The following is a 56,210-nucleotide window of genomic DNA, read 5'->3' as shown; positions in this document are numbered from 1 at the left end:
GCGCCTGCTCCCGCACCTGGCTGACCTGCTGGGTCACCGGCTTGGTGTTGTCGTAGAACCAGCTGATCTCGAAGCCGAGCTTGCCGGCGTCCTCGAGCATCTTCTTGGCCGCGGCCGGGTCGCCCTTGCCGGTGCCGCTCAGGTCCGCGACCGGGGTGTACTTCTTGTAGCCCGGCACGCTCGGCGGCAGAACCGTGCTGGCCGGCTCCGCGACGAACTCGTTCAGGCCCTGCGCGGTCCACAACTGGTCGTACGGGTACGCCTTCGCGACCGCCTTGCGCACCTCCAGCGGGATCTTGCGGGTGTCCATCTGCCACACGATCGTGCAGGGGCTGTCACCCTTGACCAACTGGTTGGCCTTCTCGCCCTGCAACTGCGGGATCAGCGACGCGTCGATGTTCTGGTAGTTCAGCGACGTGGCGTCCGGCCCGGTGCTGTTGAGCACCTGCTGCTGGTTCTTGATGTCGTCGACGCCCCACTTGAACACCCACGAATCCGGGTACTGGTGCCGCACCGGGTCGGTGTTCGGGTCCCAGTTCGGGTTCTGCTTCAACTTCAGCTCGGTACCCGGGGTGTACGTGTCGAACGCGTACGGGCCGGTCGAGATCGGGTGGTTCTTGTACTCCTGCCGGGTGTCCTTCGCCTCGGGGATCGGCGTGAACATCGGGAAGGACAGGTAGAACGGCAGGTCCGCGAACGGCTGCGCGAGGTGGATCACCAGGGTGGTGGCGTCCGGGGTCTCCACGCCGTCGTACTTGTCACCACCGGTGTAGGGGCCCTTGTACTTGTCGCCGTCCTTGAAGTAGCTCATCTGGTACGCCGGCCCGTTGGCGTACACGTCGTGCGCGAACGACCGCTTGATCGAGTAGGCCAGATCCTCGACCTTGACCTCGCTGCCGTCCTCGTACTTGATCCCGGACTGCATCGTGAACGTCCAGGTCAGCTTGTCCTCGGAGACGGTACCCAGGTCCGTCAGGTCCGGCACCAGCACCGGCTTGCCGTTGCGGATCGCGAACTGGGTCGGCGTGCGGAACAGCATCTTGCCGATCTCGTTCGAGTCCACATAGTAGATGTCGGTCGGGTCCATGGTGCTGGGCGTCGACTGGGAGTAGACGGTGACCGTCCCGCCCTTCTTCGCCCCGGGCACCTCGGGCGCCGGGCCCTTCGCGTTGGGGTCGGTGGCACTCTCCTGCTGCGCGATGTTGCCGCCGTCGTTGCCGCCGTTGTCGGAGTTGTTGGCCGACGGGCTGCCGCAGGCGGCCAGGCCGAGGACGGCCGCGGCGGCGATCGCCACGACCACTTTCATACGTCTCACGATGACTTCCACCTCACTGATGTGAACCGTGGCGGAGACCGCGTTCGGCGGCTCCGCGTACCGTGGGTCGCCGACGGGCGAGGATCGCTCCCGGCGGCGGTGACGTTCGACCGCCGCGGTACGGCCGGCGGTCGGCGACGGCCTTGCGTCGTGGGCCACCACCTGTCTGCTACGAGCAGAAACCATCCGGCGACCGGGCGAGGTTGGCGCCACGCCGCGACGTGACCAAGCTGTGATGAGCGCCGATACCGCGCGTGTTCACCGGGCACCGGGCCATCGATCCGGGCCATCGATTCCGGTCATCGATCGGGACCATCGATCGGGCGCCGGACGGCCCGGCCCGCCGGGGCTGGTCAGCGGGGCGGCCGCCGGTCGAGCACGCGGCGCATCTTGCCGGTCGAGCGCTCGACCGCGCCGGGCCCGGTCACGTCGACGGCGACGGTCACGCCGATGGTGCTCTTGACGAGCCGCACCAGCGCCCGACCCGCCTCCTCGGCACCGTCGGCCGGGGTGTCGGCGCGGCGCTCCACCCGCACCGTCAAGGCGTCGAGCCGGCCGTGGCGGTCGAGCACGCACTGGAAATGCGGGGACAGCCCGGGTACGCGCAGGATCAGCTCCTCGATCTGGGTCGGGAACAGATTCACGCCGCGCAGGATGATCATGTCGTCGGTGCGGCCGGTGACCCGCTCCATCCGGCGCATGGCGCGGGCGGTGCCGGGCAGCAGCCGGGTCAGGTCCCGGGTGCGGTAGCGCACCACCGGCATGGCCTCCCGGGTCAGCGAGGTGAGGACCAGTTCGCCAGGCTCGCCGTCGGGCAGCACCGCACCGGTCTCCGGGTCGATGACCTCCGGGTAGAAGTGGTCCTCCCACAGGTGCGGGCCGTCCTTGGTCTCGACGCACTCGCACGCCACGCCCGGGCCCATCACCTCGGAGAGCCCGTAGATGTCCACGGCGTCGATGCCGGCCCGGCGCTCCAGTTCGGCGCGCATGTCGCCGGTCCACGGCTCGGCGCCGAAGATGCCGGTCCGCAGGGTGGTGCCGCGCGGGTCCACGCCCTGGCGCTCCAGTTCGTCCAGGATGGCCAGCAGGTAGCTTGGGGTGACCATGATGATGTCCGGCGCCAGATCGCGGATCAGCAGCGCCTGCCGCTCCGTCATCCCCCCGGAGACCGGGATGACCGTGCAGCCCAGCTCCTCGGCGCCGTAGTGCGCGCCCAGGCCGCCGGTGAACAGCCCGTACCCGTACGCGACGTGCACCCGGTCGCCCGGGCGTCCACCGGCGGCGCGGATCGACCGGGCGACCAGCCGCGCCCACGTCCGCACGTCCGCCGCCGTGTACCCGACGAGCGTAGGGCGCCCGGTCGTACCGGAGGAGGCGTGCAGCCGGGCGATCCGCTCGCGCGGCACGGCGAACATGCCAAACGGGTACCGCTGGCGCAGGTCCTCCTTCGTGGTGAGCGGGAACCGCGCCAGGTCCGCGAGGCTCCGGCAGTCGTCGGGGTGCACCCCGGCGGCGTCGAACGCGGCCCGGTAGTGCGGCACGTGCTCGTACGCGTGCCGCAGCGACCAGCGCAGCCGCTCCAACTGGACCGCGCGCAACTCGTCGACGCCGGCCCGCTCGATGGGCTCCAACTCCGCCCGCACGTCCGCCATCGCCGCGCCTCCTCGGTGAGGTCCGATCCGGTCCGCGCGGCAACGATGCCACCGCCCGGCACGGGCGGGCAACCGTCCACGCCCCACCCGTTCGTCGCGGTGGCCTGCCACCACATCGGAATGGGCGGGCAACCGGGTCAGCGCAGTTCGCGCAGGACGGCGCCGAGGACCGCGACGCCCGCCTCCAGGGCGGCGGGCGCGTTGGCGGCGTAGCCGAGGACCAGCCCGGGCGGGCCGGCGCGCTGCCGGTGCCAGGACAGGGGCTGCGCCTTCACCCCGCGGGCCAGCGCCGCGGCGGCCAGGTCCGTGTCGCTCACGCCGGCGAGGGCGACCAGCAGGTGCAGCCCGGCGGCGGCGCCGTGCACGACCGCGCCGGGCAGGTGCGCGCGGACCGCGGCGAGCATCGCGTCCCGCCGGCGCACGTGCCGGCGGCGCAGGAAGCGCAGTTGCCGCTCCAGCTCCCCCGAGCCGATCAGCTGCGCCAGGACGAGCTGCGGCAGGGCCGCGCTGCCCAGGTCCGCCTCGCGCTTGGCGGCCACGAACGCGTCCCGGTACCGGGGCGGCACCAGCGCCCAGCCGAGCCGCAGCGCCGGCGCGAGCAGCTTGGACACGCTGCCGGCGTAGCAGACCCGCTCCGGCATCACCGAGCGCAGCGCGGGCACCGGTGGCCGGTCGTACCGGTGCTCCGCGTCGTAGTCGTCCTCGATCACCAGCCCGCCCGAGGCCGCCCAGCGGGCCAGCAGCCGGCGCCGCTCGCCGCCCAACACCACCCCGGTCGGGAACTGGTGGGCCGGGGTCACCATCACCGCCGGCGCCCCGCACCGGCTCAGGTCGTCGACGCGCAGCCCCTCGGCGTCCACGGCGACCGGCGGGGTGGCCAGCCCCCAACCGCCCACCTGCTGGCGGGCGCCGAGCGAGCCCGGGTCCTCCACGGCGACCGCCGTGACGCCCTCCGCCCGCAGGACCTGGGCGAGCAGGGCCAGCGCCTGGGCGACCCCGCCGACGATCACCACCTCGTCCGGGTCGGCGCGGATGCCCCGGTACCGGGCGAGCCAGCCGGCCACGGCGGTGCGCAGGGCGGCGGTGCCGCGCGGGTCGCCGTAGCCGAGGTCGGCGGGGGCGGCACGGTTCAGCACCGCCCGCTCCGCGCGCAGCCAGGCGGCGCGCGGGAAGGCCGCCAGGTCGGGCAGGCCCGGCGAGAGATCTATCCGGGCGGGGGCCGCCCGGAAGGCTTCGAACGTCTCGGCGCCGAACGGGCCGGTGGTCGCCCCGGCGCTGGCGGTTGCCGTGCGCCCCGGTCCGGGCGGCGGCACGGCGGCGGGCACCGGCACCGGCACCGCGACCACGACCGTGCCGGCCCGGCCGCGGCCCGCGACGTGCCCCTCCTCGACCAGGCGCCGGTACGCCTCGGTGACGACGCCCCGGGAGACGCCCAGGTCGGTGGCGAGCGCCCGGCTCGCCGGCAGCCGCCCGCCCGGCGGCAACCGCCCGTCCACTATGGCGGCCCGCAACCGGTCGGCCAGCCAGGCGGCCCGGCCCCCGGCCGGCGCCTCACCCGGGTCCAGGTGAAGGAAGTCGGAGCCACTGCCCGATATGGACCCGTCGACCGGCGTCGCGCGGGCACCGTCCACGGGGCCATTATGGTGCCGGACCGGTCAGGGCGTGAAGCGGGCGACATACCGGCGCTGCCACGGCGTCTCGACCGCCCGCCGGTGGTAGCGCTCGCGCACGTACGCCACCGCCCGCTCCGGCGGGACGCCGTCCAGCACCGCGAGACACCCGAGCGCGGTACCGGTGCGGCCGACACCGCCGCCGCAGGCGACCTCCACCCGCTCGGTCGCGGCCCGCTCCCACGCCTCGCGCAGCGCGGACCGGGCCGCGTCGCGGTCGGCCGGCAGGCGGAAGTCCGGCCAGCGCAGCCAGCGGCTCGGCCACGGGACGGGCACCGACGGGGGCCGGCCGAGCAGGTAGAGGCCGAAGGCCGGCGGCTCGCCGGGCGGCACCGGGTGGCGCAGCCCGCGCCCGCGCACCAGCCGCCCGGACGGCAGCCGCAGCACCCCTGGCTCCGACGGCTCCCAGAGTTCCGTCACCCCGCCACGATAGGACTCCCGTCGCCGCCGAATTTCTGACGTACCCGGGTGGCACCGTGACGAGTGATTGGACCAACCCTGCCGAGCCAAATTGGGTCTACTGGATGTGCCGCTGCATTCCTACGGTGATCATGTGAGCGTTGACGTACCCGCAAGGAGCGGACTGACCGTGGCCCAGGGCGCCGCGGTCTCCATCGGCGCCGTGCTCGGCACCGGCGTGGTCTCCCTGCCCGCCCTCGCCGCCCGGATCGCCGGGCCGGCGGCCCTGCTGGCCTGGGTCGCGCTGATCGCCCTGTCCGTGCCGCTGGCCGGCAGCTTCGCCGCCCGCTACCCGGACGGCGGCGGGGTCGCCACGTACGCCAGGATCGCGTTCGGGCGCCGGGCCGCCACCGCCGTCGGCTGGTGCTTCTACTTCGCCATCCCGGCCGGCGCCCCGGCCGCCGCGATGTTCGGCGGTGCCTACGTCGCCGCCGCGTTCGGCGGGGGTACCGCACCACGCTGGTCACCGCCGGGGTCCTGATCGCGGCCGTCACCGCCGCCAACGCCGCCGGCCTGCGGGTCTCCGGCCGGCTCCAGCTCGGCCTGGCCGCCGTGCTCGCCGCCCTGCTGCTGGCCGCCACGCTCACCGCGCTGCCGCACGCCCGCCTGGCCAACCTGCACCCGTTCGCCCCGCACGGCTGGCTGGCCATCGCCCCCGCCGCCGCGGTCCTGGTCTGGGGCTTCGCCGGCTGGGAGGCGGTCACCTCGCTGGCCGGTGACTTCCGCAACCCCCGGCGTGACGTGCCCCGCGCCACCGCCGTCGCGCTGGTGGTCGTCGCGCTGCTGTACCTGGGGGTCGCCGGCGCCAGCGCGCTCGTCCTCGGATCCGCGGCCGGCGACAGCGGCGCACCGCTGGCCGACCTGCTCGCGGTCGGCGCCGGCGGGCCGGCCCGCGCCCTGACCTCGCTCGTCGCCGTCCTGCTGACGTTCGGCGCCATGAACGCGTACTTCGCCGGCGGCGCCCGCCTCGGCGCCGCGCTCGGCCGCGACGCCGCGCTCCCCGCCTGGTTCGCCCAGGGCGCCACCACCGGCGCCGTGCCCCGGCGCAGCCTCGGCGTCGTGTGCGGGCTCTCCTTCGTCGCGCTCGCCGCGGTCGCCGCCACCGGCGGGCCGCACGCGTCGGTGCTGCTCACCACGGGCTCGTTCGTTCTGGTGTACCTGGTGGGCACGGCCGCGGCGGTCCGCCTGCTGCCGCGCGCCAGTTGGCCGCGCCGGGCCGCCGTCGTGGCCCTGGTCGCGGTGGAGCTCCTGGTCGGTGTCACCGGCCTCTACCTCGCCGCCGCACTGCTGGTCGCGCTCGCGGCCGTCGGCTACGACCGGTACCGCCACGGCCGGCGGGGCGGGACCGGGCCGCTCGGCGGGCTACTCCCCGGCGATCCAGGACGTCCAGTCGGCGGCGCCCGCGAGAGTGGCGCGGAGTTCGGCGAGGAACTCCAGGGCGTGGCCCCGGGCGGCGGCGCGCTCGGGCGGTGAGACCGGTCGGTGCCCGAGGGCCCGCCACACCAGGTACGCGGCCGCGGCGAGTTGGTGGCGCAGCACCCCGGCGAACGACCGCGGCTCGGCGGGTACCGGGGCGCCGCCCGCCGCCCGGTAGGCGCGCAGGACGGCCACGAACCGGCGTCGCTGCCAGCCACCGGCGATGCGACTGAAGGCGAGCGCCGAGCGCACCGCCTCCCGCTCCGCGAAGTCGGCGCCCGCGCCGTCCCAGTCCACCAGCACCGGGGTCCGCCGGGTGACCAGGACGTTGTCGGGCTTGACGTCGCGGTGAGTGAGGACCGGGTGGTGGCCCGGCCCGGCGCGCTCCACCGCCACGATGGCGCGGGCGATGTCGGGGAAGTAGGAACGCACCCGCTCGGTCCACGGCGTGGGCGGGCCCAGCCAGGAGTCCCACTCGGTCAGGGTGTGCGGGGCGGGTTCGTCGGGCGGCGAGGGTGCCGCCCGGGCGTGCAGCGACGCCAGGGTGTGCCCCACCCAGCCGAGGACCGCGTGGGGCACGTCCCGGTCCGGCAGCCGCGACCCGTGGCACCACTCGTGCACCCGGTAGCTGACCGGTCCACCATGGACGGTGAGGTCGACGAGCGGCGGCGGGACCGGGCGCGGCATGGGTACGCCCTGGCGGTAGGCGGCCCGCTCCACCTCGACGGCGGTCTCGTAGGCGGCCAGCCACCACGCCTCGCGGGAGCGGTTGAGCTGCTTGACGGCCCACTCCCCGCGATCGGTCCGCAGCCGCCACATGAGGTTCATCCGGCCGCCCGCGACCGGGGTCAGGCCGCCGGCCGGCACACCGAGGTCGAAGGCCGTCGCCAACGCCTTCGCCTGGTCGAGCCGCGCCACCCCCGGAGGATATGTCGGTGGCCGATGCCGCCCTTCCGCCCGGGGTGGGGCGGGAGGGCGGCGCGTAACCTTGTCCGGTGTCCGCGACCAGCGCCGCCGCCCCCGACTTCGGGTTGACGGCCGACTGTGCCCGCTGCGCCGGCCTCTGCTGCGTGGTCCCGGCGTTCGCCGCCTCCGCCGACTTCGCCATCGACAAGCCGGCCGGTCATCCCTGCCGCAACCTGCGCGCCGACTTCCGCTGCGGGATCCATGACCGGCTGCGCCCGGCCGGCTTCCCCGGCTGCACCGCGTTCGACTGCTTCGGCGCCGGGCAGAAGGTCGTCCAGGTCACGTTCGGCGGCCGGGACTGGCGCACCGGTCCGGACCTGGCCGGGGCGATGTTCGCCGCGTTCCGGGTCATGCGCGAGCTGCACGAGCTGCTGCGGTACCTGACCGAGGCGGTCACCCTCGACCCGCCCGCCCGGCTGCGCGCCGACCTCGGCCGCGCCCTCGACGAGACCGAACGCCACACCCTCCTGGACCCCCGGGCGCTCACCGCCCTGGACGTGGCCGCCCACTGGCGCGCGACGAACGCCCTCCTGGTCGCCGTCAGCGCCGACACACGCGGCGGCACCCCCGGGCGCGACCTGCGGGGCGCGGATCTGATCGGCAAGGATCTGCGCGGGGCCGACCTGCGGGCGGCGAACCTGCGCGGCGCGTACCTGATCGGTGCCGACCTCGCCCACGCCGACCTGCGCCGCGCCGACCTGATCGGCGCGGACCTGCGCGGCACCCGGCTCGCCGGGGCCGATCTCACCGGCGCGCTGTTCCTGACCCAGCCGCAACTGGACGCCGCCCTCGGCGACGCCGCGACCCGGCTGCCGGCCACCCTGGCCCGGCCCACCCACTGGGCCACGGCGGGCAGACGCGCACCCGCACCGCCGTTTGGCACCCGCCCCTCCGGGGTAACCCGCCGGCCGCCGTCCATTCAGCCTGCTCCACCTCGGGTGGCGGGCAGGCCGAGCGCTGAGGAGCCAACCCATGCCCGGTGACGCCGGCGACCGCGACCCCCGCTCCGCCGAACCGCCGGAGGAAGCGGTCGACGCCGCGAACCCGCACCCACCGCCGGGGCGGCCCCGCCCGCACATCGGCTCGTCCGGCGGTGGGCCGTACGCGGTCCCCGGGGCGATCACCGAGGTACATGACGACGAGGAGGACGGGGCCGAGCCGCCGGGCACGTCGGAGCCCCCCGAGAATCCGGGACCCGAGGAGCAGACGGAGGGCTGACCCGGGCTCGCGGACGTGTCAGTCCCACCCGCACCCCGGCCCGCAAGCGGCCGAGAGTGTCCGGGGTGGGTGCGCTAATTGCGTTGAGCCGGACGGCAGGTCCGGGTCAGGCTGAGACACCGCCAGTGATTGGACACCCTCCCGATGCGCCTGCTCCGCGACCTGTGGACCGCCTCGCCGCGCCGTACCGCGCTGCTCGGCCTGTTGATCGTGCTCGGTGCCGGCGGGCAGGCGGCCGGGGCGGCGCTGGCCGGTCCGGTGCTGCTCCATCGTTCCGTGCCGCTGTTCCTCGCGCTGTGCGCGGCGGCGGCGGCCGCCGTGCTGACCGATCTCGTGGTCGGGTTGATCGCCGCCCGGCTCACCGCCGACTGGACGGCCGACGTGCGGCGCCGGCTGTGCCGGGTGGCGCTCGGGCAGGACCTGCCGACGCTGGAGACGACACCGGTCGGCGAGTTGCTCGACCGGATCGACGGCGACGTGTACCAGGTCGGTTCGGAGCTGCGCGGGCACGGTGTGCGGATCGCCCAGGCGGTGGCCGCGGGCGGGCTGTCCATCGGCGCGGCGCTGATCGTGTGGTGGCCCGCCGGCGTGACCATGCTCGGGCTGGCCGTGTTCCTCGGCGCCGTCCTGCGCAAGCCCGCCGGCCGGATCGGCCCCGCCCGGATGGGCGAGGAGGAGGCCTGGTCGGACCTGGCCGCGGTGATGGAGGAGTCCATCCACGGCCAGGACGACGTGCGCACCAGCCTGGCCCGGCCGTACGTGCTGCGGCTGTACGCGCGCCGGGCGAGCCGGGTGCTGGAGCGGGGCCGCCGGGTCTGGGCGATGTCGGCGCGGGTCACCACGGCGGCGTCCTGCGTGACCCGGGTGGGCATCGCCGCGGTGGTGCTCGGCGGCGTCTGGGCGCTGGCGGTCGGCCGGGTGGACGGCGCCCGGCTGACCGCGATCTGGCTGCTGGCGCTGGGCTTCGGCGGCACGGTCGAGCACGTCAGCCGGATGGTTCCCGAGCTTCAGTACGCGCTGGGCGCCTGGGGCCGCATCCTGCTGCTGCGGGACTCGAAGCAGGAGCCCAGCGGCGGCGTCCCGCCCGGCGGCGGTGACGTCGCCATCCGGGGCCTGACGTTCCGGTACGCCGCGGGGGCGGACGACGACCGTGCCCCGGCGCTGCGCGACGTGCGCCTGACGTTCACCCGGGGCCGGTCGTACGCGCTGATCGGGCGCACCGGCTCGGGCAAGTCCACGCTGGCCAAGGTGCTGACCCGGGCGGTGGACGTGCCGCGCGGCACGGTCTTCGTCGGCGGCACGGACCTGCTCGACGTGGACGTGGAGGCGCTGCGCCGGTGGGTCGCCGTGGTGCCGCAGCGCACCGAGATCCTCGCCGGCACGGTGGCGGAGAACATCGCCCTGTTCGACCCGGACCTGCTGGCGCCGGCCGCCCGCGCGGTGCGGGAGCTGGGCCTGGAGTCGTGGGTGGCCGACCTGCCGGCGGGCATGGACACCCGGCTCGGCGAGGGCGGCCACGTGCTCTCGGCGGGCCAGGAGCAGCTCGTCGCGTTCGCCCGGATCCTGGTTCGGGACCCGCACGTGGTGATCCTCGACGAGGCCACCGCCCGGATGGACCCGGTCACGGAGGCGCGGGTGCAGCGGGCCACCGAACGGCTGCTGCGGGACCGGATCGGCATCGTCATCGCGCACCGGCTCTCGTCGGTGCGCGGCTGCGACGAGGTGGTCGTGCTCACCGACGGCGAGGTCGTGGAGGCCGGCCCGCTGGCCGGCTCCAAGCGCTTCGCCGGCCTGCTCGCCAGCAGCAACGCCGGTGCCGGCGACGGCACCCGCACCATTCTCGCCCCGAGCGACGCTCTCGCCGGCGACAATGTCTTCACCGAGGGCAGCACGGTGGCCGGGAACGCGGGACTGACCGAGAGCAGCGCGGTGGCCGTCGCGGTCGGCGCCGGGGGCGGGGAGACCGCCGCCGGCGGCCGGGCGGCCGGCGGGGCGGCCGGCCGGTTGCTGCCGGAGGACGGCGCCGGGTGGAGCGCACCGGCGGCGCGGCGCACCGTCGAGCAGACCGCGCCGCCGAAGGCGGACCCGCCGCCGCTGCCCCCGCCGCCGCCCGCCCGAACCATGCGCGAGATCCTGCGCCTGGCCACCAACGACCCCCGGTACGGGCTCGGCGCGGTCGGCGTGTTCATGGTGATGGCGCTGTTCGGCCTGGACGGCTCGGTGCTGCCATGGCTGTGGGCGCACCTGGTGGACGGGGTCGGTGGGCTGTTCTGGCCGGCGGCCGGCATCGTCGCCGCGCTGCTGCTGACCGCGCCGGTGTCCTACTTCGCCGGGCGCTGGTTCCCCGAGTGGTGGGTCCGGCAGATGCTGCGGATCAGCCTGCGCCTGGTGCACGGGCAGACCGGCCCGCGCCGGGTCAGCGGGCACACCCCGGCGGAGGTGGTCGCCCAGGGCGGCGACACCGAACGGGTGGTGATCCTCGCCGACAACCTCATCGACCAGTTGATCTGCGCGCTGATCGTGGTCGGGATGACCGCGGTGACCGGCTCCGTCGTGCCGGCGCTGTTCTTCCTCGGCACGATGGCGCTCTCCGGCGCCGCGGCCACCCTGTTCGGCCCGCTGCTGGCCGGGGCGGCCCGGCGCACGGTCGCGGCCCGGGCGGCGTTCGCGACCGCGCTGGTCTCATCGCTGTCGGCGGCCCGCAGCGTGAAGCTGGCCGGCGCCACCCGCCCGGTCCTGGCCCACCTGGCCCGGCTCGACGCGCAGCGCAGCGACCGGCAGCGCCGGGAGATCGCCATCCAGGTCTGGGCGCGGTCCACCCCGTCGATCGCCAGCGGGCTGCTGCCGCTGGTCGCCTGGGCGCTCTACCTGAACGGCCAGCTCAGCGCCGGCGCGACCCTGGTGATCGTGTCGACGCTCGGCGCCGCGCGGTGGTTCGCCTGGACCACGGCGTCGCTGGTGTCGCAGTTCCCCTCGGCCCGGGTGTGGACCCGGCGCACGGTGGCGATGACCGGGGTCGGGGCGTACTCGTCGGCCGTCCCGGCGGTGGACATCTGCGCCGGTACCGCACCGGTGGCGGAGGCCGCGCCGCGGCACCCGCTGCGCCGGCTGGAGCTTTCCGGGTTCACCGCCGTGCACGAGGACGGCACACTCGGCGTCCGCGGGGTCGACCTGACCGTGCGCCGGGGTGAGCTGGTGCTGGTCGTCGGCCCGGTGGGCGCCGGCAAGTCGTCGCTGCTGCGGGCGCTGGCCGGCATCGTGCACCACCGGGGCGCGCTGCGCTGGAACGACCAGGAGATCACCGAGCCGGAGCTGTTCCTGCGGCCGAACCAGGTCGGCTACGTGGCCCAGTTGCCCCGGGTGCTGTCCGGCACGGTGGCGGACAACATCCGGCTGGGCCACGAGGTGGACGCGGCCAGCGCAATCTCCACCGCGCAGCTGGACCACGACCTGGCCGCGGCCGGCGGCGGGCTGGGCCTGCTGATCGGGCACAAGGGCACCCGGCTGTCCGGCGGTCAGCTCCAGCGGCTGGCCCTGGCCCGGGCGCTGGCACCGCGCACGGAACTGCTGATCGCCGACGACGTGTCGTCCGCCCTGGACGTCACGACGGAGCTGGAGCTGTGGCGGGCGCTGCGCGCGCACGGCGTGACGGTGGTCGGCTCGACGTCCAAGCGGGCCGCGCTGGCCCAGGCGGACCGGGTCGTGGTGCTCCTGGGCGGCGCGGCCGTGGCCCAGGGCACCTGGCCCGAGTTGGCCGAGCGGTGGGGTCACCTCGCGGGCTGACCCGTGGGGCCGCGGCCGGCGGGCCGGGAGCTACTTCTTCCGCGCCTGGTTGAAGCGGAGCATGTTCCCGGCCGGGTCGCGGAAGGCGCAGTCGCGCACGCCGTACGGCTGGTCCATCGGCTCCTGGATCACCTCGGCGCCGGACGCGCGGACGCGTTCGAAGGTGGCGTCGCAGTCGTCCGTGGTGAAGTTGACGGCGCGCAGCAGGCCCTTGTGCAGCAGGTCGGTCAGGGCCCGCTTGTCCGCGGGTGAGGTGTTCGGGTCGGCGGCCGGCGGTTCGAGCACGATGTCGATGTCCGGCTGGTTCTTCGGCCCGACCGACAGCCACCGCAGGCCCTCGAACGAGACGTCGTTGCGGACCTCCATGCCGAGCACGTCCCGGTAGAAGGCCAGCGCCTTGTCGTGGTCGTCGACGGCGATGAAGGTGTGCGAGATCCTGATGTCCATGCGGTTCACGCTATGCCGCGGGCGGCGGGCCCGGCTTCTCGATTCCTGACCGGCCGGGTGAAGATCTTGGCGAAGCAGGCCGGGATCGCCGCCCCGGGGCCGTGGTCGCGGGCCCGGTACGCGCTCGGGCTCTCCCCGACCAGTTCGGTGAACCGGCTGCTGAACGAGCCCAGCGAGGTACAGCCGACGGCGAAGCAGATCTCGGTGACGCTGAGGTCGCCCCGGCGCAGCAGCGCCTTGGCCCGCTCGATCCGCCGCGTCATCAGGTAGCTGTACGGGGTCTCGCCGAACGCCTCCTTGAAGCGTCGGGAGAAGTGCCCCTCCGACATCAGCGCGCCGTGGGCCAGGGCCGGGACGTCGAGCGGCTGGGCGTACTCGCGGTCGATCCGGTCCCGGGCCTGCCGCAGCCGGACGAGGTCGGCGGTGCTGGTCACCGGCCCAGCATGGCACACCGCGCGGCCGGGCCGAATGATCCGGGTCGAAGTGGGCAATAAGGGCCGCGTGCCGATGCCCACGATCGACGACCTGGCCCAGTTGGCCGCCCTCCTCGACCGCGACGACCGCGGCGCGGAACTGTACGTGCGGTGGTCCCGCGGACCCGAGGTGGACCTGCCGGACGGGCTGAACACGGACCAGCGCAGCCGGGACGCGCTCACCGGCATCGAACTGCCCGGCCTGTCCGCCAACTCGCTGCGGGTGGAGCCGTGGTGGGGCGGGCGCTCCACCCGGCTGTGGGTGGCCCGCCGCCTCTACGACTACCGGCACATGCGCGACCTGCACGGCCCCGCCGTGCGCCCGTGGGCGCTGGTCGGCGAGGAGTGCGGCCGCGGCCCGGACAACGAGCCGCTGGTGGTCTGCCGCCGGCCGATCGCCTGGGTCTCCGACGAGGCGCTGCGGCAGTGCGAGAAGGTGGTCCGGGAGCAGCGCTCACCCGAGTGGGGACCCCTGCACCGCACCGGCCTCCAGGCCACCTGAGGACAGCTCCGCGACCAGGATCCGGCCGCCCTCGTAGGCGCCGCCGTCGATGGCCAGCACCCGCGCGCCGGCGTACCGGAGCGGCTCGCGCACCTGGCTCGGCGGCACCCCGAACTGGCCCGGCAGCGTGCTGTGCCCGTGTACCAGCACCCGCGCGCCGAACGCGCCGAGCATCCGCGCCACGGCGTCGTCCGGGCCGGGCGGGTCCGCGGCGCGGAAGCCGGCGCGGGCGTTCAGCCGGCTGGCCAGCAGGCGCCAGCGCTGCGCGTCCGGGCTGGTCAGGTCCGCCGCGACGGCCCGGTTGACCGCCTCGACGGTGTCGCCGATCTCCAGGTAGCGGGGTGTGTCCGCGTGCACCAACAGAAATCCGTCAACCACCGCGACCGCCGGTAGTCCCTCGATCCACCGCTCGTGCTCGGGCGTCAGCGCATGCATGTCCCGCAGCCGGCCGCCGTAGCGGTTGCGGGTGGTCCGGAAGCCGCCGGGGCGGTTCCAGCCGGGCACGTCCGCGGCACCGAAGCGGCGCGCCGCCAGCATGACCACCTCGTGGTTGCCCAGCAGCGCGCCGACCGCCCCGCCGGCCGCGGCCGCCTCCCGGGCGAGGGCGCGCACGTCGTCGATGACCCCGATGCCGTCCGGCCCCCGGTCCACGTAGTCGCCGAGGAACCACAGCCGGGCGTCGCCCCCGGACCAGTGGCCGGCCCCGTCGACCAGCCCCGCCTCCCGCAGCGCCTCGCGCAACTGCGCCCGGTGGCCGTGGACGTCGGACACCGCGTACAGCGCGGGCCCCGATCTTGTCACTGGCCGGACTCTACCCGCGCCGCGCGGCCACCTGCGGCGGAACCCGGTCCGGCCCGCTCCGCCCGGTGATCCCGCCGGGCCGCGACCTCAGCGGCCGACCGTCATGCGGAAGTCGGTGAGCGCCAGGGTGAGCAGGGGCCGGCGGCCCGCGAGGTACCCCAACCGGCCGGACGGCTCCGGTTGCCAGCGCGACCGGGCCAGGCGGGCGCGGGTACTGCCCCGTACCGGGGTGGCCAGCGGGTGCCCCGACCGCGCCTGGACGACCGGGAACCGGAATGGCAGGCGGAGCGGCAGGCCCCGCCCGACGTCGACGGACGCCGCGGCCAGCGGGCCGTCGCCGTCGTGCGCGGTCAGATCGAGGGCGGCGGCGGGCGGATCGGGGATGAACCCGAACGCGGCCCTCCGCTTGGGTATCCCCCACAGCTCGCGCCCCCCGGCCAGGGACGCGTCGCTGTCGACCCAGATGTCCACAATGCTCGCCGCCGGCCGGGCACCCGCGCGGACCAGGACCGCCGAAAGCAACTCGCGGTACTCGAGCACCCCGCCCGGCCCGTACCGGACCCAGGCGGCGCCCACGACGGCCCGGCCGCCGAGCACGACCGGGTGGTGGGTGGCCGCCAGCTCCGGCGGCAGCGGGCGCAGCGCGGCCGCGGGTACCAGCCACACCGACAGGTACAGCTGGCCGCGCAGCCGCCACGGCGAGGGCGGGTAGGCGCTCACGGTCCGACGGTAGCCGGGTGTGGATGGGGACGGACTGGGTAACGCAGGGCAGGACCGACTCGATGGGGGTGATCCGATGGACGCGCGGGACAGGGACACGCGAGAGGACGACGAGGCCGAGGAGATCGCGGTCCCCGACGAGAACCTGCCGGTGGACGTGCTGGAGAGCGGCGCGGCCGGGCTGGCCGGCAACGAGGAGGAGGTCCACCGGCCCAGCCCCGAGGCGCCGGGGCAGCCCTCGGCCGACGAGCAGGCCGAGCAGGAGCGCGAGGGCTCCGACCAGATCCGCGCCGCCGGCTGAGCCGGGGTCGGGAGGCGGCGGTTAGCCGGCCGCCGGGAGCGGTTCGACCCCCGGCGGGAGCGGCACCTGCGCGAGGAGGGCGGCCAGGGTGTCCGCCAGTGCCTGCGCGGCGTTGGTGGGCACCACCTCGCGGCGGTGCGCGAGCGCGATCGTGCGGAACATGCCGGGCGGCGCCAGTGGCGTCGCGTGCAGGCGCGGGCGGCCGGCGACCACGATGCCGGGGACCAGCGCCACGCCGAGCCCCTCCTCGACGAAACTCAGCACCGCGTCCATCTCGCCGCCCTCGACCGCCAGTCGGGGGGTGAAGCCGGCGCGCCGGCACGCCTCCAGCGTGGCGTCGCGCAGGTCGTAGCCGGTCCGGAACATGACCATCGGTAGGCCCCGCAGGCCGGTGATGGGGATGGGCGCACCGGGCAGCGCGTCCGGCAGGGGGTCGACCGAGGCGACCACGAGGCTCTCCCGCAGGATCGGCTCGGCCCGCAGCGCGGGGTCCACGCCGTCGGCGGGGACCACCACGAGCGCCAGGTCAAGCTCGCCGCGGGTCAGGGCGCGGATCAGATCCTTCGAGCCGCTCTCCTCCACCACCAGGTCGATGCGGGGGTACGCGTCGTGGTACCGGCGCAGCAGCCGCGGGACCAGCGACACGCACAGGCTCGGGGTGGCACCCAGCCGGACCCGCCCCCGGCGCAGCCCGACGAGTTCCTGCACCTCCCGGCGGGCGGTCTCCACGTCGGCGACGATCCGGCGGGCCAGCGGCAGGAGTGCCTCGCCAGCGGCGGTCAGCGCGGTGTCGCCGGGCACCCGCTCGAACAGTGCGGTGCCCAGCTCCGCCTCCAGGCTGTGAATCTGCTTACTGAGGGACGGCTGCGTGATGCCCACGCGAGCCGCCGCTTGGGTGAAATGCCGGGTTTCCGCCACGGCGACGAAGTACCGGAGCTGCTGGAAGCGCACCGTCATAGCCTACTGCTATCAACACTGCGACCTTCATGCATTGGACGACTTGTGACCGGCCGGGCCACTCTCTGTGCGTGGCGCTACTGACCCGAGCCAGACCGACCCCGGCCCAGAACGCCAGGGCCAAAGGGCCCTCCACCGTGGGGCAGAAGGTGGTGATGGCGGCGACCGGCATCCTCCTGGTGCTGTTCCTCGTCGCCCACATGCTCGGCAACCTGAAGGTGTTCGCCGGGGCGAGCGCGTTCGGCGAGTACGCCCAGTGGCTGCGCCGACTCGGCGACCCGGTGCTCCCGCAGACCGCGTACCTGTGGATCCAGCGGGTGGTGCTGCTGCTCGCGGTCGGCGGGCACATCTGGGCGGCGACCGCGCTCACGCTCCGCGCCCGCCGGGCGCGGCCGGTCCGGTATGCGCACCGCAGGCCGGTACGGGGCAGCTACGCGGCCCGCACGATGCGCTGGGGCGGCGTGATCATCGTGCTCTTCGTGATCTACCACATCCTCGACCTGACCACCGGCCACCTGAACCCGGTCGCCGACCCGGCGAACCCGTACGCCACCGTGGTCGCGGACTTCGCCCCGGGCCGCTGGTACGTCACGCTGTTCTACGGCCTCGCCGTCGTGGCGATCGGGTTCCACCTGCGGCACGGCGTCTACAGCGCGCTGCGCACGCTCGGCCAGCAGACCTCCCGCGGGGAACGGCGGGCCCGGGCCTTCGCCCTCGCCCTGTCCGTGCTGCTCTGCGGCGGCTATCTGGCCGTGCCGTTCGCCGTTCTCACCGGGGTGGTGCGATGAATCAGGGTCAGCCCCTCTACCGCGAGGGCGACGAGATCGCCGACACCACGGCGCCGGACGGGCCGATCGAGACCCGCTGGGACCGCCGCCGGTTCGGCGCCAAGCTGGTCAACCCGGCCAACCGGCGCGGGCTGACGGTGATCGTGGTCGGCACCGGGCTGGCCGGCGGTTCGGCCGCGGCCACCCTCGGCGAACTGGGCTACCGGGTCAAGTCGTACTGCTACCAGGACAGCCCCCGCCGGGCGCACTCCATCGCCGCCCAGGGCGGGATCAACGCCGCCAAGAACTACCGCAACGACGGCGACTCGATCCACCGGCTGTTCTACGACACGGTCAAGGGCGGCGACTTCCGGTCCCGCGAGTCCAACGTGCACCGGCTGGCGCAGGTCTCCGTGGAGATCATCGATCAGTGCGTGGCGCAGGGCGTACCGTTCGCCCGCGAGTACGGCGGCCTGCTGGACACCCGCTCGTTCGGCGGCGCCCAGGTGTCCCGCACCTTCTACGCCCGCGGCCAGACCGGACAGCAACTGCTGCTCGGCGCGTACCAGGCCCTGGAACGGCAGGTCGCGGCCGGCACGGTCCGGATGAACGCCCGCCACGAGATGCTGGAGCTGATCGTGGTGGCCGGCCGGGCCCGCGGCATCGTCGTGCGGGACCTGGTCACCGGCGAGATCACCACCGAGTTCGCGGACGCCGTCGTGCTCGCCTCCGGCGGGTACGGCAACGTGTTCTTCCTGTCCACGAACGCCAAGGGCTGCAACGTGACGGCGACCTGGCGGGCGCACCGCGCGGGCGCCCTGTTCGCCAACCCGTGCTTCACGCAGATCCACCCCACGTGCATCCCGGTCTCCGGCGACCATCAGTCCAAGCTGACGCTGATGAGCGAGTCGCTGCGTAACGACGGGCGGGTGTGGGTACCGAAGCGGGCGGGCGACACCCGGGCGCCCGGTGACATCCCCGAGGACGAGCGCGACTACTACCTGGAGCGGATCTACCCGGCGTTCGGCAACCTGGTGCCGCGCGACATCGCGTCCCGGGCCGCGAAGAACGTCTGCGACTCCGGGCACGGCGTGGGCCCCGGCGGCCTCGGCGTCTACCTGGACTTCGCCGACGCCATCGCCCGCCTCGGCCGCCCCGCCATCGAGGCCAGGTACGGCAATCTCTTCGAGATGTACGAGCGGATCACCGGCGAGGACCCGTACCGGGTGCCCATGCGCATCTACCCGGCGGTGCACTACACGATGGGCGGGCTCTGGGTGGACTACGACCTCCAGTCCACGATCCCGGGGCTGTTCGTGATCGGGGAGGCGAACTTCTCCGATCACGGCGCCAACCGGCTCGGGGCGTCCGCGCTGATGCAGGGGCTCGCGGACGGCTACTTCGTGCTGCCCAACACCATCGGCGACTACCTGGCCGCCGGCCCGTTCGAGAAGTTGGACGTCACCCACCCGGCCGCCGTGGCGGCACGCACCCGGGTGCGGGAGCGCATCGCCCGGCTGCTGGCCGTCGACGGTGACCGCACGGTCGACTCGTTCCACCGCGAACTCGGCCGGATCATGTGGGAGTACTGCGGCATGGAGCGCACCGAGGAGGGGCTGCGCAAGGCCGTCGGCCTGATCCGGGGACTGCGCGAGGAGTTCTGGCGGCGGGTCAAGGTTCCGGGCGGCCGCGGTCCAGACTCCACCGAGGGGCTGAACCAGGCGCTGGAGCGGGCCGGGCGGGTCGCCGACTTCCTCGAACTGGCCGAGCTGATGTGCGTCGACGCGCTGCACCGCACCGAGTCCTGCGGCGGGCACTTCCGCGCCGAGAGTCAGACCCCGGACGGCGAGGCCCGGCGCGACGACGAGCGGTTCGGCTACGTGGCGGCCTGGGAGTGGACGGGCGCCGACGCGCTGCCCGTGCTGCACAAGGAGCCCCTGACCTTCGAGTACGTCCACCCCACCCAGCGGAGCTACAGGTGAACCTGACCCTGCGCGTCTGGCGCCAGGCGGGACCGGAGACCAGGGGCCGCATGGTCACCTACCGGGTCGAGGAGGTGTCGCCCGAGATGTCCTTCCTGGAACTGCTCGACGTGCTGAACGAGCGGCTCACCCTCGCCGGGGAGGAGCCGGTGGCGTTCGACCACGACTGCCGGGAGGGCATCTGCGGCATGTGCGGAATCGTCATCAACGGCGTGCCGCACGGTCCCCAGCCGGCGACCACCGCCTGTCAGCTCCACATGCGACACTTCTCCGACGGGGACACCATCGACGTCGAGCCGTGGCGCGCCCGCGCCTTCCCGGTCGTGAAGGATCTGGTCGTGGATCGCGGCGCGTTCGACCGCATCATCCGGGCGGGCGGCTACATCAGCGCCCCCACCGGCAGCGCGCCGGACGCGCACGCCACCCCCGTACCCAAGCCCGACGCGGACGCCGCCTTCGAGGCGGCCGCCTGCATCGGCTGCGGCGCGTGCGTGGCCGCCTGCCCGAACGGCTCCGGTATGCTGTTCACCGCCGCGAAGATCACCCACCTCGGCCTGCTGCCGCAGGGCCAGCCCGAGCGGTCGGAGCGGGTGCGCGGCATGATCGAGGCGCACGACGCGGCCGGCTTCGGTGGTTGCACCAACACCGGGGAGTGCGCGATCGCCTGCCCCAAGGGGATTCCATTGACCACGATCGGGCGACTCAACGCGGATTACCTGGCCGCCGTCCGCGGTCGCCAGCAGTGATCCCGGACCGTAATCGGCGGGCATTGCGCGGCCGTACCGGAGATCAGTATGGTTTCGCGTCGTGGTCCGGCGCACCATGGGCCACAAGGGGCACGACCGGCGACGTTTGCGCACGTCACACACCCGCACGAAGGTGTACCGGCCGTTGCTTGTCGAGCATGTCGGCAGTGAGCCGGGCGGCAGCCCGACGTAAGCTGTGAGTGGAGTCACATGACTTCGCACAACCCGCACGCGGGTTCATCAGGGGCCCGTCTACACGCTGAGGAGCCGGATCGATGCCCAGAACACCGACGCGCGGGGTGACGGTCGCGCCGCCCGGCGGCGGGGCCAAACCGGCCGAGGCGAACGGCAGCTACCCGTGGGATCGGTTCGATCCACGATGGTATTTCCACCAGAATTACGCCGAACTGCGGGACGACGATCTTGAAATCCTGCGTACCGTGCGGGATTACTTCTCCGCCGTACTGGACCCGGAGCGGCCGGTCGAGCGCGGGGTCGACGTCGGCGCCGGTTCGAACCTCTACCCGGCCCTGACCATGGTGCCCTTCTGCCGGGAGCTGACGCTGCTGGAGCGCGGGGCGGCCAACGTGGCGTGGCTGCAGGAGCAGCGGAAGGGATACTCGTCCGTCTGGGACGCGTATTGGCAGGTGCTCTCGGAGAAGCCCGCCTACGATCGGATATCCGATCCCCGCGAGGCGCTGCTCCACAAGGGCCGGGTCGAGCAGGGCGACCTCTACCAGCTACCCGAACGCCGGTGGGATCTGGCGACAATGTTCTTCGTCGCGGAGTCCATATCAGATCAAGTAAGCGAATTCAAGATGGCGGTGGGGCGCTTCATCGGCGCCCTGCGCCCCGGCGCGCCATTCGCGGCGGCCTTCATGCATGACTCGGCGGGCTATTATGTAGACCGCCTGAGGTTCCCGGCCGTGGCCGTGAACGAGGTCGACATCGCAGAGACTCTTGCCCCACTCGTCGAGGACCTGGACATTCGCGCGATCCGCTCCCACAAGCCGTTGCGGGACGGGTATGCGGGAATGATCGTGGCCCTCGGAAAGGCGGGCAGGACCCGAGCCTGACGGGTGGGTGAGCGCCAGCCCATGTGGATTCAACCGCGTCAGCAGCTGCTCGAGGTGTGGCGCGCGATGGCGCGCTCCGCGGTCCCCGCCGGCGGCTGGTCGTGGGGCGGCCGGCACGGGCGCAATTCGATCAGCGACGCCGAGCAGTTGCTCTGCCTGCTCGGTCCGGCCACCGAGATCCCGTCGTTCAAGCTGGACCAGCCGGACGAGACCGCTGATGACGTGCTGGACGCCCTGGCCGAACTGGGCGACAGCGTGGAGATCCCGCGGCTGCTGGTTCGCCGGCTCACCGAATACTTCAGCACCTACACCGACGACAGCAAGACACCGGTGTTCTCCGGCGGCACCTACTTCGCCGCGGCCAGCCAGGTGCCGCCGACCGCGGCGCAGCGTGCCCTCGACGTTGTGGACTCCTTCTCCGTCGCGATCCGGCTGTCGCTGGCCACGATCGGCTTCACCCGCGTGTTCCGCACCGTGGTCCGACGCCCCGACCTGGTGTCCGAGGTGGACGCGCTGGAGTCGATGGCCAGCCGCCGGCTCAGCGCGGCGATGGTCGGGCTGCTGCGCAGCTTCTCGGTCGACGTGTTCGACGTCGGATCGCCTGAGGGCCAGGCGCTGCTGGAGACGGTGAACCAGCAGGGCCTGCCGACCCGGCAGGTGGTGGAGTCCCTGCACCGGGAGCTGCGCCAGGTCAAGGCGGGGGTACGGGACATCACCCTGGGCAGCGGCCAGGTCACCGACATCGACAACGACAACAAGCTGTTCCAGTGCGGCTGGTCCTGGGGTCTGGTGGCGAACGCGCCGAAGGTGGATACCACCGCGGACGTGGGCGAGCAGCGCGACGGGGTGGCCCAGTCCGCGCCGTACCTGTACTTCACGGTGGTGGCGCTGGACTGCATCCGGAATCTGTTCTCCGAGCGCACCCGCCTGCTCGGCCTGCTCGACGAGGAGCAGAACCGGCTGTCCCGGTCGCTCCAGCTGCGGTGGGATCTCACCCAGTCGTACTGGTCGAAGGTCGGCCGCTTCGGCTCGGGCCGGTGGCCGCTGGAGGACCTGCCGTGGCGCACGGTGGACAAGGTGGACTCCGACTACCTGAGCCTGCTGGTCACCTCGATCGTGGTGCAGGACCTGACCCGGGGGCAGCCGACCGAATCCGAGGTGCAACGGGTCGGCGAGGTGCTGGCCGAACTGGCCCAGCGCGCCCGCATCACCCGCCGCCCGCTGTTCAACGACCCGGCGCTCGCCCTACACTCCCCCGGGTTCCGGCTCGCCCTGGAGGGCACGGAGGCGGCCGGCGGGGAGCGACTGCACTGGCTGGTGGCGGACTTCTCGCCGCTGCTGCTCAAGCAGACCGTGCTGGTGGCCCAACTGCTGCGTCACATCGAGCTACGCGGCCAGGTGGTCACCCTCGCCGACCGGACCTGGGAACACCTGCGCGCCCGGCGCTTCACCAGCGGGCAGTACCTGCACCTGTGGGACCAGACGCCCGGGGCGGCCGCCGACCAGGACGTCCAGCTGCCGTCCTGGTACTACACCGAGCGGGTGGTGGAGAGCCTCATCGCGGCGGCCGGCCTGGTCGGCACGGCGCCGCTGCGCAGCCAGGCGCTCGCCGGTTACGCCACCGACCTGCTCGCCGAAGCGGACCACCTGTTCGACCAGGAGTTGCTGAGCGTCTCCGCCGAGGCGGGGCCGGCGATGAGCGCGGCACTGCACGGAGCCCGGTCCACGCTGCGTCGCGCGCACGAGCTGATGGGCAACCGGCCGGGCACCGCGGCGGTGCTCGCCGCCGAGGTGTTACGCGAGTTGGATCGGCTGGCCGCCGCCCGGCAGAAGGCGACGGGTCCCGCCTGATGCTGATCTTCGCGACCTCCGACAAGGGTGGCACCGGGCGTTCGGTCACCAGCAGTAATCTGCTGTACCGGCGGGCGCTCAAGGGCGGCGACACCGCATACCTCGACTTCGACTTCGGCTCGCCGACGGCGCCGGCGATCTTCGAGATCAACGACGCGGTGTGGGGCATCAAGGGTGGTGGGCTGCACTCGTTCCTGCTCGGTGAGGTGGCCGAACCACGCGCCCTGGACGTGTGGTACGAGTCGGACCGGGACGCGCTGCGCGGCCAGCCCGCGGGGGCCGGCCGCCTGGTGCTCTACCCGGGCGACGTGGGCGGTGGCGAGTTCCCCAGCGACGACGTCATCGTGGAGCGCTGCACGAAGCTGCTCATGCGCATGGTCGAGGAGTACGAGTTCTGCCTGGTGGACCTCAGCGCCGGCCGGTCGTACGCGATCGACATGGTGCTCGCGGCCACCGCCGACCCGAAGCTGGCCGCGGTGCCCTGCCGATGGCTGGTGTTCCACCGGTGGACCCGGCAGCACATCATCGCCGCCGCCGACCTGGTCTTCGGCGACCGCGGCATCCTCGACACCGGGACCGTGCGGGGTCACGACCGGGAGCGGCTGAGCAACGCGATCCGGTTCGTCCGCACCGCCGTCGTGGACCCCAATTCGGCCGAGCTGGCCGGCCTGCGCGCCGCCCAGGTGGCGTGGCTGCGGGACTGCAACGCCGCCCTCCAGCGGCTCGCCGGCCGGCACCGGATCGGCCGCACCGCCACGCTGGGCAGCGTCCCGCTGGACCCGGTGCTGCAGTGGCGCGAGCAACTGATCTCGGACGACGACGTGGCGCTGACCCAGATCGCGAACCGGGCCACGGCCGAGGCGTTCGACGGGTTGGCCGAGCGGCTGGTGGACGACGCCGCATGGGAAGGGTTGTAGCGGTGGCGCCCCCGGAGGCGATCTTCGCCGAGTCGGCGGAGCGGCGGCGGGTTCGATCGGTGCCGCTGGCTCACCTGTCGGTCGAGCTGGGGCACCTGTACTTCGAGGATTTCCTGACCGGCCCGGACACGCTGCTGCGGCACTTCCGGACCGTGGCGCCGTGGGCGGCGGCGGCCCGCGGGATCGCCGCCGCCGACCTGGGCAGGCGTACTCCGCGGATCAGCACCTGCTTCCTGATCGACGACTACTTCGGCCCCACCACCCCGCCCACCGAGATCATCCCGCCGCTGCTGGCGGCCGCGGAGGAGGCTGGCCTGCGCATCGACTACCTGGCCCGGGAGGCGGCCTGCGCGAACGCCGACGGGGCGCCGCTGGCCCGGCTGGTCGAGGAGCGGATCGTCGCCGACCCGCCGCCGCGCACCACCGGCGGGCGGCCGACGCTGGCCGAGACCGGCTGGCTGAGCAACGGGCAGCGCTCGCCGAGCGTGCGCTCCGCCGCGGCGATGGACACCGCGCCCGCGTGGGCGCCGCCGGTGCAGAACGCCGCCAACCGGCACTCGGTCTTCGTGGACGTGGAACTGTGGAGCCGGGCCGGCAACGGCCGCGCCGAGGAGCGGCTGTGGTCCTGCGCGTTCCTGGCCTCGGTGTGGCAGTTGCTGCGCCTGGGCATGCTGCGTCACGGCGGCGAGGTGGTGGCCACGCCGCAGGAGTGGTCGGGTGCGCTCCCCGAGCGGTGGGACGAACTCCCCGCGGTCATCCGCCTGAACCCGCAGGCGGCGCCGTTCACCGCGTACCGGTCGCTGTCGATCCTGCCCCGCCGGTTCCTGACCACCGAGCACGCGGTCCGCACGATCCTGGAGCAGGTGGCCCCGGAGGATGCGGTGGTGGACCAGGTGATCGACCGGGCCCGGGGTGAGGGCCTGGACCTGGACCGGGAGCCGGGCGGCCGGATCGACTACGTCTTCACGGGGTGAGCCGCGGACCGTCCACGGTGCTCACTCGGGCTCGTGGGCCAGCGCCCACAGGTCCTTGAACCGCTGGATCCGGTCGCGGACGCGTTCCGGGCGCAGCTCGATCCGGGTATTCACGATGGCCCGGCGCACGCTGCCGGCGGCCAGGGTCGCCGGGGTCACCTCGTAGCTGACCACGTCGTCGAAGAGGATGAAGTCGAACAGGGAGGTGCGGCGCAGCCCCGGCATCGCGGACGAGTCGAGGATGCGCACCTCGATGCCGACCTCCCGCTGAACCCGGCAGATCTCCAGGAACCCGGGGTCGGTGGCCAGCTCCGACTGGTCGATGATGAATGCCCGGCGGATCCGCACCCCGTTCTCGATGGCCTGCCGCTGTACCTCCAGGTACCGCTGGCCGAGGTCGCTGTGCCAGAGCCCCTCGTCGATCCAGCCCCGGCCGCCCGCGTCCACCGTGCTGAGGCTCGTGGCGTCGATGCTGGACTGGACGTTGCGGGCCAGGGCGAGCATCCAGTCCCGGTCCTCGCCGTCGTAGCTGACGTTGCTGCCCTCGCTGAGTTCCTTGACGAACTGGGAGGTGCGGCCGATCTCGGCCTGGGCGAACGCCAGCACCAGCCGGGGGGCGCTCGCCTTGATCTGGGTGGAGTGCCGGACCAGTTCCAGCACCACGTCGGTGTGCAGCGCGGACGCCTCCACCAGGCTGAACAGCTCGGTCGCCTCGTTGATCTTCGCGAAGCCGGCCTTGACCAGATCCTCCATGTGCTCGGCGTGTGACTCGTGCGAGTCCTCGACGCCGACCAACCGGCGTTCGAAGTCGACCAGCACCTGGATGACCAGGGTGGCGCCACCGATGAAGACCGACAGCGTCAACCCGATGAGCTGGGGCTCGTCGGCGGTCTCGGCAAGCAGGTTGGTGATCACGTAGGCGAGCGTGCCGATCGCCAGCGACACCATGATCTTGCGGAACAGCCGGGCCCGGCTCGCCATCGTCTGCATGGTCTCGCCGATCGCCCTGCTCACCTGCCCACCCCCGTCGCCCCGGCCGCCACGCCACCCATGAGGAGCGTGAGGTTGCTGAGGGCAACCTGGTCGCGGATGCGGTCCCGGGTGGCCTCCCACTGCCGCTCCACCCCGGCCAGGCGCTCCACGGTGACCCAGAGCGCCCGGGCGACCGGGTCGGCGCGGGGTACGGGCATCCACAGGTGCAACAGGTGCTGCACGGCCGGACGTAGCCGTTCCACGACCTCGGAGCCGTGGCCGGCGCCCATCCGGCTGCGCTCCACCACGCCGAGCAGGGTGGTCAGCAGCCAGTCGTGCAGGGCCAGGTCGGCGCAGAACTCGGCGATCGACCCCAGCAGCGCGCCCGGTGCGCGCATCAGGACGGTCCGCCGGTGGTTCGGCTCGACCGCCAACCGCACGAGTTCCGGCTCGGCCGCGTCCGTCACCTCCACCGCCCAGCGCAGCCGGGTCCGGGCGACGCGAAGCGGGGGCCGCCGGTCGAGGACGGGCGACGCCTGCACCTCGTCCACGATCCGGCCGGCGATCGCGGTCAGATCGAGTGTGGAGGGTGCGGCCGGCGCGGCGAGGAAGCCCGTGGCGAGGGCCTCGGGGGTGCACCGGCCGATCGCCTCCACCCGGCCGGGACGGGCCAGGTAGTGCGCCCAGGGCAACCGTCGTGTCGCGGTCGCGCGCACGACGGCGGCGACCGCCCGCCCCTGGAGCACCCGGCCGCCGGTGATGCCGGCCCGCGCCTCGACGCTGCCGACGCCGCGCGGGGTGGCCCCCGACCCGGTCGCCAGGGAGCAGTCGACCCCGGTCAGCACCGGCGGCGACACGGCGTACGCGATGGGGCGCTGGAAGCCGTGCACCCGCTCCCCTTCCAGCAACCGGAGGACCCGTTCGCACTGCGCCGGCGGCAACTCGCCGGAGTGCTGCACGAGACCCGTGTGGACCTCGCCGAGGACCACCACCGTACCGCCGGCCATCCGGCCTCCCCCACGGATACGACTACCGTCGATGCCAATCGCACCGAACGTATTCACATGATGACCGAGATAGCCTACTGTCGAAAGGTGCCCGGTCGCCCCGATGTCATCGTGCTGGGCGCGGGCGTCTCCGGCCTGACGAGCGCCCTGGCGCTGGCCACGGCCGATCTCGGTGTCGAGGTGTGGACCCAGGATCTACCGCTGGAGAGCACCTCCTGCGCCGCCGCGGCGATGTGGGCGCCGTACCTGGTGGATGACGCCCGCGTGGTCGGGTGGAGCCGGGCCACCTACCGCTGGCTGCTGGGCCGCACCGAGGAGCAGGGGGTGCGCCAGGTCGCCGGGCGGGAGGTCTCCCGATCGGCGCTGGAGGCGCCATTGTGGATGCGCGGGCTGCCCGACTACCGCGGCTGCCACGACGCCGAGGTGCCCAGCCCGTACGCGGTCGGCTGGCGGTACCGGGCGCCGATGATCGATATGCCGGCGCACCTGCGGGCGCTGGTCGACGATCTCGCCAAGCACGGCGTACCGGTGCGCCGGCGGGCGGTCCGGTCGTTCACCGAGCCGCTGTCGGCGGCCCCCGTCGTGGTCAACTGCACCGGCGTGGCCGCCCGCGCTCTCGTCCCGGACGACGCGGTCAGCCCGACCCGGGGGCAGATCGTGGTCGTGGAGAACCCCGGCATCGAGGAGTTCTTCACCGAGCACGACGAGTCCGAGACGCCGGTGTACTTCATGCCGCACGGCGACCGTCTCGTGCTGGGTGGCAGCGCCGAGCCCGGCCGCACCGACCTGGTGCCCGACCGGCGCGTGGCGGACGCTATCCGCAGCCGGTGCGCGGCGATCGACCCGCGCGTGGGGCGGGCCCGGGTGCTGGAGCACCGGGTCGGGCTGCGGCCGAGCCGGGCCAGCGTGCGGCTGGAGCGGGAGCCGCTCGACGCCGGGCACGTGGTGCACAACTACGGCCACGGGGGCGCCGGCATCACGCTCTCCTGGGGCTGTGCGTCCGATGTGGCGAGCCTGGCGGGAGAGGTTCTCAGGTAGACGGCGGGCGCCACCGGCTGAGCAGGTACTGACCGCCGGCGGTGAAACCGATGACGCGGTAGCCGTCGGCGAGGGCGCCGCCGAGGGCGGTGCGGACCTCCTGCCGCCACCACGCGGCGACCCTGGGGTCGCGCCGGCGCAGGGCCTCCACATCGGCCGGTACGGCGACGGCCACCCGGTCGCCGCCGCGCTCGGCCAGCGAGACCGGGCGCTCGTGCAGGTCGTCCAGGATGACCCGGGCGCCGGTGAGGGTGTCCGGCGGGCGTGGGGCGGCGTCGCGGACGTCCCACGCCACGTACAGGCGGTCGGACGCGTCGCCCTGGTTCACCGCGTCGGCCAGGTCGCCGTAGAAGTCCGGCAGGTAGGCCCGGACGACCGCGCCGAGCGTGAGCAGGTTGAACCGGGCGTTGCGGCGCACGAGCGGGTCGAAGGTCCACCGGATCTCGGCCAGGCCGCGCCGGTGCGCCCACGCGCGCTGGTGCTGCTTGAGGGCGCCGCCGACGCCGAGGCGCTGGCAGCCGGGGTCCACGCCGGTGATGTGGGAGTGGAGGTGGTCGGCGCCGAAGAAGGCGATCGCGGCGCCGACCAGGCGGTTGCCCTGGTAGGCGCCGGCGACGTAGTTGCCCGAGTGGGCCAGGGCGCGCATCAGGTCGGCGCTGACCAGTTGCGCCGGGGAGGCGGCCTGCCAGATGCGGGTCAGCAGCGCGGCGGCCGCCTGGTGCTCGCCGATCGCGGTCAGCTCGGCGACGCGCAGCGGTGACCGGATCCCCACGCCGTCCATCGCCCACCCCTCGCTCGGGTCGACCCAGGTCGAGTGGCCTTAGCCTAGCGCCTGGACATCGAAGGCAATATTCTTCGCCAAAGCATTCAATATCGAAGGATTCTTGCGCGGAAGGGAACCCCCATGCCCGAGCTCGACCGCCGAACCCTGCTCAAGGCGGGCCTCGGCGCCGCCGCCGTCGCCATGGTCGGCACCGAACTGGCCGGCACCGGCCCGGCTGGCGCGACGCCCAGCGCCGATTTCCCGTGGATCATCGACTGCGACTCCTGGGGCGCCCGGCCGCCGGCCGCGCCGCTACAGCTCAGCGGCAACGTCACCAACAAGATCATCGTGCACCACACCGCGTACCCGAACAGCACCGACTACTCGCGCGAGCAGGCGGTGTGGCTGGCCCGGGACATCCAGGACCTGCACATCGACGGCAACGGCTGGTCGGACACCGGGCAGCACTTCACGGTCAGCCGCGGCGGTTACGTGCTCGAGGGGCGGCGGGGCAGCCTGGCCGCGCTGGCGGGCGGGGAGCACCAGATGATCGGCGCGCACTGCCCGGGCGAGAACGGCAACGCGATCGGCATCGAGAACGAGGGCATCTACCTCACCGAGACGCCCCCGGCGGCGCTGCTCGCGGCGCTGACGAAGCTGTGCGTGGCGGTCTGCCGCCGGTACGGGCTGCACGCGTACGACATTTTCGGGCACTGGGACTTCATCGAGACGCAGTGCCCCGGCGAGGCGTTCTACCGGCAGTTCCCGATGCTGCGGCGGGCGGTGGCCGAAGGGCTGAAGATGCCGGCCGGCCAGGCGCCGCCGCGCCGGTGGCCGGACACCTGGAAGTTCGTCAGCGGCCCGGTGGTGCAGGTCGGGCAGTATCTGCTCGTGGCGCGGGGCTACCCGCTGGCCGTCAACGGGCAGTTCGGCGCGGACACGGTCGCCGCCGTGCAGGACTGGCAGGCCCGCAACGGGCTCCCGGTGGACGTCGACGCCACATTCACCGCGCAGACGTGGGAGACCCTGGTGGCGGGCACGCCCCCGGTGAGCGCCCTGCAGTACATCCTGCTCCACAAGGGATGGCGGGACGTCTCGATCACCGGGGCGTACGACCAGCCCACGAAGAAGGCCGTGCAGGATCTCCAGCGGCTGCACGGCCTGACCCCGAACGGGAAGCTGACGGCGAGCACGTGGTGCGCCGCCGTGGGCGGGGTGGTGCGCGAATCGTTCAGGTGACGGGCACCTCGGCCCCGCCGCGCCGGCGCGGATCCGGTAGGTCGGGCACCCGCACCCCCCGGTCTACCGGGCATTCCTCGGCCCGCTGAATCGGCAACGGCTCCCCGGACAAGACGATTCCGGCCATCTTCCGGGCGCGGCGGGGGCGCGTACGCCGCCTTTATCGCCTTCTATGCGGTGCGCCTCGCGGCGCCGTGGCTGATCTACCCGCGCCCGGGGTCGGGGCGCCCGGCCGGCGGATGATCCCCATTTCCGGCGCCGCCGAACCGGGCGGAAGAACGGGCTAAAGTTGCTGATTGACGGGTCAGTAGTGCACAATGCCGGTGACTACTAACCGATATTCAGGGGGACACAATGGCTCGGCAGGTAATCACCGCGCTGATCGACGATCTCGACGGCAAGCCGGCGGACCGGACCATCGAGTTCGCGCTCGACGGCGTCGCTTACACGATCGACCTGAGCGAGATGAACGCGGGAAAGCTGCGCAAGGCGCTGGACCCGTACATCAACGCGGGAACCCGGACAGGCCGGGTCGGCGGTGCCGGTAGAGCCGCGGCGCGGCGCGGCGTGCCGGCGCGCTCGGACCGCGAGCAGAACGCGGCGATCCGGCAGTGGGCCGTCAAGAAGGGCTACGAGGTCTCCGAGCGGGGCCGCATTCCCACCGCCGTGGTGCAGGCGTACGAGGCGGCGCACCGCTGAGCGGCGGAAATGGCGGCGCCCCAGGGCGCAATTCACCGGGCCCCGGGTCACCCGTAATGGGTAACCGGGGCCCGGTGATTCGGCAGCCCGGGGCGTAACGGGCCGCCACCGGAAGGGCTACATTCCGCTGAATCCGGCTTCGACGGCGGCCAGGGCGGCGTCGATCCGCTCACCCGGTCCGGCACCCTTGGGCGCCTCGCCGAGCCATTCGAAGATGGCCACGGTCATCGCGCCGAGGCAGGCGCCGGCCAGTACCCGGTAGGCGGGGTCGTCCGGCGGGCGCCCGGCCCGGCGGGCCAGTGGCGCGGCGATCAGGTCCACGGTGGTGGCCATGTTGTCCACGGTCCGGGCCCGCAGGGCGGGCACGGACAGGGCCAACCGGCCGCGCTCCACCACCTTTTCCAGGGCCCCCGGGGGAAACGACTGAAAGCCGGCCAGCACCGCGTGCCGCAGTGTGGCCAGGGCACCCAACCCGGGCGGCGCCGCCGCCAGCGCCGCCGCCAGCACCGGGTCGTACTCGTCCTGGACGACCACGTCCTCCTTGCTCGGGAAGTAGCGGAAGAACGTGCTGGGCGAGACCTCGGCGGCGGCGGCGATCTGCTCCACCGTGGTCGCCTCGTACCCCTGCTCGGCGAACAGCCGCAGCGCGTGCTCCTGTATCGACCAGCGCGTCTTCTGCTTCTTGCGCTCGCGCAGACCCGGTGCGTTCATCAGCCGATTGTTCCCCAGCGGCCCGGCGCGTTCACCCGGTGGCCAGCAACTCGCCAGGCGCGTCATCCGGCCTGCCGCCGGCCGGTGCCTCGGGAGCGCGGGTCGGGCGTGCCGGCAGCAGCACGGCGACCAGTACCGCGCCGGCGACGGCGACCCCGGCGCAGACGGCGAGCACCAGGTCCATGGCGTTGGTGTAGGACCGCTGGGCGCTGGACATCAGGGCCGCGTCCCCGAGCCGACCGGCGACCGCCACCGCACCGGCCACGCTGTCCCGCGCGGCGTCCGCGGCGGGCGCCGGCAGGCCGGCGGTGTCGATCCGGCCGGTGTACCGGGCGGCCAGCAGGCTGCCCAGCAGGGCGACCCCGAGCGCCCCGCCGACCTGGCGGAAGACCTGGGTCAGCGCGCTGCCGGCGCCGGTCCGGCCCGGTGGTAGCTCGCCGAGCACCGCGTCCATGGCGGGCGCCAGCGTCAGGCCGGTACCCGCGCCGACCACGGCCAGCCAGGCGGCGATCCCGCCGTAGCCGGTGCCCACGCCGGTGGCCGCGCCCGCGAGCAGGCCACCGCCGATCAGCGCCAGGCCGGCGGCGACCGGCGCCCTGGCGCCGAAGCGGGCACCGATCCACTCGCTGGTGCGGGCGCCGAGGATCAGCCCGGCCATCGTCGGCAGCAACCGCACGCCGGTGCCCAGGGCGTCGTGGCCGCGCACCGCCTGCAGGTACTGCGGGACGACGAACAGCAGGCCGAACAGCGCGAACGAGGCGATCGTGGCGGCGACGGTGCCCCACAGGAACCGGGGCCGGGCGAACAGCGCCAGATCGATCATCGGCTCGGCGGCCCGCCGTTCCCAGGCGACGAAGCCGAGCAGCAGCATCACGCCGGCCGCGATGGCGGCGACGACCACACTGTCGGCCCAGCCGCGGCGGGGCGCCTCGATCACCCCGTACACCCCGGCGACGAGCCCGGCCGTGGACAGTAGCCCGCCGAGGGCGTCCGGGCGGGGCGGGGCGGGATCCCGCGACTCGGGGACCAGGAACGCGACGGCGATCAGGCCGACCAGCGCCACCGGCACGTTGACCAGGAACACCGAGCCCCACCAGAAGTGGCCCAACAGGTACCCGCCGACGATCGGGCCGAGCGGGACGCCCGCGCCCATGCCGATCATGGCGAACGCGATGGCCTTGGGGCGCTCGGCCGGCGGGAACAGCGCCGGCAACAGCGCCAGGCTCACCGGCGTGATGACCGCGGCGCCGGCGCCCATCACCGCGCGGGCGGCGATCAGGGCGTCCACCGAGCCGGCGTAGGTGGCCACGACCGAGGCGCCGCCGAACAGCAGCAGGCCGAGCAGCATCAGTCGCTTGCGCCCGTACCGGTCGCCCAGCGCGCCGAGCGGCAGCAGCAGCCCGGCGAAGACCAGGGTGTACGCGTTGACCAGCCACTGCAGCCCGTCGGTGCCGGTGTGCAGCGCGGTGGCCAGGGTGGGCAGGGCGACGTTGAGGATCGTGACGTCGAACCCGATCGTGAGCATGCCGAGCATCAGGGCGGCCAGCGCCCACCACCGTCGCGCGCCAAGCATGACAGTCACCTCCTTCTGGGATTCTCTCTAAAATGAGAGTAACTCCCAGAAGGTAGTAGCTGTCAACCGGCTACCCGAGCGCCCGCACGCGGGACTGGAAGTCCCGGGCGAAGAAGTCGAGGAACCCATCCGGGTCGGGGCCCGTGTTCATCAGCACGATCCGGTCGAAGCCCGCGTCCACGTACGCCCGCACCGCCCGCAGGTGCGGCTCGGGGTCCGGGCCCACCGGCCACCGCGACCGCACGTCGCCAGCGTCCACGAACTGACTCGCCGCGGCGAAGTTCACCGGGTTGGGCAGCTCGCTCATCACCTTCCAGCCGGTCAGCGCCCAGCGGCTCTTCTCCAGCACGGCCTCGACGGCCTGCTGTTCGTCCCGGGCCCAGGCCAGCATCGCCTCCGCGTACCGCGGCCCCGTCCCGCCGTACCGGCGGTAGCCGTCGACGATGTCCTTCCTGGGCTCGGTGGCGAACAGCCCGTCGCCCAGTTCCGCGGCGATCCGGGCGGACCGCGCACCGCTGGCCGCCACGGCGATCACCGGCGGGGTCTCGGGCAGGTCGAACACCCGGGCGTCCGCCACCCGCAGGTGCCTGCCCTCGTACGACCGGTACCCGCCGCGCCACAGCAGCCGGATGATCTCCAGGGCCTCGCGCAGCCGCTCGTGCCGGCCCCGCACGCTCGGGAAGCCCTCGCCGACCACGTGTTCGTTGAGCCGCTCCCCCGCCCCGACGCCGAGGGTGAACCGCCCGTCCGAGACCAGCGCCAGGGTCGCCGCCGCCTGCGCGATGATCGCCGGGTGGTACCGGACGCTCGGGCAGGTGACGCCGGTGGCCAGCCCGATCCGCTGGGTCCGCGCCGCGATGGCGCCCAGGACCGTCCAGGCGAACGGCGCGTGGCCCTGCACGTCCAGCCACGGGTGGTAGTGGTCGCTGATCTCCACGAAGTCGAAGCCGGCCGCCTCGGCCCGCACCGCCTGCCGGATCAGCTCCGCCGGCCCGAACGCCTCCGCCGCGAGCTTGTATCCGATCTGCACGGCTCGCCCTCCTCCCCGTCACCGTGGCGTTCCCCCGCCCGGGGGCCGCAAACCGGCGGTCGGGCGGCCGTCAAACGGCGTCAACGCTGCGGTGGGCGGCGCCCTCGACCCGGGCGGGTCTCAGGCGGCGGCCCCATGGACTCCCGGACGATCAGGTGGGTGGGAAGGACGACCGACCGCCGTACCGCGCCGGCCGCCCGCTGATCAGAGCCAGCCGTTCTCCACGGCCAGGCGCACGGCCTCCGCGCGGGTGCGGGCACCGGTCTTGCCGATGGCGGCGGAGAGGTGGTTGCGCACCGTCCCCTCGGAGAGGCTCAACGCGGTGGCCAGGTCCGCCACCGTGCCGCCGTCCCGGGCCGCGCGCAGCACGTCCGTCTCCCGGGAGGTGAGCGGGCTACGGCCGCTGACCAGCGTCTCGGCCGCCAACGTGGGGTCGACCACGCGCAGCCCGGCGTGCACCCGGCGGACCGCCTCGGCGAGCTGGCGGGCCGGGGTGTCCTTGACGATGAAGCCGCCGGCGCCCGCCTCCATCGCCCGGCGCAGGTAGCCGGGGCGCCCGAACGTGGTGACCACCAGCACCCGGCACGCCGGTAGCTCGTGATGCAGCAGGCCGGCCACCTCGATGCCGTCCTGGCCGGGCATCTCCACGTCGAGCAGGACCACGTCCGGGCGGCTGCGCCGGGCGGCCTCGAGCACCTCGTCGCCCCGGCCGACCTCGGCGACCACCTCCAGATCCGGCTCCAGGGACAGCAGCGCCGCCAGGGCGCCGCGCACCAGGGCCTGGTCGTCGGCGAGCAGCAGCCGGATGGGTGACCCGCTCACGCCGTACCGCCGGAGAGGCTGACCCGAAGCCGGAAGCCGCGCCGGCCGGCCCGGCCGACGGACAGTTGGGCGCCGGCCCGTTGCGCCCGCTCGCGCAGCCCGCGCAGTCCGTGCCCACCGGCACCCCGCTCCCCGTTCGGCGCCGCACCGGTCGCCAGTTCCCCACCCGGACCGGGGCCCCGGCCATCGTCGGTGATCTCGACGAAGTCCGGGCCGACCCGGATCGTGCAGGTACGGGCGCCGCTGTGCCGGACCACATTGGTGACCCCCTCGCGCACCGCCCAGCCGAACAGCTCGCTGCGCTCCGGCGGCAGCCCCTCGACCCGCTCCGGCAGGTCGGCGGCGACACCCGCGGCGGCCAGCGCGGAACGGGCGCTGGCCAGTTCGGTGACGAGCGTGACCTCCCGGTACGCCTGCACGGTGTGCCGGATGTCGGCCAGCGCCTCGCGGGCCAGCCGCTCCAGGTCCGCCACCTCGGCGGCGGCGCGCCCGGTGTCCAGCGGGAGCAGGCGGCCGGCCAGTTCCGCCTTGACCGCGATGACGGTCAGCGAATGGCCGAGGATGTCGTGCAGGTCCCGGGCGGCCCGGTCGCGCTCCTCGGCCACCGCCAGCCGGGCGATCTCCTCCTGCGCGGCCAGCAGCCGCATGGTCCGCTCGGCGACCCGGCCGAAGCCGAAGGTGGCGAGGCTGGCCAGCCCGATCGCGAAGGTCAGCGCGTTCTCGGTGGGCCAGTCGGGCACCACGGCGGGCAGGATCTGGGTCAGCGCCGCGGCACCCACCGCCACCGGGACGCCCTGCCGCGGCGGGAGCAGGAACATCCCCGCCGCGCACACGTAGACGAGCGTGACCATCCAGTCCGCACCGACCGCCGGTATGGTGAGCAACCCCAGCCCGAGCAGGACCACCAGCGACACCAACGCGCGGCGCCGGCCCACCGGGGTGTGCCGGACGCCGATCCGCAGCCGGACGAACAGCAGCACGTACCAGACGGCGAAGGCCGCCAGTGCGCCCACCGCGAGGAACCGGTATCCGGGGTTGGGCGCGCGGAGCGCGGCGTGCAGCGGCTCGCCCAGGTAGAACAGCCAGATTCCGCCGAAGAGCCAGCCCAGCCGCCGGGTGCCGGGCCGGGGATCGGTCGGCTTCCCGCCGGCCTGGCACGGCTCCCGGACCGGCTCGGTGGCTGCGTTCACGACCCTCAAACCTACCCGCCGCGGCCGGTCAGACCCGTGCGGTGTCGCGCCGGAACAGGCGCGCCGCGCCGAAACCGAAGCCGGCGGTCCACAGCACCACGTTGGCGACCGCGGCGCCGCTGACGCTCTCCCCGATCAGCCAGCTGCGGGCGATCTGGCCCACCCCGTACACCGGGGTGAACTTGGCGATCTGCTGCATGACGTGCGGCAGCACCTCCAGCGGGACGAACAGGCCGCCGAACAGGGCCAGGATCGCCAGGATCGGCCCGAGGAACTGCATGACGTTCTCGGCCGGCGCCAGGTACCCGACGAACAGGCCGAACGCGGCGAACACCAGCGAGCCGAGCCAGGCGGCGAGCCCCGCGAAGAGCCAGACGTGCGCCGGCATGCGCACGTCGCTGACGGCGCCGACGGTGAACTGGATGACGACGGCGAGCAGGCCCAGCGCCATCGCGGTGAGCACCTTGGTGGCCACGTACGCGGCCGGGTGCAGCGGGGTCAGCCGCAACTGCCGGCTCCACCCCTGCGCCCGCTCCACGGCGACCATCGCGCCGCCGCTGGTGGTCGCCACCATCGCGCCGTACACCGCGAGGCTGATCATGATGTACGCGTTGACCCGCGTGCCGTTGTCGAGGTGCTGACCCCGGTTCGCGCCCCCGAACAGCAGGAAGAACAGCGGCGGCATGACCAGGACGAAGACGAGCGTGCGCCGGTTGCGCAGCATCCGCCGGATCTCCATGACCAGGAACGTGGCGGAGAAGCCGCCCAGCGCGGGGCGTCGGGTCGGGGTCACCGCGGCGGCCGCCGCATCCGTCGTCTTGGCATCCATCGTCTTGGCGGTCATCGAACGGCCTCCGGGGCGTCATCGTCGGCGGTGAGGGCAATGAAGGCGTCCTCCAGGTTCCGGGAGGTGATCTCCAGGTCCCGGGCGGGCGTGCGGGTCAGCAGGTGGCGGGCCACCCGGTCGGAGTCGGTGGCGTGCAGCAGCACCGTGTCGCCGCGCACCTCGGCCGAGTCGACGCCCGGCAGCGCGGCGAGGGCCACCTCGTCGGCGCCGGGCAGCGTGGCCCGCACCACCCGGCCCGCGGCCAGCGCCTTCACCTGGGCCGCGGTGCCGTCGGCCACCACCTCGCCGCGGCGGATCAGCACGATCCGGTCCGCGTACGCGTCGGCCTCCTCCAGGTAGTGGGTGGCGAACAGGACGGTCCGGCCGGCCCGGGCGTCGGCGCGGATGGCGGACCAGAACTCGCGCCGCCCCTCGACGTCCATCCCCGTGGTCGGCTCGTCCAGGACCATCAGGTCCGGGTCGGGCAGCAGCGCCATGGCGAACCGGAGCCGCTGCTGCTGGCCGCCCGAGCACTTGCCGACCCGGCGGTCGGCGATGCCGGCGATGCCGGCCCGCTCCAGTACCTCGGCGACCGGCCGGGTGCGCGCGAAGAACGAGGCGGTCATCCGCACCGTCTCGGCGACCGTGAGGTCCCTCAGCAGCCCGCCGGACTGCATGACCGCGGCGACCCGCCCCTCCGCTATGGCCTCCGCCGGGGTCCGGCCGTAGACACGCACGGTGCCCGCGGTGGGGCGGGCCAGGCCCAGCATCATGTCGATCGTCGTGGTCTTGCCGGCGCCGTTGGGGCCGAGGAAGGCCACCACCTCACCCGGCTCGATCCGCAGGCTCAGCCCGCGCACGGCGGTCACCGGCCCGAATGTCTTGGTCAGCCCGGTCAGCTCGACGGCCGTCGCGGTGCCGGTGGTCGTGGTTACTGGCATGGACATCACTGTCCGGCCCGTGGGGGCCGCCGCGGCAGGCCGGGCGTCACGACCTGACCATGACAAATGTCAGGGCGCGCGGGGCTGGCTCGGGGAACCGCTGCCGGAGCTGGCCCTCCGGAACGGCTGCCCGGCGGGCGGCAACGGCCGGCAGGCCGCTACGGCGGCGGGCGCGGCTACGGCCGGCGGGACGGCTGCCGGCCGCTTAGCGGCTGACCGCGCGGAGCGTGCCGGCGAGCGCGTCCAGCGCCGCGGGATAGCCACCGTCCGGCGGGGTGCCGTAGCCGGGCACCGCGGTCGTCCACCGGTAGCGGCAACCCGCCCGCCGTGGCGCCGCACCACCTCCCGGTGAAACGCCAGCCCCGGATCCTCCATCGCGACCACGGCCTCGCCCGGCGCGGCCTCGGCAAGCACCCCGACGAGCAGCGCGAGCGCCTGCACGTAGCCGGAGGTGATGACGATCCGGTCCGGGGTGGCGAGCACACCCCGGGCGCGGCCCAGGTACCCGGCCAGGGCGAGCCGGCCGGCGCGGATGGAGCCGCGCAGGGCGCGCTCCAGCCCGGCCCGGCGACCCTGGTCGGAGTCCACCTCGAGGTGCAGGTCCACGCCGAAAGCGGCCCATCTGACACTCCCGCCGCTGCGACACCCCGCCGCCCCACCCCCACCGCGCGCCCCCAACATCCCGCGAAGCCGATTCAACCGCCACCCATGGGGGTAGAGACCGGGAGCGCGGGGGCAGAGGTGGTGAAACGGCCCGGCAACGTGGGGGGCTCATGGGGGCAGCGGACGAGCTACACGATCCGGCTCACGGCAGCCACGTCGCCGCCGACGGGGTGGTCGAACACCCCTCGGCGAGCGACTTCGGCACCGCCCGGATCCTGCCGACCGACCGCAACTGGTTCCAGCGGGCGGTCTTCTACGAGGTGCTGGTCCGGGCGTTCTGCGACTCGAACGCCGACGGATCCGGTGACCTCAAGGGGCTCATCGGCCGGCTCGACTACCTCCAGTGGCTCGGCGTGGACTGCCTGTGGCTGCCCCCGTTCTACGACTCGCCGCTGCGCGACGGCGGCTACGACATCCGCGACTTCTACCGGGTCCTGCCGGACTTCGGCACCGTCGACGACTTCGTCGCGCTGCTGGACGCCGCGCACAAGCGCGGCATCCGCGTCATCACCGACCTGGTCATCAACCACACCGCCGACGCGCACCCGTGGTTCCAGGAGTCCCGGCGCGACCCCGACGGCCCCTACGGCGACTACTACGTCTGGAGCGACACCGACGAGAGGTACGCCGACGCGCGGGTCATCTTCGTCGACACCGAGGAATCCAACTGGACCTTCGACCCGCTGCGCCGGCAGTTCTACTGGCACCGGTTCTTCTCCCACCAGCCGGACCTGAACTTCGCCAACCAGGCCGTGCAGGAGGAGGTCCTCAACGTCATCCGGTTCTGGCTGGAACTGGGCATCGACGGCTTCCGGCTGGACGCGGTCCCCTACCTGTTCGAGAAGGAGGGGACCAACTGCGAGAACCTGCCGGAGACCCACGAGTTCCTCAAGCGCTGCCGCAAGGTGGTCGACGACGAGTACCCGGGCCGGGTGCTGCTGGCCGAGGCGAACCAGTGGCCGGCGGACGTGGTGGAGTACTTCGGCGACCCGGCCGGCGGCGGCGACGAGTGCCACATGGCGTTCCACTTCCCGCTGATGCCGCGCATCTTCATGGCGGTACGCCGGGAGTCCCGGTTCCCGATCTCGGAGATCCTGGCCCAGACCCCGGCCATCCCGCAGAACTGCCAGTGGGGCATCTTCCTGCGCAACCACGACGAGTTGACGCTGGAGATGGTCACCGACGACGAGCGCGACTACATGTACGCGGAGTACGCCAAGGACCCGCGGATGCGCGCGAACGTCGGCATCCGCCGCCGGCTGGCGCCGCTGCTGGAGAACGACCGCAACCAGATCGAGTTGTTCACCGCGCTGCTGCTGTCGCTGCCCGGCTCCCCGGTCCTGTACTACGGCGACGAAGTCGGCATGGGGGACAACATCTGGCTCGGCGACCGGGACGGCGTGCGCACGCCGATGCAGTGGTCGCCGGACCGCAACGCCGGCTTCTCCTCGGCCACCCCGGGCCGGCTGTACCTGCCGGTCAACCAGGACCCGGTGTACGGGTACATGTCGGTGAACGTGGAGGCGCAGCGGGACAGCGCCACCTCGGTGCTCAACTGGACCCGCACGATGGTGGCGATCCGCCGCCGGCACGAGTCGTTCGCGCTGGGCACGTTCCGCGAGCTGGGCGGCTCCAACCCGTCCGTGCTGGCGTTCCTGCGCGAGCACGGGAACGACATCGTCATGTGCGTGCACAACCTGTCCCGCTTTCCCCAGCCCATCGAGCTGAACCTGCAACCGTGGGCCGGGTACGCGCCGGTGGAGCTGACCGGGCACGTGTCGTTCCCCCGCATCGGCCAGCTTCCCTACCTGCTCACCGTGCCGGGGCACGGCTTCTACTGGTTCCAACTGTGCCCGCAGGAAGAGCAGTGACGCGGCAGGAGGAGAACCCGATGAACCTGTCGTTCGCCGACTGGTTGCCGAAGCGGCGGTGGTACGCGGGACGCAACCGGGAGCTGGTAACGGTCAAGCCGGCCTCGGTGACCCCGATCGCCGAGGGCCTGTACCACGTGCTGCTCGACGCGGCCTACGCCGACCGCGGCAGCGAGCGGTACCAGGTCTTCGTGGGTTTGGACGCGCACCCGCCGGAGGAGTTCGCGGCGGCCGCGACGATCGGCTCGGACGGCGACCGCGTCGGCTACGACGCGCTGTACGACCCGGCCATCGCGAACCGGATCCTGGCCCTCGTCGCGGCCGGCGCCACGGTCGGCGAGCTGCGCTTCGTGCCGGAGCCGGACGCCGACCTGCCGGTGGACACCCCGGCGCGGGTCTCCGAGGTGGAGCAGAGCAACACCAGCGTGGTGTTCGACTCGGCCGCGATCCTCAAGGTCTTCCGCCGGGTCAGCAACGGCGTCAACCCGGATGTCGAGCTGAACCGGGTGCTCGGCCGGGCCGGCGTGCCGCACGTGGCCCGGCTGCTCGGCGCGATCGAGACGGCGCCCGACGGCGAGCCGTGCTCGCTGGCCATGGTGACCGCGTTCGCGGCGAACTCCGCCGAGGGCGCCGCGATGGCCACCACCAGCGTGCGGGACCTGCTCACCGGCGGCGGCGAGATGCACGCCGAGGAGGCCGGCGGCGACTTCGCCGCCGAGTCGTTCCGGCTGGGCGAGGCGGTCGCCGTGGTGCACCGGGCGCTCGCCGACGAACTGGGTACCGGCGAGGCGCCGCCACCCACCGCGGCGATGCTGGCCCGGCTGGCCGAGGCGGCCGGCTCGGTCCCGCAGCTGCGGCCGTACCGGCCGGCGATCGAGCAGCGGTTCCGGGTGCTGGGCGACGCCCCGGTGCCGGTCCAACGGATCCACGGCGACCTGCACCTGGGCCAGGTGCTGCGCACCCCGTCGACCTGGCTGCTGATCGACTTCGAGGGCGAGCCGGGGCAGCCGCTGGCGGAACGCCGCCGCCCCGATTCGGCACTGCGCGACGTGGCCGGCATGCTGCGCTCGTACGAGTACGCGGCCTACCAGTTGCTGGTGGACGAGCTGCTGGTGGACGAGCAGGCCGAGGAGGAAGCCGGGCGGCGGGCACGCGAATGGGTGGACCGCAACCGCGACGCGTTCTGCGACGGCTACGCCGACGTCGCCGGCTTCGACCCGCGCGCCCAGGCCGCCCTGCTCAGCGCGTACGAACTGGACAAGGCGGTGTACGAGGTCGCGTACGAGGCCCGCCACCGGCCGACCTGGCTGCCGATCCCGCTGCGCGCGATCGACCGCATCCTCGCGGACTGATCCCGCGCCGGCTCGCGGCGCGGGCGGCCGTGGGCCGAGGTCAGACCAGCCAGAGGATGAAGTGGCTGTTTGACCAGCGCCCGCGGGCGCGGATGTGCCGGCGGGGCAGCCCGGCGCGGCGCAACTGGTCGGCGACCTCGGAGGACGGGCGGTCGACCACCATCGCCACGCGACGATCGGCGGCGATCTGATCGGCGGCGACCACCGTGCCGATACCCTCGGCGTCCGCTCACGGTAACCCTCCGGACAGTTGGTGGTGGGCGCCACACAACCTAGCCGTCATGGGACGCCGGGGCCAGCACCCCGGCCCGTCATCGTCCCCGTGTCACGGTCGCCGTCGAACCCGTGCCCGGCAAGCAGTGACCTGCGCGATTATCGTCGACGGGTTGCCCGGCGGGAGGGGGTGTTGGTGGTAGATCTCTGCGGGAGCTGAGGCGTGCAGGAGCCGTTCACGCACCCCGCCCGCCTCTACACCAGCACCGCCGTATCCCTCGTCCGTGTCGAGGCGTGCCGGGGCACCTGACGGTCCGTCCGCACATGCTGCGCCGACCCGATCGGGGGGATTTACCGCAGCGGAAGCGGGCACCTAAGCCTCACGGCGAAGATGGCGAAGGGAGCGCTGCCGATGACCGGCTCGGGCGGCGGCCCCGGGGAGCGGGTACTGATCGCCGGGGCGTTCACCCCCGGGCAGCTCGCCGCTATCCGCGGCCGGATCAGCCGGTACGCGGCCACGGCGGGCCTGGCCGAGGAGAGCCGGGAAGACTTCGTGGCGGCGGTGAACGAGGCGCTGACCAACCTCGTCCGACACGGCGGCGGCAGCGGAACCCTGCGCCTGTGGCACGCCCGCCCCACCGAAGCCCCCAGCGAAGAGCCCAGCGCGACGTTCAGCGCCGGGCCCAGCGGGGAGGCGGGCGGTGAGCCCACGTTCGGCGCCGCACCCAGCGGGGAGGCGGGCGAGGGGCACGGCGCGGCTCTCGGTGAGACGCCGAGCGGGGAGGTGGGCGGCGGTGCCGTCGCGACGGCACCCGAGCTGATCTGCGAGGTCTGCGACTCCGGCCCCGGCTTCGACGCCGGCGACTACACGGACCGCACCGCCCGGCCCGCGGCCACCACCGCCGGTGGCCTGGGCCTGTGGCTGGTCCGGCAGCTCAGCACCCGCTGCGAGATCCACAGCGGTCCGGAGGGCACGCGGGTCCGCATCGTCGCGCCCCTCCCCCACTGAGGCGCCGTTCCGGCCGGCGGCGGCTCGCCAAGCGTCATCGCCTAACCGAGCTCGGCCAGCCGCGCCACCGCCACCGCGAGCGCGACGGCGAAGATCACCGCGTTGGCGGCCACCGACCAGGGCTCGCGCAGCCGGACGTGCGCAGCGGCGGCGCCGACCATCACGGCGCACAGCCCGAGCGCGGCCAGCGGCGTCAGGACCCGACCGACGCCGGTCGCCCACGGCAGCACGAGGCCGGCCGCGGCGAGCAACTCGCAGGCGGCGGCGAAGCGGACCACCGGCATCGGGTACACGGCGATGCCGGTCTGGCCGGACGCGATGAGCCGCTCCCGGCTCAGACTGATCTTGTTCGCGCCGGACCAGAGGAAGACGGCGGCAAGAGCGCCCTGCAGGACCCACAGCAGAATGTTCATACCCCGTGGACGGGATGCGCCGGCCCGATGTGACGGCCGGCGCACGCCGGGAGGTGTGACGCCGACCGCCACCACCACTGCGCCTAGCGCCGGCGCCGGCGGTGGTGGCGGCGGCGGCCCGACGGTTGCGACCGCGCGGTGGTGGTGGCGCCTCTGCGGTGCCGGTGCCGGCGACCAGATGGATGCGGTGATCGGCGCGCTTATGGTGTCCCGGCGCGGCCCGCGGCCAGAGCGCGGCGCCGTTGGTTAGCTCGGCAGTGGCGTATGGCCGGCCGGGACCACCTCGTCCGGCCGGGGCGGGGGCGGCGGGGTACCGTCCCCGAACGGTCGGCCGCCGAGTGCCTCCCGGCCGTGCGGCTCCAGCCAGTTCGACAGATCCGGCCCGGCCGGGACGATGCCCGTCGGGTTGATGTCCCGGTGCACCTCGTAGTAGTGCCGCTTGATGTGCACGAAGTCCACCGTGTCGCCGAAGCCGGGGGTGGCGAACAGGTCCCGCGCGTACGCCCACAGTACCGGCATCTCGGTCAGCTTGCGCCGATTGCACTTGAAGTGTCCATGGTAGACGGGGTCGAATCGGACCAGCGTGGTGAACAGTCGCACGTCCGCCTCGGTGATGGTGTCGCCGACCAGGTACCGCTGCCCCGCGAGCCGCTCGGTCAGCCAGTCCAGCCGGTCGAACAGCCGCCGGTACGCGTTCTCGTACGCCTCCTGCGTGCCGGCGAAGCCGCACCGGTACACACCGTTGTTGACGTCGCTGAACACCACCTCGTTGACCCGTTCGATCTCCTCCCGCAGGTGCTCCGGATACAGCTCCGGCGCGCCGGGGCGGTGGTACGCCCGCCACTCGGACTCCAGGTCCAACGTGATCCGCGCGTAGTCGTTGGTGACGACCTGACCCGTGCTGGTGTCCACAATGGCCGGCACCGTGATGCCCCGGTCGTACCCGGGGAACCGGGCGAAGTACGCCTCCTGGAGCCGCTCGTAGCCCAGCACCGGGTCCCGCCCGCCCGGGTCCAGGTCGAACGTCCAGCTCCGGGCATCGTGGGTGGGGCCCGCGACGCCCATCGACAGCGCCTCTTCCAGGCCGAGCAGGCGGCGCACGATGATCGCCCGGTTCGCCCAGGGGCACGCCCGGCTGACGATCAACCGGTACCGGCCGGCCTCCACCGGGTACCCGGTCCGCCCGTCGGCGGTGATCCTCGTGGCGATGTACCGCTGATCCCGCGTGAACTCGCCCTCGGGGTTGACGTACGCGCCGGCCTGCTCGTCGGTCTGGGTCTCTGCCATGGCCCCATCCTTACCCATGCCGCCCCGGTCAGCGCGGCTTGACCGCCACGACCCCGAAGATATCGGCCGCCCTCGACCACCCGCCCGATCCACCGCGTGCCTGGCGCCCCCACCGATTCGAGATCTTGGTCCAAAAACGCCCGGGAAGCGGCTGATCCGTACCAAGATCTACGAGCTTGACCGGAACAGCGGGCCGGAACAGCGGGCCCGGAACAGCGGGCCGGGCACCGGGGGTGGCCGGCGGACTCATCGGCGGCCGGGCTGCCCTCCTCCGCCACCCGCTTCGGCCGCCGGGGCCGCCCCCACGCCCACCTCGACCCGCGCCTCCGAACCCGGCCTGGCCAACGGTTCCGCAGCGGCCTCAGCCCGCACCCCGGCACCCAGGCCGGCCCGCGACTCCGCACCCACCTCGGGCCGCACCTCAAGGACCATGTCCGCCAACCCTTCCGCGCCCGCCTCGGGCCGCGCCTCCACAACCACCCCCGGCGGCCGTTCCGCAGCCACCCCGAGCCGCGCTCCCACAATCACGTCCGCCGACCCCTCCGCGCCCACCCCCGGCCGCGCCCCCACACCCACGCCCGCCGACCCCTCCGCGCCCGCCCCGGGCCGCGCGTCCGGCGGCTCGTCGGAGGGGTTGGCGAGGAGGAGACCGGTGGGGGCGCTGGCGGCGCGCTCGTCCCAGGCCGGCATCATGGCGGGCGAGCCGGACAGCGGGCGGACGGCCGCCGCGATCGGCACGTACACCTGCGCGTCCACCTCGTCGGCGAGCAGCAGCGCGGCCAGGTAGCTGGTCGGCCGGTCGGCCGGGTCGCGGCTCAGGCAGCGCAGGCACAGGTCCACCACGGTGGGCGGCAGGTCCGGCACGGTTCGCAGCGGCACCGGGTCCGGGTCGGGGCGGGGCTGGGCCACGGCCTCACCACCCGGTACGGGCCACGGCAGGCAGCCCGTCAGCGACAGGTACAGCATGACGCCGAGCGCGTACGTGTCGGTGGCGGGCGTGGCCGGCGCGCCGGCGAACCGCTCCGGCGGCACGAACGCGGGGGTGCCGACCACCTTGCCGTCCGGCTCGTCGTCGGCCCGGTCGAGCACCGCGGCGATGCCGAAGTCGAGCACCTTCACCCCGGCCGCGGTGAGCATGACGTTCGCGGGCTTCACGTCCCGGTGCACGATCCCGTTGCCGTGCGCCGCGGCCAGCGCCGCGCTCACCTCCGCGCAGATGCGCACCGCGATGCGCCAGTCCAGCGGGCCGGCCGTCAGCAGCGCGCCGAGCGTGCGACCCTCCAGCAGCTCCATCACGATGTACGGCGCGGGTCGGCCGGGCGTGACCGGCACCGTCCCGAAGTCGTGCACGCCCGCGATGTTCGGGTGGCTCAGCCGCGCCACGGTCCGCGCCTCGGCCCGGATGAGCGCGTAGGCGTCCACCCCGCCCGCGTCGGCGGCGTGGACGGGTGTCATCAGCTTCACCGCCACGGGGCGGTCCAGCACCGGGTCGTGGGCGCGCCACACCTCGGACATGCCGCCCACGCCGATCCGCCGGTCGAGCTGGTACCGCCCACCCAGCGTCCGTATCGACCGCCCGGCCCCACCGGCCACCATCAACCCGCCGTTCGCCGTCCATGCCTTCGACGGTGAGCCCTACCCGGCCGCGCGGCACCACAAACGCCACCGATCGGCGGGGAAGGCGCTAACCCATGGTCTTGGCTCCGTCGAGCGACTCACGGAGGATGTCGGCGTGCCCGGCGTGCTGCGAGGTCTCGGCGATGAGGTGCAGCAGCACCCGCCGCACCGACCAGCTCGCGCCCGGCTCGAACCAGGGTGCTTGCGGCAGCGGATGCGCGGTGTTCAGGTCCAGCGTGGCGACCAGGGCGTCCGTCTCCCGGGCCACCTGCTCGTACCCCGTGAGCAGGCCGGCCAGCGTCTCGCCCGCGGCCATCCGGAAGTTGCCGGCCCAGTCGTCGATCGGCTCGGCCGCCATCGCCTCCGCCCCGCCCACCGCGAAGCGCATCCACCGCCGTTCGGTGACCGCCACGTGCTTGATCAGCCCGCCGAGGCACAGCTCGCTGGCCGTGGTGCGCAGCGCGGCCTGCTCATCGGTCAGATCCCGGCAGGTGTGCCGGAGGAAGCCACGGTGCCGGCCCAGCGTCTGCACCAGATCGGCGCGCTCGCCGGTAAGCGTCTGTGGTGTGCTCATGGCTGGGACCCTAGGCCCACCCCCCGACACTTCCGCCACGCCGCCTCGCGCCGCCCGACACGCGAGCAAGCGAGCACGCGAGCCGACGCGCTCGGGCCGACGCACGCGCGAGAATACCGGCGTGAGTCAATGCATTCGCGAGCCGATACGACCGGGCTGGTGCGCGCCACGGGCCGGCGCCGTGGAGCGGAAGGGAAGACGAAAGAACCCCGCCATGCCGGGCGGGGTTCGGGTACGCTGAGACGTTCAAAACGCTAAGGCACGGCACAGCCGGCCTTACGTCGCATCATTTTACGATACAGGGAGCCGGGTTTGTCAAGCACCTCCGCCAGCGACCTCAACGACGAGCAGCGGTACGTCACCCGCCTGTACGGGCGGCTGGACGCGATGCGGGATCAGGCCGCCGACCGGTTGGCCGCGGCGTTGCGGCAGACCGGCGGTACACAGCAGGAGCGCTCGCAGCGGGAGAGCACGACCGGCATGTACACCGAGCAGGTGGCCCAGCTGGACGCGGTGGAGAGCGGGCTGTGCTTCGGCCGGCTGGACTTCGACAAGGGGCCGGACGAGCGGCGGTACATCGGGCGGATCGGGCTGTTCGACGAGGATTCGGGGTACGAGCCGCTGCTGGTGGACTGGCGGGCGCCGGCGGCGCGGCCGTTCTACCTGGCGACGGCGGCGGCGCCGGAGGGGGTGCGGCGGCGCCGGCACATCCGCACGGCGGGGCGCAAGGTCGTGGCGCTGGACGACGAGGTGCTGGACCTGACCGCGGTGGAGGCGGCGGCCGGGCATACCGACGTGACCGGCGAGGCGGTGCTGCTCGCGGCGCTGAACGCGAGCCGGACCGGCCGGATGCGGGACATCGTCGAGACGATCCAGGCGGAGCAGGACGGCATCATCCGCGCGCCGATGTCCGGGGTCCTGGTGGTGCAGGGCGGGCCGGGTACCGGCAAGACGGCTGTCGCGCTGCACCGGGCGGCGTACCTGCTCTACACGTACCGGCGGGAGTTGTCGACCCGCGGCGTGCTGGTGGTGGGCCCGAACGCGACGTTCCTGCGGTACATCTCGCAGGTGCTGCCCGCGCTGGCCGAGACCGGCGTCCTGCTGCGCACGCTCGGCGGCCTGTACCCGGGGGTCGAGGCGTACCACGCCGAGCCCGACGGGGTCGCGGAGCTCAAGGGTCGTCCGGTGATGGCGGAGGTGCTCGCCACGGCGGTGCGGGACCGGCAGCGGCTGCCCGACGACGCGCTGGAGATCGTCATCGACCAGGGCACGCTGCAGCGGGACACGCTGCAGCTGGACCGGGCGACCTGCGCGGCGGCGCGGGAGCGGGCCCGCCGGACGGGGTGGCCGCACAACCAGGCGCGCTCCGCGTTCGACCGGGAGATCGTGCACGCGCTCTCGCTCCGGCTGGCCGAGAAGATCGGCACGGACCCGTACGCGGACGATCCGCTGGGCGGCGACGACGCGCCGGGCGATCCGCAGTTGCTCGCCGAGGCGGATCTGGCGGAGTTCCGCCGCGAGCTGTCCGCCGATCCCGGCGTGCAGACGGCACTGGACTGGCTGTGGCCGGTCCTCACGCCGCAGCGGCTGCTGGCCGAGCTGTACGCGTCGCCGGAGCGGATCGCCGCCGCGGCGCCGCAACTGTCCGATGAGGAGCGTGCGTCGCTGGTCCGCCGGAATCCCCTGTGGACGCCCGCGGACGTGCCGCTGCTGGACGAGGCGGCCGAGTTGCTCGGCGACGACGACCGGGACGCCGCCGTGCTGGCGGAGCGGCGGCGGCGCCAGCGCACCGCGTACGCGGAGGGCGCGCTGGAGATCCTGCACGGCTCCCGGCCGATCGACGTCGAGGACGAGATCGACCCGGAGATCCTCACCGCGACGGACCTGATCGACGCGAGCCGGCTGGGCGAGCGGCAGGAGGCAGCGGACCGGCGCACGGCCGCGGAGCGGGCCGCGGCCGACCGGCGCTGGGCGTTCGGGCACATCATCGTGGACGAGGCGCAGGAACTGTCCGCGATGGCGTGGCGGCTGCTGATGCGGCGCTGCCCGAGCCGGTCCATGACGGTCGTCGGCGACGTGGCGCAGACCGGCGACCCGGCCGGCACCACCTCGTGGGGGCAGGTGCTGGAGCCGTACGTGTCGACGCGCTGGCGGCTGGCGGAGCTGACCGTCAACTACCGGACGCCGGCCGAGATCATGGCGCTGGCGGCGCCGGTGCTGGCCCGCATCGACCCGGACGCGCGGCCGCCCCGCTCGGTCCGCTCGACCGGGGTGCAGCCGTGGCGGCGCGCCGTCGCACCGGGCGAGCTGGCCGGCGAACTGGTCGAGGCGGTCCGCAAGGAGGCGGACGCGGTCGGCGAGGGCCGGCTCGGCGTGCTGGTGCCGGTGCGCCGCCTGGACGACCTGGGCCGGGCGGTGGCCGACGCGGTGCCCGAGTCGGCCACCGGCGACGCGGCGGACCTGGAGAACCGGGTGGTGGTGCTGACCGTCCGGCAGGCGAAGGGGCTGGAGTTCGACGGCGTCATCGTCGTCGACCCGGCCGCGATCGCCGCCGAGTCGCCGCGCGGCGAGGGCGACCTGTACGTCGCGCTAACCCGCCCCACCCAGCGCCTCGGGATCCTGCACACGGGTGAGGATCACGGCCGGTAGCCGGCGCGGAGGGCGCCGGCCGCGGACGGATCACGCGGTCGGCGCCGCGGGGCGGACCGGCGCGATGAGGCGGCCGAGCCCGCGGCCCGGTCAGTCCCGCAGCTTCGCGGCGATCCGCAGGACCCGCTCGGTCAGGTGGTCCAGCGCGGCGTACTGCACGTCGGTCAGCGGCTCGTCGTTGTTGCCGCCGGTCACGTGCGAGACGCCGTACGGGTTGCCGTCGGCGAACTTGAGCGGGTCGGTGTACCCGGGCGGCACGATGATGCCGCCGAAGTGGTAGATCGTGTTGTACAGGGCGAGCAGCGTGGTCTCCTGCCCGCCGTGCGCGGTCATCGTCGCGGTGAAGCCGGCGTACACCTTGTCCGCGAGCAAGCCCTGCGTCCACTGTGGGCCGAGCGTGTCCAGGAACTGCTTGAGCTGGCTGGCGATGTTCCCGTACCGGGTGGGGCTGCCCAGCAGCACCGCGTCCGCCCAGACGATGTCGTCGGCGGTGGCCCGCGGTTCGTCCTTGGTCCGGTCGAAGTGCTGGCTCCAGGCCGCGTTGGAGGCGATGGCCTCCGCCGGGGCGAGTTCGGCCACCTGACGCAGCCGTACCGTGGCGCCGGCCTTCTCGCCCGCGGCGGCCAACCGCTCCGCCATCGCGTGCACCGTGCCGGTTGACGAGTAGTAGATGACGGCGAGCTTGGTGCCGGCCATGCTGGGATCTCCCTCCGACGATCACCTTCCGGCTCGCAGTACCCCCGCCGGGCCGAGTCTCACGTGATCCGGGCCACGAAGTCGCGCCCCTCGGAGGGTTGGCCAGGCGGCCGCTTCAGCGGTCGCGGGTCGGTTCGGCGACGCCGGTCACGGGGCGAGCGGCTGGGCGCCGGCGACCTCGTCCGCCCGCTCGGCCGAGCGGGTGACCGGGTCGCCCGCCGGACGGCCCTTCGGCGTGGCCAGCGACGCGGCGGCCGCGACCAGGGCCATCACGATGGCCAGCCAGAACACGATCACCAGGCCCTGGTGGAACGGCTCGGAGATCAGGTGCGGGAAGAACTCCCGGCCGGTCAGCACGTGCGCGTTGGCGGCCGGCAGGGCGTCCAGCACGGTGCTGCCGAGCAGTTGCTGGATCGGGTTGTACCCGAGAAACGCGGCGAACAGGGTCCCGACCGGGGGAAGTTGGGCGATCGCGTGCGCGGCCGGGGCGGGTACCCCCTGTGCGGTGAGGCCGGAGTCGAGCGCGCCCGGCAGGGAGTTGGCCAGGCCGGCGACCATCAGCGAGAAGAACACGCCGATCGACAGCACCATGCCGGCGTTCTGGAACGTGGCGCGCATGCCGGAGGCCACCCCGCGCAGGTGCGCCGGGGCGCTGGACATGATCAGCGCCGTGTTCGGCGCGGCGAACAGCCCGCCGCCGAGGCCGTTCAGGAAGACCAGCACCGCGAAGACCCAGTACCGGAAGTCGCTGGGAATCAGCAGCAGCCCGGCGAACGAGGCGGCCATCAGCAGCAGGCCGCCGGCCGCGAACAGGCGGGCGCCGAACCGGTCGGACAGGTGGCCGGCCAGCGGGCCGGCGGCGAGGAAGCCGACGGTCAGCGGCAGCAGGTAGATGCCGGCCCACAGCGGGGTTTCGGCGTAGTCGTAGCCGTGCAGCGGCAACCAGATGCCCTGGAGCCAGATGATGAGCATGAACTGCAGGCCGCCCCGGGCCACCGAGCCGAGCAGGCCGGCGGCGTTGCCGCTGCTGAACGCGGCGCTGCGGAACAGCCTGAGCGGGAACATCGGCTCGGGCACGCGCAGTTCGACGACCACGAACAGGACCAGCAGGGCGGTGCCGCCGATCAGGCCGGCCAGCACCCACGGGTCGGTCTACGGCTGGATGCCGTAGGTGATGGCGGCGAGCAGCGCGGTGAGGCCGACCGCGAAGGTGAGGTTGCCCCACCCGTCGATGCGGGCGCGGCGCCGGATGCCGGTGTCGCGCAGCGACCGGTACGCCCAGGCCGTGCCGAGCAGCCCGATGGGCACGTTGACCCAGAACACCGAGCGCCAGTTCCACTCGGCCAGCACGCCGCCGAGGACCAGGCCGACGAACGAGCCGGCGATGCCGGCCACGATGTTGACGCCGAGGGCCATCCCGCGCTGGGCGGCGTCGAACGCGTCCGTGATGATCGCGGCGGAGTTGGCCATCAGCATGGCGCCGCCCACCGCCTGGAGCACCCGCCAGGCGATCAGCCACAGCGCGCCGCGCTCCCCGCCGAACGGGTCCAGCGACAGCGCGATCGAGGTGACCGTGAGGTGGTCGTCGAGGGAAAGCGCCCGGTCTCCTGCCTCTGGTCGGTCAACTCTCGTCGGTCAGCAACTCACCGAGGTGGTCGAGGGCGGGCAGGGCGGCCTCGATGGCGGCCCGGTCCCGGTCCGGCAGGTGCTCGATCAGCGCGGCGAGCCGCTCGGCCCGCTCGGCCCGGCGCCGCCGGACCACCTCCCGCCCCGCCTCGGTGATCCGCACCACCACCACGCGGCCGTCGGCGGGCTCGGGGCAGCGCTCGGCCAGCCCGTCGCGCTCCAGCCGGGAGACCAGTTGGGTCATGGCCGGCTGGGTCACGCCCTCGGCCGCGGCCAGTTCGGAGAGCCGGTGATCGCCGCACCGGTCCAGCCGGCGCAGCGTCGACGCGGTGGTCAGGCTCAGCCCGTCGGCGGGGTTGAGCCGGCGCAGCGCCTCGAACAGCCGGTCGAAGCCGGCCGCGAGCCGGTCCCCGTCCGCCCTGGCCGCAAGCACGATTTCTTTATATCAGTTACTTATAGAAGTGGCTTATGCTCATGGCATGGCTCTCAGGGAGGCGCCCGGCCCGGTGCCCGCCCCACGCCGCGCCGACGGGCCCGGCCTGGTGATGGCGGGCGTCGACGGAACCCCTGGTGGCTGGCGCGCGTTCGCGTGGGCGTGCGGGCAGGCTCGCCGCTCCGGGTGCCCCGTGCTCGCCGTCCACGTCTCCGGCACCCGGTACTGGGCGCCGGTGGTCGCCTCCGGCGAGGCGGCCGCGACGCTGCTCGTCGAGACGCCGGTGCGGGTCGCCGAGCAACTGCGCGAGGAGACCGACCGGATGGCACGCGACTTCGGCGTACGGGCGCGGTTCCAGCACCGGTACGGCGACCCGGCGCGGGAACTGATCGCCGCCGCTCGGGAGAACACCGCCGACCTGGTCGTCGTCGGCGCCTCGGCGCAGCCGCTGCACCGGATCGCCGGCGCGCTGCCCAACCGCCTCGCGCGCTGCCGGTGCGTACCCCTGGTGGTGGTTCCGTAGGCAGCGCCGCGACGCTGCGTAATGACTTCACTACCGTGACGCTGTGGGGGATGCGGGGACCCGGGTGCCGGCCGGTCGGCGGCGGCCGCTCGGCTACCCCACGTGGGCGGCGCTCGTGGTCGCCTGCGGGGTCCTGCTGCGGATACGGCGCTGGTCCGGGCGGCGCTCGCTCAACTCGGACGAGCTGTGGATCGCCGTCAATCTCCAGCGCCGCTCGTTCGCCGAGCTGCACGGGCGCCTGGACTTCGACCAGATCGCCCCACCCGGCTGGCTCTGGCTGCACAAGCTCGGGCTGGCCGCCGGCCGGGGCGACGCGCTCCTCCGGCTGCCGGAACTCATCGCCGCCTGCGCGGCGGTCGCGCTCACCGCGGTGCTGGCCCGGCGCCTGCTGCCGGCGCCGCTCGCGCTGGCCGCCGTCGCGCTGGCCGCCGGCACGCCCGCCCTCATCTACCAGGCGAGCCAGCTCAAGCCGTACTCGGTGGAGGCCGCGGCGACGGTCCTGCTGCTGATCCTGGCGCTGCGGGCGCTGGACGACCCGGCCCGGCGGCGATTGCTGGCGTTCTGGCTGACCGGCGCGGTGGCGGTCTGGTTCGCCACCACGGCACTGTTCGTCACCGGCGCGATGGGTGGGTTGCTGCTGCTGTTCGCGGCGGCCTCCCGCCGCTGGGTGCTGCTGCGCGACCACGCCATCGCCGCGGCGCCCACCGCCGCCTCCATGCTGCTGGTGTACCTGGCCATGCCGTCCCCTGTCGGGTGGCTCCGCGACTGGTGGTCCACCACCTACCCGGGCTCGCTGGCGCCCCGCCACCTCGGGCCCCGCTCCGCCCTCACCTGGTCGCGCGACGTGTTCCACCAGTTCGCCCGGTCGGCGCTGGCTGCGGAGCACGACCGTGTCCGGTGGCTCGTGCTCGGGCTGATGGCGGCCGGCGCCGTGGCGCTCGCCGTCCGCCGTCCCCGCACCGCCGCGCTGGTGACCGCCCCGCTCGCCGCCGGCTACCTGCTGGCGCTGCTGCGCCTGTACCCGATGGCGACCCGGGTGGCCCTCTGGCTGGTGCCCGTCGCGTGGATCCTGCTCTGCGCCGGCCTGGACGGCCTGCTGCGGCTGGCGGCGGTGGCGTTGCTGCGCGCCCGATGGCCGAGCGGCACCTGGTGGGGCCGCGCGCCGAGGGCGGCGGGCGGCGTGGCGGCCGCCGTGGCGGCGCTGCTCATCGCCACCCACTTGCAGCGCTTCGGGCACGCGCAGCACGCCACGAACGCCGAGCGGTTCGCGCGGGCGCAGCCGGCCGTGGAGATGGTCGCCGAGCGGCGGCTCCCGGGCGACGTGGTGCTGGTGCACGGCGGCAAGTCCGAGGTAGCGATGATCGGCTGGTACGGGCGCGGCGCCGGTCTGCGCCCGGACTCCTGGTACAGTCCCGGCCAGGGTGACGCGTGCCGGGCCGGCGGCCAGCCCGCCGGCATGACGGCCGCGTCGCGGGTGTGGCTCGTCCGGGTCTCCTGGGTGCCGAAACCCCGGACCCTGGACGCGGAGAAGCGGGCGATGGCCCGGTTCGCCCGGCTTGCCGGCGAGTACTGGTACGGCGGCGTGGTCGTGGCGCTGTACGAGAAGGCACCGGGCGCCGCTCCCCCGCCGGGCGCCCCGTGCCTGCTCGACACCCCCGCGAGGTTCTGACCGGGTACCGGCGCCTCAGGCGTCCCGGCGGCGCAGGACCAGGTACCCGCCGAGCAGGGCGGCGGCCGTCCACAGCGCCGTGATGCCCAGGCCCGTCCACGGGCCGAAGTCCCGGCCGAATCGGGGGTCGCCGGCCGGGCCGGTCAGGTGCATGATGACGGCGCCCGCCTGGTCCGGCAGGTACTGGAGGACGGTGCGCAGCCCGGGGACGTTGCCGAGGCCCTGCGAGCCCAGGAACAGCAGCGGCAGCAGGACCACCAGCGCCAGCACCGTACTGCGCAGCATGGCCCCGACCCCGAACGCGAACAGTCCGATGAGGACGAGGTAGAGGAACGCGCCGGCGACGGCGGTGGGCACGCCCGCGGCGCCGGGCGTGGTGCGGTGCGGGCCGAGCGACGCCTGGGCGGCGGCGAACGTGACCGCGACGGTCACCAGGGCCACGGCGGCCAGCGACGCCGCCACGGCGGCCAGCTTCGCGGCGTAGAACGTGCCGCGCCGGGGCACGGCGGCCAGCGACGCCCGGATCATGCCGCTGCCGTACTCGCCGGTCACCGCGAGGACGGCGAACACCACGAGCGCGAGTTGCCCCAGGGTCAGGCCGTAGAAGGTGGCGAACAGGGGGTCGAAGCGCTCGCGCTGCTCGGCGGGCAACCGGTCGAAGCCCGCCGCGAAACTCAGCCCGACCAGGTACCCGAGCCCGCCACTGACCAGCACCGCGGCGGCGAGCGTCCAGAGCGTGGAGCGCAGGCTGCGGATCTTCGTCAGTTCGCCGGCCACCGCGCCGGCGAGGGCCCGGCCCGCCGAGCCGCTTTCGGTCGCGATGCCGTCCGCCCACTGCGGGTTCATCGGGGAACCTCGCCGGTCAGGCGCATGAACGCCGCCTCCAGGCTGTCGGCGCCGGCGCTCAACTCGGCGACCGTGGTGTCGGCGAGCAGCCGGCCGCGGCTGATCACCACGAGCCGGTCGGCGGTGCGGGCCAGTTCGGTCATGAGGTGGCTGGAGACCAGGACCGTGCGCCCCTCGCCGGCCCAGTGCCGCAGCAGCGCGCGCAGCCAGGCGATGCCGGCCGGGTCGAGGCCGTTGAGCGGCTCGTCGAACAGCAGGACCGGCGGGTCGCCGAGCAGCGCCGCGGCGATGCCGAGCCGCTGCGCCATGCCGAGGGACAGCGTGCGGCCCCGGTTGCCCGCGGCCCCGGCGAGCCCGACCAGATCCAGGACCTCGGCGACCCGGGTGCGCGGTATCCGGTTCGTCCGGGCGAGCCACCGCAGGTGGTCCTCGACCCGGCGGCCCGGGTGCCAGGTGCGCCCCTCCGGCAGGGCACCGACGCGGCGCAGCGGTCGGGGCAGCCCGGCGTACGGCCGCCCGTCGACCCGCACCTCCCCGGCGGTGGGCCGGTCCAGCCCGAGCATCATCCGCATCGTGGTGGACTTGCCGGCGCCGTTCGGCCCGGCGAAGCCGGTCACCAACCCGGGGCGGACCGTGAACGACAGGTCGTCCACGGCGAGCGCGCGCCCGTAGCGCTTGCTGAGGTTGCGTACTTCGATCACCCGGGGACGGTAGGCCGCCCGGCCGCGCCGGCGCAGTCGCCAAAGGTCACGCCGGCCGGTCGACGAAAGTCGACCCGTACGCTTCACCTCATGCGCCTACCTCTCCTCGCGCGCCGATTTCTCCTCGTGGCGGCGGTGGTGGCCGCCGAGGCGGTGCTCCTCGCGGGCGTCCACGACGGCGCCGTGCCGGCCGTGGCGATGGTCGCCTACGCGGCCGGCGTCGCGCTGCTGGTCGGGGCCGGGCGGCGGTGGCCGTACGCGGCG

Annotated in this window: 56 protein-coding genes (2 of these 56 cut by a window edge); 24 read left to right on the top strand and 32 right to left on the bottom strand. The window is 73.9% G+C overall.

The genetic code is table 11. The features are described 5' to 3' along the window. The 4 genes from KJS59_RS08395 to KJS59_RS08380 form a co-directional block, all read right to left on the bottom strand. Positions 1 to 1,306 carry the 5' portion of an ABC transporter substrate-binding protein gene (locus tag KJS59_RS08395; RefSeq protein ID WP_249713986.1) on the bottom strand. 422 nt of this gene lie to the left of the window's left edge, so only the first 1,306 of its 1,728 coding nucleotides appear in the window; the start codon lies at positions 1,304 to 1,306; its stop codon lies beyond the left edge, outside the window. Between the two features lie 362 nt (positions 1,307 to 1,668). Next, positions 1,669 to 2,967 (bottom strand): phenylacetate--CoA ligase PaaK, encoded by a 1,299-nt coding sequence (gene paaK / locus KJS59_RS08390; RefSeq protein WP_213451760.1) that lies wholly within the window; start codon positions 2,965 to 2,967, stop codon positions 1,669 to 1,671. A gap of 137 nt (positions 2,968 to 3,104) precedes the next feature. Next, complete coding sequence (gene pdxR, locus KJS59_RS08385) at positions 3,105 to 4,598, bottom strand: MocR-like pyridoxine biosynthesis transcription factor PdxR (protein WP_213451759.1); 1,494 nt, start codon at positions 4,596 to 4,598, stop codon at positions 3,105 to 3,107. Positions 4,599 to 4,622: 24 nt separating this feature from the next. Further along, entirely contained in the window at positions 4,623 to 5,057 is a 435-nt protein-coding gene (locus KJS59_RS08380) for a protein-tyrosine phosphatase family protein (protein WP_249713978.1), read from the bottom strand. 133 nt (positions 5,058 to 5,190) lie between these two features. Here KJS59_RS08380 and KJS59_RS31715 point away from each other — a divergent pair, with 133 nt between their 5' ends. Both KJS59_RS31715 and KJS59_RS08375 read left to right on the top strand, forming a co-directional pair. Continuing rightward, positions 5,191 to 5,577 carry an amino acid permease gene (locus KJS59_RS31715; protein WP_283775756.1) on the top strand — a complete coding sequence of 129 codons (387 nt, stop codon included), beginning with the start codon at positions 5,191 to 5,193 and terminating at the stop codon, positions 5,575 to 5,577. Next, positions 5,460 to 6,569: an APC family permease gene (locus KJS59_RS08375; protein ID WP_283775755.1), complete on the top strand. Its 1,110-nt coding sequence runs from the start codon at positions 5,460 to 5,462 to the stop codon at positions 6,567 to 6,569. The genes KJS59_RS31715 and KJS59_RS08375 overlap by 118 nt, the downstream gene beginning before the upstream one ends. On the opposite strand, the gene KJS59_RS08370 is transcribed toward KJS59_RS08375, so the two are convergent. After that, entirely contained in the window at positions 6,459 to 7,430 is a 972-nt protein-coding gene (locus KJS59_RS08370; protein ID WP_213451758.1) for a phosphotransferase, read from the bottom strand. The two genes, KJS59_RS08375 and KJS59_RS08370, sit on opposite strands and share 111 nt — an antisense overlap. A gap of 77 nt (positions 7,431 to 7,507) precedes the next feature. On the opposite strand from KJS59_RS08370, the gene KJS59_RS08365 reads away from it, so the two are divergent. The 3 genes from KJS59_RS08365 to KJS59_RS08355 all read left to right on the top strand — a co-directional run bounded on the left by KJS59_RS08365 (position 7,508) and on the right by KJS59_RS08355 (position 12,479). After that, on the top strand, positions 7,508 to 8,461 hold the full coding sequence (locus tag KJS59_RS08365; protein ID WP_213451756.1) for a pentapeptide repeat-containing protein: 954 nt from the start codon (positions 7,508 to 7,510) through the stop codon (positions 8,459 to 8,461). Next, positions 8,451 to 8,696: a hypothetical protein gene (locus KJS59_RS08360; RefSeq protein ID WP_213451755.1), complete on the top strand. Its 246-nt coding sequence runs from the start codon at positions 8,451 to 8,453 to the stop codon at positions 8,694 to 8,696. The genes KJS59_RS08365 and KJS59_RS08360 overlap by 11 nt, the downstream gene beginning before the upstream one ends. Positions 8,697 to 8,840: 144 nt before the next feature. Then, on the top strand, positions 8,841 to 12,479 hold the full coding sequence (locus KJS59_RS08355) for an ATP-binding cassette domain-containing protein (protein WP_213451754.1): 3,639 nt from the start codon (positions 8,841 to 8,843) through the stop codon (positions 12,477 to 12,479). A gap of 30 nt (positions 12,480 to 12,509) precedes the next feature. Here KJS59_RS08355 and KJS59_RS08350 read toward each other — a convergent pair whose 3' ends face one another. After that, positions 12,510 to 12,926, bottom strand: a complete 417-nt coding sequence (locus KJS59_RS08350; protein WP_213451753.1) for a VOC family protein — start codon at positions 12,924 to 12,926, stop codon at positions 12,510 to 12,512. A gap of 5 nt (positions 12,927 to 12,931) precedes the next feature. After that, positions 12,932 to 13,360 carry a helix-turn-helix transcriptional regulator gene (locus tag KJS59_RS08345; RefSeq protein WP_249713977.1) on the bottom strand — a complete coding sequence of 143 codons (429 nt, stop codon included), beginning with the start codon at positions 13,358 to 13,360 and terminating at the stop codon, positions 12,932 to 12,934. Between the two features lie 73 nt (positions 13,361 to 13,433). On the opposite strand from KJS59_RS08345, the gene KJS59_RS08340 reads away from it, so the two are divergent. After that, complete coding sequence (locus KJS59_RS08340; RefSeq protein ID WP_249713985.1) at positions 13,434 to 13,901, top strand: DUF6098 family protein; 468 nt, start codon at positions 13,434 to 13,436, stop codon at positions 13,899 to 13,901. On the opposite strand, the gene KJS59_RS08335 is transcribed toward KJS59_RS08340, so the two are convergent. Continuing rightward, positions 13,854 to 14,702 (bottom strand): metallophosphoesterase, encoded by an 849-nt coding sequence (locus KJS59_RS08335; protein ID WP_213451751.1) that lies wholly within the window; start codon positions 14,700 to 14,702, stop codon positions 13,854 to 13,856. The two genes, KJS59_RS08340 and KJS59_RS08335, sit on opposite strands and share 48 nt — an antisense overlap. Positions 14,703 to 14,789: 87 nt before the next feature. Beyond that, entirely contained in the window at positions 14,790 to 15,422 is a 633-nt protein-coding gene (locus tag KJS59_RS08330) for an acetoacetate decarboxylase family protein (protein WP_213451750.1), read from the bottom strand. Positions 15,423 to 15,498: 76 nt separating this feature from the next. On the opposite strand from KJS59_RS08330, the gene KJS59_RS08325 reads away from it, so the two are divergent. After that, positions 15,499 to 15,723: a hypothetical protein gene (locus KJS59_RS08325; RefSeq protein ID WP_213451749.1), complete on the top strand. Its 225-nt coding sequence runs from the start codon at positions 15,499 to 15,501 to the stop codon at positions 15,721 to 15,723. 21 nt (positions 15,724 to 15,744) lie between these two features. Here KJS59_RS08325 and KJS59_RS08320 read toward each other — a convergent pair whose 3' ends face one another. Further along, positions 15,745 to 16,680 carry a LysR family transcriptional regulator gene (locus KJS59_RS08320; RefSeq protein ID WP_213451748.1) on the bottom strand — a complete coding sequence of 312 codons (936 nt, stop codon included), beginning with the start codon at positions 16,678 to 16,680 and terminating at the stop codon, positions 15,745 to 15,747. A 137-nt stretch (positions 16,681 to 16,817) separates the two neighbouring features. On the opposite strand from KJS59_RS08320, the gene KJS59_RS08315 reads away from it, so the two are divergent. The 7 genes from KJS59_RS08315 to KJS59_RS08285 all read left to right on the top strand — a co-directional run bounded on the left by KJS59_RS08315 (position 16,818) and on the right by KJS59_RS08285 (position 24,993). Then, entirely contained in the window at positions 16,818 to 17,468 is a 651-nt protein-coding gene (locus KJS59_RS08315) for a succinate dehydrogenase cytochrome b subunit (protein ID WP_283775754.1), read from the top strand. Further along, complete coding sequence (locus tag KJS59_RS08310; protein ID WP_213451746.1) at positions 17,465 to 19,429, top strand: fumarate reductase/succinate dehydrogenase flavoprotein subunit; 1,965 nt, start codon at positions 17,465 to 17,467, stop codon at positions 19,427 to 19,429. The genes KJS59_RS08315 and KJS59_RS08310 overlap by 4 nt, the downstream gene beginning before the upstream one ends. Continuing rightward, positions 19,426 to 20,175, top strand: coding sequence for a succinate dehydrogenase/fumarate reductase iron-sulfur subunit (locus tag KJS59_RS08305; RefSeq protein ID WP_213451745.1), 750 nt, complete (start codon positions 19,426 to 19,428; stop codon positions 20,173 to 20,175). Before KJS59_RS08310 ends, KJS59_RS08305 begins: the two co-directional genes overlap by 4 nt. 275 nt (positions 20,176 to 20,450) lie before the next feature. After that, on the top strand, positions 20,451 to 21,251 hold the full coding sequence (locus tag KJS59_RS08300) for an SCO2525 family SAM-dependent methyltransferase (RefSeq protein ID WP_213451744.1): 801 nt from the start codon (positions 20,451 to 20,453) through the stop codon (positions 21,249 to 21,251). Positions 21,252 to 21,317: 66 nt separating this feature from the next. Next, positions 21,318 to 23,102, top strand: coding sequence for an SCO2524 family protein (locus KJS59_RS08295; RefSeq protein WP_249713976.1), 1,785 nt, complete (start codon positions 21,318 to 21,320; stop codon positions 23,100 to 23,102). Then, positions 23,102 to 24,019 carry an SCO2523 family variant P-loop protein gene (locus tag KJS59_RS08290; RefSeq protein WP_213451742.1) on the top strand — a complete coding sequence of 306 codons (918 nt, stop codon included), beginning with the start codon at positions 23,102 to 23,104 and terminating at the stop codon, positions 24,017 to 24,019. The genes KJS59_RS08295 and KJS59_RS08290 overlap by 1 nt, the downstream gene beginning before the upstream one ends. Before the next feature lie 2 nt (positions 24,020 to 24,021). After that, on the top strand, positions 24,022 to 24,993 hold the full coding sequence (locus tag KJS59_RS08285) for an SCO2522 family protein (RefSeq protein WP_249713975.1): 972 nt from the start codon (positions 24,022 to 24,024) through the stop codon (positions 24,991 to 24,993). Between the two features lie 21 nt (positions 24,994 to 25,014). On the opposite strand, the gene KJS59_RS08280 is transcribed toward KJS59_RS08285, so the two are convergent. Further along, positions 25,015 to 26,007 (bottom strand): phosphatidylserine/phosphatidylglycerophosphate/cardiolipin synthase family protein, encoded by a 993-nt coding sequence (locus KJS59_RS08280; RefSeq protein ID WP_213451740.1) that lies wholly within the window; start codon positions 26,005 to 26,007, stop codon positions 25,015 to 25,017. After that, on the bottom strand, positions 26,004 to 26,972 hold the full coding sequence (locus KJS59_RS08275; protein WP_213451739.1) for an SCO2521 family protein: 969 nt from the start codon (positions 26,970 to 26,972) through the stop codon (positions 26,004 to 26,006). Before KJS59_RS08275 ends, KJS59_RS08280 begins: the two co-directional genes overlap by 4 nt. Positions 26,973 to 27,059: 87 nt before the next feature. Here KJS59_RS08275 and KJS59_RS08270 point away from each other — a divergent pair, with 87 nt between their 5' ends. Beyond that, positions 27,060 to 28,010, top strand: coding sequence for an FAD-dependent oxidoreductase (locus tag KJS59_RS08270; protein WP_249713974.1), 951 nt, complete (start codon positions 27,060 to 27,062; stop codon positions 28,008 to 28,010). Here the strand turns inward: KJS59_RS08270 and KJS59_RS08265 are convergent. Beyond that, on the bottom strand, positions 28,003 to 28,791 hold the full coding sequence (locus tag KJS59_RS08265; RefSeq protein ID WP_213451738.1) for a GNAT family N-acetyltransferase: 789 nt from the start codon (positions 28,789 to 28,791) through the stop codon (positions 28,003 to 28,005). The two genes, KJS59_RS08270 and KJS59_RS08265, sit on opposite strands and share 8 nt — an antisense overlap. Positions 28,792 to 28,914: 123 nt before the next feature. Between KJS59_RS08265 and KJS59_RS08260 the strand changes: the two genes are divergently transcribed. After that, positions 28,915 to 30,012 carry a peptidoglycan recognition protein family protein gene (locus KJS59_RS08260; protein WP_213451737.1) on the top strand — a complete coding sequence of 366 codons (1,098 nt, stop codon included), beginning with the start codon at positions 28,915 to 28,917 and terminating at the stop codon, positions 30,010 to 30,012. 354 nt (positions 30,013 to 30,366) lie between these two features. Then, entirely contained in the window at positions 30,367 to 30,711 is a 345-nt protein-coding gene (locus KJS59_RS08255) for a histone-like nucleoid-structuring protein Lsr2 (protein ID WP_213451736.1), read from the top strand. Between the two features lie 117 nt (positions 30,712 to 30,828). Here the strand turns inward: KJS59_RS08255 and KJS59_RS08250 are convergent, their stop codons facing one another. The 8 genes from KJS59_RS08250 to KJS59_RS08215 form a co-directional block, all read right to left on the bottom strand. Continuing rightward, positions 30,829 to 31,422, bottom strand: coding sequence for an acyl-CoA-like ligand-binding transcription factor (locus KJS59_RS08250; protein ID WP_213451735.1), 594 nt, complete (start codon positions 31,420 to 31,422; stop codon positions 30,829 to 30,831). A gap of 31 nt (positions 31,423 to 31,453) precedes the next feature. After that, positions 31,454 to 32,995, bottom strand: a complete 1,542-nt coding sequence (locus KJS59_RS08245; RefSeq protein WP_213451734.1) for a DHA2 family efflux MFS transporter permease subunit — start codon at positions 32,993 to 32,995, stop codon at positions 31,454 to 31,456. Between the two features lie 70 nt (positions 32,996 to 33,065). After that, positions 33,066 to 34,025 (bottom strand): TIGR03557 family F420-dependent LLM class oxidoreductase, encoded by a 960-nt coding sequence (locus KJS59_RS08240; RefSeq protein WP_213451733.1) that lies wholly within the window; start codon positions 34,023 to 34,025, stop codon positions 33,066 to 33,068. A gap of 204 nt (positions 34,026 to 34,229) precedes the next feature. Then, on the bottom strand, positions 34,230 to 34,847 hold the full coding sequence (locus KJS59_RS08235; protein ID WP_213451732.1) for a response regulator transcription factor: 618 nt from the start codon (positions 34,845 to 34,847) through the stop codon (positions 34,230 to 34,232). Further along, on the bottom strand, positions 34,844 to 36,037 hold the full coding sequence (locus KJS59_RS08230) for a sensor histidine kinase (protein ID WP_213451731.1): 1,194 nt from the start codon (positions 36,035 to 36,037) through the stop codon (positions 34,844 to 34,846). The genes KJS59_RS08235 and KJS59_RS08230 overlap by 4 nt, the downstream gene beginning before the upstream one ends. Positions 36,038 to 36,065: 28 nt before the next feature. Next, on the bottom strand, positions 36,066 to 36,881 hold the full coding sequence (locus KJS59_RS08225; protein WP_249713973.1) for an ABC transporter permease: 816 nt from the start codon (positions 36,879 to 36,881) through the stop codon (positions 36,066 to 36,068). Next, positions 36,878 to 37,804: an ABC transporter ATP-binding protein gene (locus KJS59_RS08220; RefSeq protein WP_249713972.1), complete on the bottom strand. Its 927-nt coding sequence runs from the start codon at positions 37,802 to 37,804 to the stop codon at positions 36,878 to 36,880. Before KJS59_RS08220 ends, KJS59_RS08225 begins: the two co-directional genes overlap by 4 nt. 69 nt (positions 37,805 to 37,873) lie before the next feature. After that, entirely contained in the window at positions 37,874 to 38,410 is a 537-nt protein-coding gene (locus tag KJS59_RS08215; RefSeq protein ID WP_213451729.1) for a hypothetical protein, read from the bottom strand. Between the two features lie 167 nt (positions 38,411 to 38,577). On the opposite strand from KJS59_RS08215, the gene treS reads away from it, so the two are divergent. Together treS and KJS59_RS08205 are read left to right on the top strand one after the other, a co-directional pair. Next, on the top strand, positions 38,578 to 40,338 hold the full coding sequence (gene treS, locus KJS59_RS08210) for a maltose alpha-D-glucosyltransferase (RefSeq protein WP_213451728.1): 1,761 nt from the start codon (positions 38,578 to 38,580) through the stop codon (positions 40,336 to 40,338). Further along, entirely contained in the window at positions 40,335 to 41,690 is a 1,356-nt protein-coding gene (locus KJS59_RS08205; RefSeq protein ID WP_283775753.1) for a maltokinase N-terminal cap-like domain-containing protein, read from the top strand. The genes treS and KJS59_RS08205 overlap by 4 nt, the downstream gene beginning before the upstream one ends. 40 nt (positions 41,691 to 41,730) lie before the next feature. Here KJS59_RS08205 and KJS59_RS08200 read toward each other — a convergent pair whose 3' ends face one another. Beyond that, entirely contained in the window at positions 41,731 to 41,895 is a 165-nt protein-coding gene (locus tag KJS59_RS08200; protein WP_213451727.1) for a hypothetical protein, read from the bottom strand. 420 nt (positions 41,896 to 42,315) lie between these two features. Here KJS59_RS08200 and KJS59_RS08195 point away from each other — a divergent pair, with 420 nt between their 5' ends. Then, the gene (locus KJS59_RS08195) at positions 42,316 to 42,912 is read left to right on the top strand and encodes an ATP-binding protein (protein WP_213451725.1); all 597 of its coding nucleotides are present in this window, start codon (positions 42,316 to 42,318) and stop codon (positions 42,910 to 42,912) included. Between the two features lie 41 nt (positions 42,913 to 42,953). On the opposite strand, the gene KJS59_RS08190 is transcribed toward KJS59_RS08195, so the two are convergent. From KJS59_RS08190 to KJS59_RS08175, 4 genes are all read right to left on the bottom strand, one after another. Next, a complete protein-coding gene (locus KJS59_RS08190; protein ID WP_213451724.1) occupies positions 42,954 to 43,325 on the bottom strand; it encodes a DoxX family protein in 372 nt (123 codons plus the stop codon). A gap of 246 nt (positions 43,326 to 43,571) precedes the next feature. Further along, positions 43,572 to 44,630, bottom strand: a complete 1,059-nt coding sequence (locus tag KJS59_RS08185; RefSeq protein ID WP_213451723.1) for a glutathione S-transferase family protein — start codon at positions 44,628 to 44,630, stop codon at positions 43,572 to 43,574. 228 nt (positions 44,631 to 44,858) lie between these two features. Then, complete coding sequence (locus tag KJS59_RS08180; protein WP_306345151.1) at positions 44,859 to 46,208, bottom strand: serine/threonine-protein kinase; 1,350 nt, start codon at positions 46,206 to 46,208, stop codon at positions 44,859 to 44,861. 88 nt (positions 46,209 to 46,296) lie between these two features. Then, positions 46,297 to 46,803, bottom strand: coding sequence for a DinB family protein (locus KJS59_RS08175; RefSeq protein ID WP_213451722.1), 507 nt, complete (start codon positions 46,801 to 46,803; stop codon positions 46,297 to 46,299). Positions 46,804 to 47,091: 288 nt separating this feature from the next. On the opposite strand from KJS59_RS08175, the gene KJS59_RS08170 reads away from it, so the two are divergent. Next, positions 47,092 to 49,452, top strand: coding sequence for a HelD family protein (locus KJS59_RS08170; RefSeq protein ID WP_376771141.1), 2,361 nt, complete (start codon positions 47,092 to 47,094; stop codon positions 49,450 to 49,452). Between the two features lie 90 nt (positions 49,453 to 49,542). Here KJS59_RS08170 and wrbA read toward each other — a convergent pair whose 3' ends face one another. From wrbA to KJS59_RS08155, 4 genes are all read right to left on the bottom strand, one after another. Beyond that, complete coding sequence (gene wrbA / locus KJS59_RS08165; protein ID WP_213451721.1) at positions 49,543 to 50,148, bottom strand: NAD(P)H:quinone oxidoreductase; 606 nt, start codon at positions 50,146 to 50,148, stop codon at positions 49,543 to 49,545. A 147-nt stretch (positions 50,149 to 50,295) separates the two neighbouring features. Beyond that, entirely contained in the window at positions 50,296 to 51,288 is a 993-nt protein-coding gene (locus KJS59_RS08160; RefSeq protein ID WP_249713969.1) for an MFS transporter, read from the bottom strand. A gap of 12 nt (positions 51,289 to 51,300) precedes the next feature. Beyond that, entirely contained in the window at positions 51,301 to 51,648 is a 348-nt protein-coding gene (locus KJS59_RS31005) for an MFS transporter (protein ID WP_249713968.1), read from the bottom strand. A 121-nt stretch (positions 51,649 to 51,769) separates the two neighbouring features. Continuing rightward, positions 51,770 to 52,207 (bottom strand): MarR family winged helix-turn-helix transcriptional regulator, encoded by a 438-nt coding sequence (locus KJS59_RS08155; protein ID WP_249713967.1) that lies wholly within the window; start codon positions 52,205 to 52,207, stop codon positions 51,770 to 51,772. A gap of 46 nt (positions 52,208 to 52,253) precedes the next feature. Between KJS59_RS08155 and KJS59_RS08150 the strand changes: the two genes are divergently transcribed. Both KJS59_RS08150 and KJS59_RS08145 read left to right on the top strand, forming a co-directional pair. Further along, the gene (locus KJS59_RS08150; RefSeq protein WP_213451719.1) at positions 52,254 to 52,730 is read left to right on the top strand and encodes a universal stress protein; all 477 of its coding nucleotides are present in this window, start codon (positions 52,254 to 52,256) and stop codon (positions 52,728 to 52,730) included. Positions 52,731 to 52,773: 43 nt separating this feature from the next. Then, on the top strand, positions 52,774 to 54,399 hold the full coding sequence (locus tag KJS59_RS08145) for a glycosyltransferase family 39 protein (RefSeq protein WP_213451718.1): 1,626 nt from the start codon (positions 52,774 to 52,776) through the stop codon (positions 54,397 to 54,399). A gap of 15 nt (positions 54,400 to 54,414) precedes the next feature. Here KJS59_RS08145 and KJS59_RS08140 read toward each other — a convergent pair whose 3' ends face one another. Together KJS59_RS08140 and KJS59_RS08135 are read right to left on the bottom strand one after the other, a co-directional pair. Beyond that, complete coding sequence (locus tag KJS59_RS08140) at positions 54,415 to 55,245, bottom strand: ABC transporter permease subunit (protein ID WP_213451717.1); 831 nt, start codon at positions 55,243 to 55,245, stop codon at positions 54,415 to 54,417. After that, complete coding sequence (locus tag KJS59_RS08135) at positions 55,242 to 55,946, bottom strand: ABC transporter ATP-binding protein (protein WP_213451716.1); 705 nt, start codon at positions 55,944 to 55,946, stop codon at positions 55,242 to 55,244. Before KJS59_RS08135 ends, KJS59_RS08140 begins: the two co-directional genes overlap by 4 nt. 90 nt (positions 55,947 to 56,036) lie before the next feature. Here KJS59_RS08135 and KJS59_RS08130 point away from each other — a divergent pair, with 90 nt between their 5' ends. After that, positions 56,037 to 56,210, top strand: the 5' end (the start) of a protein-coding gene (locus KJS59_RS08130) for a sensor histidine kinase (RefSeq protein ID WP_213451715.1). 1,017 nt of this gene lie beyond the right edge of the window; 174 of the gene's 1,191 nt are visible here — the first part of the coding sequence; it begins with the start codon at positions 56,037 to 56,039; its stop codon lies beyond the right edge, outside the window.

Origin of the sequence: Rhizomonospora bruguierae, assembly GCF_018397995.1 — a bacterium.
GTDB classification, from domain to species: domain Bacteria; phylum Actinomycetota; class Actinomycetes; order Mycobacteriales; family Micromonosporaceae; genus Rhizomonospora; species Rhizomonospora bruguierae.
Note: the sequence above shows the minus strand (reverse complement) of the source record. Positions and strands in the feature narration are given on the sequence as shown.

Bases quoted from the DNA above. Each gene is read 5' to 3' on its own strand.
- KJS59_RS08175 (WP_213451722.1), bottom strand. From the start codon at position 46,803: ATGAGCACACCACAGACGCTTACCGGCGAGCGCGCCGATCTGGTGCAG.
- KJS59_RS08180 (WP_306345151.1), bottom strand. From the start codon at position 46,208: ATGGTGGCCGGTGGGGCCGGGCGGTCGATACGGACGCTGGGTGGGCGG.
- KJS59_RS08225 (WP_249713973.1), bottom strand. From the start codon at position 36,881: ATGACCGCCAAGACGATGGATGCCAAGACGACGGATGCGGCGGCCGCC.
- KJS59_RS08295 (WP_249713976.1), top strand. From the start codon at position 21,318: ATGGCGCGCTCCGCGGTCCCCGCCGGCGGCTGGTCGTGGGGCGGCCGG.
- KJS59_RS08355 (WP_213451754.1), top strand. From the start codon at position 8,841: ATGCGCCTGCTCCGCGACCTGTGGACCGCCTCGCCGCGCCGTACCGCG.
- KJS59_RS08140 (WP_213451717.1), bottom strand. From the start codon at position 55,245: ATGAACCCGCAGTGGGCGGACGGCATCGCGACCGAAAGCGGCTCGGCG.
- KJS59_RS08185 (WP_213451723.1), bottom strand. From the start codon at position 44,630: ATGGGTAAGGATGGGGCCATGGCAGAGACCCAGACCGACGAGCAGGCC.
- KJS59_RS08250 (WP_213451735.1), bottom strand. From the start codon at position 31,422: ATGAACGCACCGGGTCTGCGCGAGCGCAAGAAGCAGAAGACGCGCTGG.
- KJS59_RS08255 (WP_213451736.1), top strand. From the start codon at position 30,367: ATGGCTCGGCAGGTAATCACCGCGCTGATCGACGATCTCGACGGCAAG.
- KJS59_RS08190 (WP_213451724.1), bottom strand. From the start codon at position 43,325: ATGAACATTCTGCTGTGGGTCCTGCAGGGCGCTCTTGCCGCCGTCTTC.
- KJS59_RS08360 (WP_213451755.1), top strand. From the start codon at position 8,451: ATGCCCGGTGACGCCGGCGACCGCGACCCCCGCTCCGCCGAACCGCCG.
- wrbA (WP_213451721.1), bottom strand. From the start codon at position 50,148: ATGGCCGGCACCAAGCTCGCCGTCATCTACTACTCGTCAACCGGCACG.
- KJS59_RS08320 (WP_213451748.1), bottom strand. From the start codon at position 16,680: ATGACGGTGCGCTTCCAGCAGCTCCGGTACTTCGTCGCCGTGGCGGAA.
- KJS59_RS08275 (WP_213451739.1), bottom strand. From the start codon at position 26,972: ATGGCCGGCGGTACGGTGGTGGTCCTCGGCGAGGTCCACACGGGTCTC.
- KJS59_RS08290 (WP_213451742.1), top strand. From the start codon at position 23,102: ATGCTGATCTTCGCGACCTCCGACAAGGGTGGCACCGGGCGTTCGGTC.
- KJS59_RS08340 (WP_249713985.1), top strand. From the start codon at position 13,434: ATGCCCACGATCGACGACCTGGCCCAGTTGGCCGCCCTCCTCGACCGC.
- KJS59_RS08325 (WP_213451749.1), top strand. From the start codon at position 15,499: ATGGACGCGCGGGACAGGGACACGCGAGAGGACGACGAGGCCGAGGAG.
- KJS59_RS08245 (WP_213451734.1), bottom strand. From the start codon at position 32,995: ATGCTTGGCGCGCGACGGTGGTGGGCGCTGGCCGCCCTGATGCTCGGC.
- KJS59_RS08350 (WP_213451753.1), bottom strand. From the start codon at position 12,926: ATGGACATCAGGATCTCGCACACCTTCATCGCCGTCGACGACCACGAC.
- KJS59_RS08150 (WP_213451719.1), top strand. From the start codon at position 52,254: ATGGCTCTCAGGGAGGCGCCCGGCCCGGTGCCCGCCCCACGCCGCGCC.
- paaK (WP_213451760.1), bottom strand. From the start codon at position 2,967: ATGGCGGACGTGCGGGCGGAGTTGGAGCCCATCGAGCGGGCCGGCGTC.
- KJS59_RS08310 (WP_213451746.1), top strand. From the start codon at position 17,465: ATGAATCAGGGTCAGCCCCTCTACCGCGAGGGCGACGAGATCGCCGAC.
- treS (WP_213451728.1), top strand. From the start codon at position 38,578: ATGGGGGCAGCGGACGAGCTACACGATCCGGCTCACGGCAGCCACGTC.
- KJS59_RS08265 (WP_213451738.1), bottom strand. From the start codon at position 28,791: ATGGACGGCGTGGGGATCCGGTCACCGCTGCGCGTCGCCGAGCTGACC.
- KJS59_RS08220 (WP_249713972.1), bottom strand. From the start codon at position 37,804: ATGCCAGTAACCACGACCACCGGCACCGCGACGGCCGTCGAGCTGACC.
- KJS59_RS08300 (WP_213451744.1), top strand. From the start codon at position 20,451: ATGCCCAGAACACCGACGCGCGGGGTGACGGTCGCGCCGCCCGGCGGC.
- KJS59_RS08260 (WP_213451737.1), top strand. From the start codon at position 28,915: ATGCCCGAGCTCGACCGCCGAACCCTGCTCAAGGCGGGCCTCGGCGCC.
- KJS59_RS08195 (WP_213451725.1), top strand. From the start codon at position 42,316: ATGACCGGCTCGGGCGGCGGCCCCGGGGAGCGGGTACTGATCGCCGGG.